This window comes from Staphylococcus sp. CWZ226, assembly GCF_018986355.1.
In the GTDB taxonomy this organism is placed as follows: domain Bacteria; phylum Bacillota; class Bacilli; order Staphylococcales; family Staphylococcaceae; genus Staphylococcus; species Staphylococcus simulans.
Window position 1 is genome coordinate 230,686 of sequence record NZ_JAHMSB010000002.1, and the last position, 57,671, is coordinate 288,356.

The 57,671-nt window shown below is 36.2% G+C and carries 70 protein-coding genes and 1 pseudogene (2 of these 71 only partly in view); 56 read left to right on the top strand and 15 right to left on the bottom strand.

Annotated features, from left to right (window positions below):
• Positions 1–1,040: the 5' portion of an MFS transporter gene (locus KRR19_RS02795; RefSeq protein ID WP_052032787.1), read on the bottom strand. 109 nt of this gene lie to the left of the window's left edge; the window shows 1,040 of its 1,149 coding nt (coding positions 1–1,040); it begins with the start codon at positions 1,038–1,040; the stop codon falls past the left edge of the window.
• A gap of 58 nt (positions 1,041–1,098) precedes the next feature.
• Positions 1,099–1,515, bottom strand: coding sequence for a MarR family winged helix-turn-helix transcriptional regulator (locus KRR19_RS02800; protein WP_057509885.1), 417 nt, complete (start codon positions 1,513–1,515; stop codon positions 1,099–1,101).
• A gap of 259 nt (positions 1,516–1,774) precedes the next feature.
• Here KRR19_RS02800 and KRR19_RS02805 point away from each other — a divergent pair, with 259 nt between their 5' ends.
• Positions 1,775–2,530, top strand: coding sequence for a VOC family protein (locus KRR19_RS02805; RefSeq protein ID WP_057509884.1), 756 nt, complete (start codon positions 1,775–1,777; stop codon positions 2,528–2,530).
• Between the two features lie 3 nt (positions 2,531–2,533).
• Here the strand turns inward: KRR19_RS02805 and KRR19_RS02810 are convergent, their stop codons facing one another.
• On the bottom strand, positions 2,534–2,761 hold the full coding sequence (locus KRR19_RS02810) for a hypothetical protein (RefSeq protein WP_081600389.1): 228 nt from the start codon (positions 2,759–2,761) through the stop codon (positions 2,534–2,536).
• A gap of 144 nt (positions 2,762–2,905) precedes the next feature.
• Between KRR19_RS02810 and KRR19_RS02815 the strand changes: the two genes are divergently transcribed.
• From KRR19_RS02815 to KRR19_RS02830, 4 genes are all read left to right on the top strand, one after another.
• Entirely contained in the window at positions 2,906–4,159 is a 1,254-nt protein-coding gene (locus KRR19_RS02815; RefSeq protein WP_156666533.1) for a lipid II:glycine glycyltransferase FemX, read from the top strand.
• A 165-nt stretch (positions 4,160–4,324) separates the two neighbouring features.
• On the top strand, positions 4,325–7,462 hold the full coding sequence (locus tag KRR19_RS02820) for an efflux RND transporter permease subunit (protein ID WP_156666534.1): 3,138 nt from the start codon (positions 4,325–4,327) through the stop codon (positions 7,460–7,462).
• 201 nt (positions 7,463–7,663) lie between these two features.
• Positions 7,664–8,845, top strand: a complete 1,182-nt coding sequence (locus KRR19_RS02825) for a hypothetical protein (RefSeq protein WP_061054624.1) — start codon at positions 7,664–7,666, stop codon at positions 8,843–8,845.
• Positions 8,846–8,862: 17 nt separating this feature from the next.
• Positions 8,863–10,032 (top strand): metal-dependent hydrolase family protein, encoded by a 1,170-nt coding sequence (locus KRR19_RS02830; RefSeq protein ID WP_002479582.1) that lies wholly within the window; start codon positions 8,863–8,865, stop codon positions 10,030–10,032.
• A gap of 52 nt (positions 10,033–10,084) precedes the next feature.
• Here KRR19_RS02830 and mspA read toward each other — a convergent pair whose 3' ends face one another.
• Positions 10,085–10,402 carry a membrane stabilizing protein MspA gene (mspA, locus tag KRR19_RS02835; RefSeq protein WP_002479581.1) on the bottom strand — a complete coding sequence of 106 codons (318 nt, stop codon included), beginning with the start codon at positions 10,400–10,402 and terminating at the stop codon, positions 10,085–10,087.
• A gap of 71 nt (positions 10,403–10,473) precedes the next feature.
• Complete coding sequence (locus tag KRR19_RS02840) at positions 10,474–10,641, bottom strand: SE1832 family protein (RefSeq protein WP_002479580.1); 168 nt, start codon at positions 10,639–10,641, stop codon at positions 10,474–10,476.
• A 135-nt stretch (positions 10,642–10,776) separates the two neighbouring features.
• Here KRR19_RS02840 and KRR19_RS02845 point away from each other — a divergent pair, with 135 nt between their 5' ends.
• A complete protein-coding gene (locus KRR19_RS02845) occupies positions 10,777–11,688 on the top strand; it encodes an AEC family transporter (RefSeq protein WP_002479579.1) in 912 nt (303 codons plus the stop codon).
• Positions 11,689–11,776: 88 nt separating this feature from the next.
• Here KRR19_RS02845 and KRR19_RS02850 read toward each other — a convergent pair whose 3' ends face one another.
• Together KRR19_RS02850 and KRR19_RS02855 are read right to left on the bottom strand one after the other, a co-directional pair.
• Complete coding sequence (locus KRR19_RS02850) at positions 11,777–12,631, bottom strand: GRP family sugar transporter (RefSeq protein ID WP_002479578.1); 855 nt, start codon at positions 12,629–12,631, stop codon at positions 11,777–11,779.
• Between the two features lie 121 nt (positions 12,632–12,752).
• A complete protein-coding gene (locus tag KRR19_RS02855) occupies positions 12,753–13,616 on the bottom strand; it encodes a GNAT family N-acetyltransferase (RefSeq protein ID WP_216733429.1) in 864 nt (287 codons plus the stop codon).
• 143 nt (positions 13,617–13,759) lie between these two features.
• Between KRR19_RS02855 and KRR19_RS02860 the strand changes: the two genes are divergently transcribed.
• Positions 13,760–15,892: a DNA topoisomerase III gene (locus KRR19_RS02860; protein ID WP_207021227.1), complete on the top strand. Its 2,133-nt coding sequence runs from the start codon at positions 13,760–13,762 to the stop codon at positions 15,890–15,892.
• 186 nt (positions 15,893–16,078) lie between these two features.
• A complete protein-coding gene (locus KRR19_RS02865) occupies positions 16,079–17,413 on the top strand; it encodes an NCS2 family permease (RefSeq protein WP_002479575.1) in 1,335 nt (444 codons plus the stop codon).
• Positions 17,414–17,514: 101 nt separating this feature from the next.
• Here KRR19_RS02865 and KRR19_RS02870 read toward each other — a convergent pair whose 3' ends face one another.
• Both KRR19_RS02870 and KRR19_RS02875 read right to left on the bottom strand, forming a co-directional pair.
• The gene (locus KRR19_RS02870; protein ID WP_216733430.1) at positions 17,515–18,306 is read right to left on the bottom strand and encodes a glucose 1-dehydrogenase; all 792 of its coding nucleotides are present in this window, start codon (positions 18,304–18,306) and stop codon (positions 17,515–17,517) included.
• Between the two features lie 242 nt (positions 18,307–18,548).
• A complete protein-coding gene (locus KRR19_RS02875) occupies positions 18,549–18,935 on the bottom strand; it encodes a hypothetical protein (protein ID WP_023014976.1) in 387 nt (128 codons plus the stop codon).
• Between the two features lie 337 nt (positions 18,936–19,272).
• Between KRR19_RS02875 and rpsJ the strand changes: the two genes are divergently transcribed.
• The 39 genes from rpsJ to KRR19_RS03070 all read left to right on the top strand — a co-directional run bounded on the left by rpsJ (position 19,273) and on the right by KRR19_RS03070 (position 41,105).
• Positions 19,273–19,581: a 30S ribosomal protein S10 gene (rpsJ, locus tag KRR19_RS02880; protein ID WP_002479572.1), complete on the top strand. Its 309-nt coding sequence runs from the start codon at positions 19,273–19,275 to the stop codon at positions 19,579–19,581.
• A gap of 27 nt (positions 19,582–19,608) precedes the next feature.
• Positions 19,609–20,271: a 50S ribosomal protein L3 gene (rplC, locus tag KRR19_RS02885; RefSeq protein ID WP_023014975.1), complete on the top strand. Its 663-nt coding sequence runs from the start codon at positions 19,609–19,611 to the stop codon at positions 20,269–20,271.
• 28 nt (positions 20,272–20,299) lie between these two features.
• Positions 20,300–20,923 carry a 50S ribosomal protein L4 gene (gene rplD, locus KRR19_RS02890; protein ID WP_002479570.1) on the top strand — a complete coding sequence of 208 codons (624 nt, stop codon included), beginning with the start codon at positions 20,300–20,302 and terminating at the stop codon, positions 20,921–20,923.
• Positions 20,923–21,198 carry a 50S ribosomal protein L23 gene (gene rplW / locus KRR19_RS02895; RefSeq protein WP_002479569.1) on the top strand — a complete coding sequence of 92 codons (276 nt, stop codon included), beginning with the start codon at positions 20,923–20,925 and terminating at the stop codon, positions 21,196–21,198. The genes rplD and rplW overlap by 1 nt, the downstream gene beginning before the upstream one ends.
• A gap of 33 nt (positions 21,199–21,231) precedes the next feature.
• Positions 21,232–22,065 carry a 50S ribosomal protein L2 gene (gene rplB / locus KRR19_RS02900; protein WP_002479568.1) on the top strand — a complete coding sequence of 278 codons (834 nt, stop codon included), beginning with the start codon at positions 21,232–21,234 and terminating at the stop codon, positions 22,063–22,065.
• Between the two features lie 64 nt (positions 22,066–22,129).
• Positions 22,130–22,408 carry a 30S ribosomal protein S19 gene (gene rpsS / locus KRR19_RS02905; protein WP_002479567.1) on the top strand — a complete coding sequence of 93 codons (279 nt, stop codon included), beginning with the start codon at positions 22,130–22,132 and terminating at the stop codon, positions 22,406–22,408.
• 32 nt (positions 22,409–22,440) lie between these two features.
• On the top strand, positions 22,441–22,794 hold the full coding sequence (gene rplV, locus KRR19_RS02910; protein ID WP_002479566.1) for a 50S ribosomal protein L22: 354 nt from the start codon (positions 22,441–22,443) through the stop codon (positions 22,792–22,794).
• 24 nt (positions 22,795–22,818) lie between these two features.
• Positions 22,819–23,472, top strand: coding sequence for a 30S ribosomal protein S3 (rpsC, locus tag KRR19_RS02915; protein ID WP_002479565.1), 654 nt, complete (start codon positions 22,819–22,821; stop codon positions 23,470–23,472).
• Positions 23,473–23,474: 2 nt separating this feature from the next.
• Positions 23,475–23,909 carry a 50S ribosomal protein L16 gene (rplP, locus tag KRR19_RS02920; protein WP_002479564.1) on the top strand — a complete coding sequence of 145 codons (435 nt, stop codon included), beginning with the start codon at positions 23,475–23,477 and terminating at the stop codon, positions 23,907–23,909.
• Complete coding sequence (gene rpmC, locus KRR19_RS02925; RefSeq protein ID WP_000644737.1) at positions 23,899–24,108, top strand: 50S ribosomal protein L29; 210 nt, start codon at positions 23,899–23,901, stop codon at positions 24,106–24,108. Before rplP ends, rpmC begins: the two co-directional genes overlap by 11 nt.
• Before the next feature lie 24 nt (positions 24,109–24,132).
• On the top strand, positions 24,133–24,396 hold the full coding sequence (rpsQ, locus tag KRR19_RS02930) for a 30S ribosomal protein S17 (RefSeq protein WP_001829723.1): 264 nt from the start codon (positions 24,133–24,135) through the stop codon (positions 24,394–24,396).
• 28 nt (positions 24,397–24,424) lie between these two features.
• A complete protein-coding gene (gene rplN, locus KRR19_RS02935) occupies positions 24,425–24,793 on the top strand; it encodes a 50S ribosomal protein L14 (protein WP_002479563.1) in 369 nt (122 codons plus the stop codon).
• A gap of 32 nt (positions 24,794–24,825) precedes the next feature.
• Positions 24,826–25,143: a 50S ribosomal protein L24 gene (gene rplX, locus KRR19_RS02940; RefSeq protein WP_156666538.1), complete on the top strand. Its 318-nt coding sequence runs from the start codon at positions 24,826–24,828 to the stop codon at positions 25,141–25,143.
• Positions 25,144–25,168: 25 nt separating this feature from the next.
• Positions 25,169–25,708, top strand: a complete 540-nt coding sequence (rplE, locus tag KRR19_RS02945; RefSeq protein WP_002479561.1) for a 50S ribosomal protein L5 — start codon at positions 25,169–25,171, stop codon at positions 25,706–25,708.
• Between the two features lie 26 nt (positions 25,709–25,734).
• Positions 25,735–25,920: a type Z 30S ribosomal protein S14 gene (locus KRR19_RS02950; RefSeq protein WP_002479560.1), complete on the top strand. Its 186-nt coding sequence runs from the start codon at positions 25,735–25,737 to the stop codon at positions 25,918–25,920.
• A 32-nt stretch (positions 25,921–25,952) separates the two neighbouring features.
• A complete protein-coding gene (rpsH, locus tag KRR19_RS02955; protein WP_002479559.1) occupies positions 25,953–26,351 on the top strand; it encodes a 30S ribosomal protein S8 in 399 nt (132 codons plus the stop codon).
• 25 nt (positions 26,352–26,376) lie between these two features.
• On the top strand, positions 26,377–26,913 hold the full coding sequence (rplF, locus tag KRR19_RS02960; protein ID WP_002479558.1) for a 50S ribosomal protein L6: 537 nt from the start codon (positions 26,377–26,379) through the stop codon (positions 26,911–26,913).
• A 32-nt stretch (positions 26,914–26,945) separates the two neighbouring features.
• Positions 26,946–27,308, top strand: a complete 363-nt coding sequence (gene rplR / locus KRR19_RS02965; protein ID WP_002479557.1) for a 50S ribosomal protein L18 — start codon at positions 26,946–26,948, stop codon at positions 27,306–27,308.
• A gap of 21 nt (positions 27,309–27,329) precedes the next feature.
• On the top strand, positions 27,330–27,830 hold the full coding sequence (gene rpsE, locus KRR19_RS02970; RefSeq protein ID WP_002479556.1) for a 30S ribosomal protein S5: 501 nt from the start codon (positions 27,330–27,332) through the stop codon (positions 27,828–27,830).
• Positions 27,831–27,846: 16 nt separating this feature from the next.
• Entirely contained in the window at positions 27,847–28,032 is a 186-nt protein-coding gene (gene rpmD, locus KRR19_RS02975; protein WP_002479555.1) for a 50S ribosomal protein L30, read from the top strand.
• 27 nt (positions 28,033–28,059) lie between these two features.
• Positions 28,060–28,500, top strand: coding sequence for a 50S ribosomal protein L15 (gene rplO / locus KRR19_RS02980; RefSeq protein ID WP_002479554.1), 441 nt, complete (start codon positions 28,060–28,062; stop codon positions 28,498–28,500).
• Complete coding sequence (gene secY, locus KRR19_RS02985; protein WP_002479553.1) at positions 28,500–29,792, top strand: preprotein translocase subunit SecY; 1,293 nt, start codon at positions 28,500–28,502, stop codon at positions 29,790–29,792. The genes rplO and secY overlap by 1 nt, the downstream gene beginning before the upstream one ends.
• A 16-nt stretch (positions 29,793–29,808) precedes the next feature.
• The gene (locus tag KRR19_RS02990) at positions 29,809–30,459 is read left to right on the top strand and encodes an adenylate kinase (protein ID WP_002479552.1); all 651 of its coding nucleotides are present in this window, start codon (positions 29,809–29,811) and stop codon (positions 30,457–30,459) included.
• Between the two features lie 188 nt (positions 30,460–30,647).
• Positions 30,648–30,866 (top strand): translation initiation factor IF-1, encoded by a 219-nt coding sequence (gene infA, locus KRR19_RS02995; protein WP_002479551.1) that lies wholly within the window; start codon positions 30,648–30,650, stop codon positions 30,864–30,866.
• Between the two features lie 33 nt (positions 30,867–30,899).
• Positions 30,900–31,013, top strand: coding sequence for a 50S ribosomal protein L36 (gene rpmJ / locus KRR19_RS03000; protein ID WP_002479550.1), 114 nt, complete (start codon positions 30,900–30,902; stop codon positions 31,011–31,013).
• A 22-nt stretch (positions 31,014–31,035) separates the two neighbouring features.
• Positions 31,036–31,401: a 30S ribosomal protein S13 gene (rpsM, locus tag KRR19_RS03005; RefSeq protein ID WP_002479549.1), complete on the top strand. Its 366-nt coding sequence runs from the start codon at positions 31,036–31,038 to the stop codon at positions 31,399–31,401.
• A gap of 22 nt (positions 31,402–31,423) precedes the next feature.
• Positions 31,424–31,813 (top strand): 30S ribosomal protein S11, encoded by a 390-nt coding sequence (gene rpsK, locus KRR19_RS03010; RefSeq protein WP_002479548.1) that lies wholly within the window; start codon positions 31,424–31,426, stop codon positions 31,811–31,813.
• Positions 31,814–31,902: 89 nt separating this feature from the next.
• Positions 31,903–32,847: a DNA-directed RNA polymerase subunit alpha gene (locus KRR19_RS03015; RefSeq protein WP_002479547.1), complete on the top strand. Its 945-nt coding sequence runs from the start codon at positions 31,903–31,905 to the stop codon at positions 32,845–32,847.
• A gap of 22 nt (positions 32,848–32,869) precedes the next feature.
• The gene (gene rplQ, locus KRR19_RS03020) at positions 32,870–33,238 is read left to right on the top strand and encodes a 50S ribosomal protein L17 (RefSeq protein WP_002479546.1); all 369 of its coding nucleotides are present in this window, start codon (positions 32,870–32,872) and stop codon (positions 33,236–33,238) included.
• Between the two features lie 357 nt (positions 33,239–33,595).
• Positions 33,596–34,405 (top strand): energy-coupling factor transporter ATPase, encoded by an 810-nt coding sequence (locus tag KRR19_RS03025; protein ID WP_216733438.1) that lies wholly within the window; start codon positions 33,596–33,598, stop codon positions 34,403–34,405.
• Positions 34,402–35,262, top strand: coding sequence for an energy-coupling factor transporter ATPase (locus KRR19_RS03030; RefSeq protein WP_057509877.1), 861 nt, complete (start codon positions 34,402–34,404; stop codon positions 35,260–35,262). The genes KRR19_RS03025 and KRR19_RS03030 overlap by 4 nt, the downstream gene beginning before the upstream one ends.
• Positions 35,252–36,058 (top strand): energy-coupling factor transporter transmembrane component T family protein, encoded by an 807-nt coding sequence (locus tag KRR19_RS03035; protein ID WP_216733431.1) that lies wholly within the window; start codon positions 35,252–35,254, stop codon positions 36,056–36,058. Before KRR19_RS03030 ends, KRR19_RS03035 begins: the two co-directional genes overlap by 11 nt.
• 4 nt (positions 36,059–36,062) lie before the next feature.
• Entirely contained in the window at positions 36,063–36,866 is an 804-nt protein-coding gene (gene truA / locus KRR19_RS03040; protein ID WP_216733432.1) for a tRNA pseudouridine(38-40) synthase TruA, read from the top strand.
• Positions 36,867–37,079: 213 nt separating this feature from the next.
• Positions 37,080–37,517 (top strand): 50S ribosomal protein L13, encoded by a 438-nt coding sequence (gene rplM, locus KRR19_RS03045; RefSeq protein WP_002479541.1) that lies wholly within the window; start codon positions 37,080–37,082, stop codon positions 37,515–37,517.
• A gap of 19 nt (positions 37,518–37,536) precedes the next feature.
• Positions 37,537–37,929: a 30S ribosomal protein S9 gene (rpsI, locus tag KRR19_RS03050; RefSeq protein ID WP_002479540.1), complete on the top strand. Its 393-nt coding sequence runs from the start codon at positions 37,537–37,539 to the stop codon at positions 37,927–37,929.
• Positions 37,930–38,134: 205 nt separating this feature from the next.
• Positions 38,135–38,977, top strand: coding sequence for a glycosyltransferase family 8 protein (locus KRR19_RS03055; RefSeq protein WP_216733433.1), 843 nt, complete (start codon positions 38,135–38,137; stop codon positions 38,975–38,977).
• A 32-nt stretch (positions 38,978–39,009) separates the two neighbouring features.
• Positions 39,010–39,252 carry a DUF7695 domain-containing protein gene (locus KRR19_RS03060; RefSeq protein ID WP_023014969.1) on the top strand — a complete coding sequence of 81 codons (243 nt, stop codon included), beginning with the start codon at positions 39,010–39,012 and terminating at the stop codon, positions 39,250–39,252.
• Entirely contained in the window at positions 39,249–39,788 is a 540-nt protein-coding gene (locus KRR19_RS03065; RefSeq protein ID WP_156666542.1) for a histidine phosphatase family protein, read from the top strand. Before KRR19_RS03060 ends, KRR19_RS03065 begins: the two co-directional genes overlap by 4 nt.
• A 96-nt stretch (positions 39,789–39,884) precedes the next feature.
• Entirely contained in the window at positions 39,885–41,105 is a 1,221-nt protein-coding gene (locus KRR19_RS03070) for a PAS domain-containing protein (RefSeq protein WP_216733434.1), read from the top strand.
• 75 nt (positions 41,106–41,180) lie between these two features.
• Here KRR19_RS03070 and KRR19_RS03075 read toward each other — a convergent pair whose 3' ends face one another.
• From KRR19_RS03075 to KRR19_RS03100, 6 genes are all read right to left on the bottom strand, one after another.
• On the bottom strand, positions 41,181–42,026 hold the full coding sequence (locus tag KRR19_RS03075; RefSeq protein WP_057509874.1) for a CPBP family intramembrane glutamic endopeptidase: 846 nt from the start codon (positions 42,024–42,026) through the stop codon (positions 41,181–41,183).
• A 145-nt stretch (positions 42,027–42,171) separates the two neighbouring features.
• Positions 42,172–42,651, bottom strand: a complete 480-nt coding sequence (locus tag KRR19_RS03080; RefSeq protein WP_107539726.1) for a PTS sugar transporter subunit IIA — start codon at positions 42,649–42,651, stop codon at positions 42,172–42,174.
• 177 nt (positions 42,652–42,828) lie between these two features.
• Positions 42,829–43,353, bottom strand: coding sequence for a YfiT family bacillithiol transferase (locus KRR19_RS03085; protein ID WP_105978601.1), 525 nt, complete (start codon positions 43,351–43,353; stop codon positions 42,829–42,831).
• Positions 43,354–43,455: 102 nt separating this feature from the next.
• Positions 43,456–43,671: a heavy-metal-associated domain-containing protein gene (locus KRR19_RS03090; protein ID WP_057509872.1), complete on the bottom strand. Its 216-nt coding sequence runs from the start codon at positions 43,669–43,671 to the stop codon at positions 43,456–43,458.
• Positions 43,610–45,544, bottom strand: coding sequence for a heavy metal translocating P-type ATPase (locus KRR19_RS03095; protein WP_216733435.1), 1,935 nt, complete (start codon positions 45,542–45,544; stop codon positions 43,610–43,612). The genes KRR19_RS03090 and KRR19_RS03095 overlap by 62 nt, the downstream gene beginning before the upstream one ends.
• 85 nt (positions 45,545–45,629) lie before the next feature.
• A complete protein-coding gene (locus KRR19_RS03100) occupies positions 45,630–46,271 on the bottom strand; it encodes a Crp/Fnr family transcriptional regulator (RefSeq protein WP_023014963.1) in 642 nt (213 codons plus the stop codon).
• Positions 46,272–46,487: 216 nt separating this feature from the next.
• Between KRR19_RS03100 and ppdK the strand changes: the two genes are divergently transcribed.
• The 9 genes and pseudogenes from ppdK to amaP all read left to right on the top strand — a co-directional run.
• Positions 46,488–49,130, top strand: coding sequence for a pyruvate, phosphate dikinase (ppdK, locus tag KRR19_RS03105; protein WP_023014962.1), 2,643 nt, complete (start codon positions 46,488–46,490; stop codon positions 49,128–49,130).
• Positions 49,117–49,932 (top strand): pyruvate, water dikinase regulatory protein, encoded by an 816-nt coding sequence (locus KRR19_RS03110; RefSeq protein ID WP_002479528.1) that lies wholly within the window; start codon positions 49,117–49,119, stop codon positions 49,930–49,932. The genes ppdK and KRR19_RS03110 overlap by 14 nt, the downstream gene beginning before the upstream one ends.
• A 173-nt stretch (positions 49,933–50,105) precedes the next feature.
• Positions 50,106–51,119 carry an NADP-dependent oxidoreductase gene (locus KRR19_RS03115; RefSeq protein ID WP_105978604.1) on the top strand — a complete coding sequence of 338 codons (1,014 nt, stop codon included), beginning with the start codon at positions 50,106–50,108 and terminating at the stop codon, positions 51,117–51,119.
• 125 nt (positions 51,120–51,244) lie between these two features.
• Entirely contained in the window at positions 51,245–52,132 is an 888-nt protein-coding gene (locus KRR19_RS03120) for an alpha/beta hydrolase (RefSeq protein WP_105988719.1), read from the top strand.
• A 58-nt stretch (positions 52,133–52,190) separates the two neighbouring features.
• Positions 52,191–53,210 carry an NADP-dependent oxidoreductase gene (locus KRR19_RS03125; RefSeq protein ID WP_105978606.1) on the top strand — a complete coding sequence of 340 codons (1,020 nt, stop codon included), beginning with the start codon at positions 52,191–52,193 and terminating at the stop codon, positions 53,208–53,210.
• Positions 53,211–53,222: 12 nt separating this feature from the next.
• Complete coding sequence (locus KRR19_RS03130; RefSeq protein WP_031262418.1) at positions 53,223–54,233, top strand: zinc-binding alcohol dehydrogenase family protein; 1,011 nt, start codon at positions 53,223–53,225, stop codon at positions 54,231–54,233.
• A gap of 137 nt (positions 54,234–54,370) precedes the next feature.
• Entirely contained in the window at positions 54,371–55,384 is a 1,014-nt protein-coding gene (locus KRR19_RS03135; protein WP_023014955.1) for a zinc-binding alcohol dehydrogenase family protein, read from the top strand.
• Between the two features lie 166 nt (positions 55,385–55,550).
• Positions 55,551–57,106 (top strand): annotated as a pseudogene (locus KRR19_RS03140) (BCCT family transporter).
• A gap of 151 nt (positions 57,107–57,257) precedes the next feature.
• Positions 57,258–57,671 carry the 5' portion of an alkaline shock response membrane anchor protein AmaP gene (amaP, locus tag KRR19_RS03145; RefSeq protein ID WP_002479521.1) on the top strand. Its footprint extends 135 nt past the window's final position, so the window shows 414 of its 549 coding nt (coding positions 1–414); its start codon is at positions 57,258–57,260; its stop codon lies off the right edge, out of view.

Here is a 57,671-nt window from a genome sequence, read left to right on the forward strand (position 1 = left end):
GATGAAGTGAAGACACCTAATACAGAAGGGCCGAAGCCGATACCGAAATCAATACCGATAAAGAAAGTAGAAGTGGCTAGGCCATATTTTTCTGGTGTCGTAACTTTGATCGCAATAGCTTGCATAAGTGATGATAAGTTACCGTAACCTACACCTAACGCTGCACCTGCAAGTAATAACATCCAGCCTGAATGTGCAAAGAATAAAAGCACAAAGCTGATAAGTAAGAAGAAATAAGATGGATAAACTACAACGTTTTCGTTTTTGTTATCCATTAAACGACCTGTAATTGGACGTGTGACTAATGATGTTAAGGCATAGAAAATAAAGAAGTAACTTGAAACTGCGACTAGATTGCGCTCTTCTGCGAAGAATTTTAAGAATGTCAGAATAGATGAGTAAGTCACACCAGTTACTAAAATTACAATCGCAATCGGTACTGCATCTTTAGCGATAAATTGACTTAAGCTGAAACCTTTTGATGGTTGAGTTTCAGAAACTTTAGTTGTTTCAAAATTGATATGAATGAAGAATGATAAAGCTAAACCAATGATGCCTAATACTAAACATAAAGCGAATAAGACATCAATGGAGTATTGATTTGATAATAATAAACCAAAGAAAGGTCCGACAGCTGTTCCGAGAACTAAACTGAGTGAGAACATGCTGATACCTTCACTTTTACGTTCAGGTGGTGTGATGTACGCAGCTATTGTTCCTGTCGCAGTAGTCGCAACTGCTGTCGCAACACCATTAATTAATCTGGTAAACATTAAGAAACCTAATGAACCTTCTATAAAGTAAAGGGCTTGCGTTACGATAAGAAAAATCAATCCTATAATTAATGTACGTTTAGGTCCCATCGCATTGACATATTTTCCTGTAATAAAACGGCCGATTAATGAGCCGACAATAAATAATCCGGTTACTAATCCGGATAAACTATCTGAAGCGCCAAATTCGTTTTTACTGTAGCCTGCAATGACAACGATTAACAGATACATACAAAGATAAACGAAGAAGTTGACGATAAAGTTCATATTGAAACTTTTAGTCCATATTGGTGCGTGTTGAGAATGATCCACGCGAAATCCCTCCTTAAAACTGATGTTTGATAGCTTTGAGCGTTCGAATGGTTTGCTCGATATCCTCTTGACTAAGACCTGCTTCTTCAACGATTTGTTGTTGAAGTGCTGTTACTTTTTCGATGACTTCGTGGTAAATCTGATTACCTTTGTCCGTCAGACTTAATAGTTTTTGTCTTTTATCTTCCCCTGGTGTAACAGTCAGCAAGTCGTGTTCATGTAACACTTTTAATAATTTACGTGTTGATGGTTTTTCAATACAACGACGTTTAGAAATTTCGACAAGTGTTGTCGGTTCATGTAAGTAAATATCCTTTAGAACTAAAAATTGAGCAGTATGTAGCTGATACTGATCAAGTAAAGGTTGAACGCTTTTTACATAAGGTCTATATAATTCAGTAAAGCTATTAAATAATTGATTGATTTCCATGTTGTAGCTCCTTAAATTAAGATAAAGGTTGAGACCTCAGTAAAACGTCACAACCTCATATATAAACGAAATCAGTTTGATTTTTTTGCAGGGTAATTGATTGATTTCGTTAAAAAGGTTAGCTAAGCTAACTAATTTACTTTACTATTGTAGAAAATTCTCAAATAAAAATCAAGAGATTTTTTGAAATTAGTCTTTCAAAAGGCAATTCGATTCATAATTTGATAAGATGAAGAAAAATGAAGAGAGGATGGTCTAAATGGTTCAGTTGAAATTTGATCATATCATCCATTATATCAAGCATATTGATGAGTTTGAGTATCCAGGAGAAGTAATGAAGTTATCACCAGGCGGCTTACACAATCGCTATGGTACATATAATAAATTGGTTTATACAGATTTGGCTTATATTGAAATTATCGGTGTAAACGATGAAGAAAAGTTGAAGAAGGTTATTAAATCGAATGAAGGACGTGTATCTTTCGTTGCGAAAATCGTACAAGATAATTTCGAACAAGGCTTTAAAGCAATCGCCTTACGCACAAATGATTTAGACAAACTTAAAGATGAGTTTGAAGCGAAAGGATTAGATGTCGTAGGACCAATTGAAATGGGCCGAGAAAATAAAAAAGGTGAACAAACGTCTTGGCGTTTATTATATTTGAATCAGCCGGATGCGAAATTGAAACCGCCGTTCTTTATAGAGTGGAATAAGTCAGAAGAAGAACGTGTTGAGGCGTTAGAAAATAGATTTCAACCGCAATTCAAAATAAAAGCCATTGAAATTCAAACCACACAACAAGCGTTAGTGGTCAATCAATGGCGGGATTGGTTTGGTATGGAAGTGGTATCTGAAGATGAAGAAATCACAACATTAAAATTGCCTGATGAAGCGATTGAATATCGTATTCAATCAGGACGCAAAGACAAGTATGCGATTGTGATTCAAGATACAACCGCCGAAACACCTTATCATATCGTGACACGCGGTGGAGCTTATCACTTCGAACCTTAAAATTTAGTACACATAATGATAAACTGCGTTCGCAATCATGATCGCATAAGTTAAAGCGATTAAGAATAAGATAATTGCTAGCCACATATCAACACGTGATTTACGTAATAAGACAAGATAAACAGCAGTTACTAAAGAAAATGCGGTAAAGAATACACGCAAGCTGAGATTGTCTATTTGAACATGGTTGACTAATGTTATACTAATCACAATGATATTTAAAATAATCATGATAATTAAAAAGATATTTCTCACACTTTTCACCTCTGAATCTTTATAGTTTATAGGGTTACGTGAGGATACGACATGAAAGTCACTTAGTTTCATTGTATAATAAGTAGATAGTGTAAGGAAAATAAAGGAGATTTTTATTTTATGGAAAAGATGAATATCACGAACCAAGAACATGATGCATTTGTTAAATCTCATCCCAATGGTGATTTGCTTCAACTCACACAATGGGCAGAAACGAAAAAGCTGACTGGTTGGTACTCTAGACGTGTCGCAGTAGGTGAAGATGGAAAAGTTAAAGGTGTCGGTCAATTATTATTCAAGAAAATACCGAAACTACCTTATACACTTTGTTATGTCTCTAGAGGGTTCGTCGCAGATTATGATGATAAAGCAGTCATCGAAGCCCTCCTTCAATACACAAAAGAAATTGCTGAAGATGAAAAAGCCTATGCGATTAAAATCGATCCAGATGTAGAAGTGGATAAAGCAGGGGATGCTTTAGGTAATTTAAGACAATTAGGATTCAAACATAAAGGATTCAAAGAAGGCTTATCAAAAGATTACATTCAACCACGTATGACAATGATTACACCGATTGATAAAACAGATGATGAATTGATTCAAAGCTTTGAACGTCGTAACCGTTCAAAAGTACGTTTATCATTAAAACGTGGAACGAAAGTAGAACGTGCAGGTCGCGATCAACTTAAAATCTTCGCAGACTTGATGCGTATTACTGGGGAACGTGATGGTTTCTTAACACGTGATATCAGCTACTTTGAAAATATTTACGATGCATTACATCCTGACGGCGACGCAGAGTTATTCTTGGTTAAATTAGAACCGAAACCTGTATTGACAGAGTTAAAAGGTGAAAATGCAGAAGTTGAACAAGATATTGAACGTCTGAAACAAAAGAAACAAGATAAAAAGACGTTGAATAAAATCAAAGATGCTGAAGCTAAAATTGCGCGTAACCAAAAATTAATCGATCAAATGGAAGAACTATACCAACGTGAGCCAGAAGGTGTTTATTTATCAGGCGCACTGCTTATGTTCTGTGGCCACAAATCATATTACTTATATGGTGCATCTTCTAATGATTATCGTGATTTCTTGCCGAACCATCATATGCAGTTTGAAATGATGCGTTATGCGCGTGAAAAAGGCGCTACAACATATGATTTCGGCGGTACAGATAACGACCCGGATAAAGACTCAGAACATTATGGTTTATGGGCATTTAAGAAAACATGGGGTACGTATTTAAGTGAAAAAATCGGTGAGTTTGATTATGTCTTAAATAAACCATTGTATTATATGATTGAAAAAGCAAAACCAGCATTAACAAAAGCTAAAATCAAAGTTTCTCGCAAAATAAAAGGCAGAAAATAATACAGTTAGACAACATATTTTCATAAGTATAGATAAAGGGGTTGAGACTAATATTGGTCTTAATCTTTTTTCTTGGAGAAACCTAAAATGTTGAGTGAAATCAACGACCTTTTAAGGCGGGGTGTGTTAAATTTAAAGTAACGAGAAATGAGGAGGAAAGAGCGCATGATTAATCGTTTGCTGAAGTTCTCTTTAGGCAATAAATTCGCTGTATTTTTAATGGTTGTATTAGTCATCTTGGGCGGTGTCTATTCCAGTGTAAAAATGCGTTTAGAATTATTGCCTGATGTAGAAGAACCGATGATATCTGTCAATACTGTCTTACCGGGTGCCACACCTCAGACAGTGCAAGAGGATATCAGTGATAAAATAGATAATCAGATCAGAGGCATGGCGCATGTCGAAAATGTCAAAAGCCAATCGTTAGAAAATGTTTCTATGGTCCAAGTTAGCTATGAAGATGGTACAGATATGGATAAGGCTGAAGAAGCATTAAAGAAAGAAATTGATAAACTTAAACTCACGGAGGATGCAAGGGAACCTGAATTAATGAGGAATAGTATGAATGCATTCCCTGTAGTTGTTTATTCATTTTCAGATAAAAATGGAAATTTAGAGAAAGCGACGAAAGCGATTGAGAAACAACTCATTCCGAAATTAGAAACTGTTGACGGTGTTCAAAATGTACAAATGAACGGTCAAACTGCACGTCAAGCAACGATTAAATTCAAACAAAGCGAATTACAAAAACGTGGTATGAGTGCTAAAGGTGTGGAGGACTATATTAAAAATGCTTCTGGCAAAACACCTTTAGGTTTATTCCAATTCGGTAAAAAAGAAAAATCCATTGTAGTGAATGGAGAATTCACTTCAGCAGATGCATTGAAAAACTTTGTAATTCCTGTCAGCGCAGCACAAGGAGAACAAGGCCAACCTGGGTCAGATGAAAGTTCAATGATGTCACAAGGTTCACAAGGACCACAAAGTAATGACATGGTGAGACTTTCAGATATCGCCGATGTTAAAATCGGACAAGAACGTGAGTCAATCTCCAGAACGAACGGTAAAGATGCGATTGATGTTCAAATCGTAAAAGCACAAGATGCCAATACTGTTCAAGTGAAAAAAGATACAGATGCGAAAATTAAAGCGTTTGTGAAAGATAATAAAGATTTAACACAAACTAAGATTATGGATACCGCAAAACCAATCCAAGATTCTATTTATACAATGCTTGAAAAAGCGATTCTTGGTACGATAGTTGCGATTATTGTCATCTTATTATTCTTACGTAATATCAGAACAACAGCAATTTCAGTCGTTTCAATTCCAATGTCGTTATTAATTGCGATGATTGCCTTGAAGTTATCAGATGTCTCATTGAACATCTTGACTTTAGGTGCATTAACCGTCGCAATCGGACGTGTAATTGATGACTCTATTGTTGTTATTGAGAATATATACAGACGGATGTCCGATCCGAAAGAGCGAGAGAGCGGCGACAACTTGGTTATCAGCGCGACAGCTGAAGTATTCAAACCGATTATGTCTTCTACGCTTGTAACGATTGTCGTCTTCTTACCATTAGTCTTTGTGGCTGGTTCAGTCGGTGAGATGTTCAGACCATTCGCACTCGCAATTACATTTAGTTTATTAGCATCATTACTAGTATCTATCACTATTGTGCCGGCATTAGCTTCAACGTTCTTTAAAAATGGTATCAAACAAAAACGTCAACGTTCGTTAGGTGCAGTAGGCAGAGGATACAAAAAAGTATTGAATTGGTCGTTAAACCATAAATGGATTGTCTTAATTATAACGACTGTTATTTTAATCGGCAGTATCGGATTAGGTGCTGCGAAAATAGGAACGAGCTTTATTTCCACAGGTGAAGATAAATTCATGGCGTTGACTTATACACCAAAACCTGGTGAAACAAAAGAACAAGTACTAAAAAATGCTGAACAAGTTCAAAAATATCTTAACAGTAAAGATAAAGTGAAGAAAGTTCAGTATTCACTAGGTGGCGCATCACCAATTGATCCGACAGGCAGTACAAACAATATGGCTGTGATGATTGAATATGCGAGTGATACGAAAAACTTTGATACAGAACCAGACAGAGTATTAAAACATATCGCAGGCTTTAAACAAGAAGGCGAATGGAAATACTTAGACATGGGTACTGGCGGCGGAAATAATGAAATTGAAGTTAAAGTATCTGGTCCATCAGGTCATGAAATCAAAGACACAGTGAAAGCAATCGAAGATAAAATGAAACAAACATCAGGTGTAGTGAACGTTAAATCTGATTTAACTGAAGTCTATGACCAATACACAATAGATGTTGATAAAAACAAAGCAACCGAAAAAGGCTTGTCAGCGGGTCAATTAGCGATGGGCTTAAATCAAAACATTCCAGAAACAACACTGACAACGATTAATGAAAAAGGTCATAAAGTCGATGTAAAAGTTGAAAAAGAAAAACAAACGAACTGGACCAAAGAGAAATTAAACAATCTTGAAATTCCGACACCGACAGGAGAAATGGTTCAGCTGAAAGATATCGCAACATTAAAATCAACACAAACACCAAGTAAGCTGATTAAAGAAGATGGCGACTATACTACAACTGTAACAGGTAAAATCAGCGGTAAAGATGTCGGCGGTATTTCAACGAAAGTAATGGATAAAGTAAATAAAGTCGATAAACCAGCGAATGTTAAAATCAATTCAGGCGGTGCGACAGATGATATTAATAGAGCGATGACGCAATTAAGTCTAGCAATGATTGCGGCAGTTGTAATTGTCTATCTTGTACTCGTATTAACATTCAAAGGCGGCTTAGCACCATTTACCATCCTATTCTCACTTCCATACATTGTGATTGGTGTGGTGTTAGCTTTAGTATTCACAGGAGAAACACTTTCTGTACCAAGTATGATCGGGGTCTTAATGTTAATAGGTATTGTCGTAACCAATGCGATTGTACTCATAGACCGAGTTATCAATAATGAGCATAAAGGTATGGAAATGAAAGAAGCGTTGTTAGAAGCGGGCGGAACGAGAATACGTCCAATCTTAATGACAGCACTTGCGACAATTGGCGCACTTGTACCGATGTTATTCGGACAAGACAGCTCTATCTTGATTTCCAAAGGTTTAGCCGCAACTGTAATAGGCGGACTGGTTTCTTCTACTATTCTTACACTGATAGTAGTACCAGTTATTTATGAAATTCTATTTACGCTGAAAGATAAAGTAACACATATGTTTAGCTCAAAACGTAAAAAAGAGAATTAAGTTTAAAATTTAAATAGCATCTGATTTCTACGCACTTTCTGCATATAAGCAGGGAGTGCGTTTTTTATTATGAGAGTAGTTGTACATTATAATAATGAATATACTCAAATAATTCAGAAAAATTTGAATGTTATCTTCACATATTCATTCAAAGGTTTTATAATTGGATAAATATAAGAGGAATGGAATTGGAGGTAACATATGGAGTTATTAATCGCATTTTTGGTGGTAATGGTTTTTATATTCATTGGGGAGTGGGGATCTAATTTTTCGAAAGCATACATACCTTCTGTATTTATTACAGCTGCGCTTTTCACGATTGGATTTTGGACATTCTTACCTAAAGATATTGTTAATCAAGCATCATTTGGTAAAGAATTTGTTGCTATAGCAGTACCGTTATTACTTGTTCATTTAGGTACAATGATGGATTTGAAACAACTTGCTGCACAATGGAGAGCAGTTGTAGTTGCTTTAGCAGGAGTAGTCGGTACTATGGTTTTAACGCTGACAATCGGAACATTGTTATTTGATTGGCATACAGTTGTTGCTGCTGTGCCACCATTAACAGGAGGTGTTATTTCTGTAGCACTGATGTCAGATGGGTTAAAAGCAGAGGGATTAACGACTTTAGTTGCAATTCCTGTCGCAATGTATATCACACATAGTATTATTGGTTATCCATTAACATCTGTTGTATTGAAAAGAGAAGGGAAACGATTATTAAAGCAATATGATAATCAAAAGCTTGATTTTAAGAAAACAGAGTTGAGTCAAGAAGCCGATGAAACATTAACAAAAAAGCCGACTTTTTTAAAAAGTGAGAAATTTCAAACACCTGCATTTTTACTTGCAAAAGTAGCATTGGTTGCGGTACTTGCAGTACTACTCGAAAAGGCAACAAACAAAGCAATTAATGGGAATGTTATTGCCTTAGTATTAGGGGTTATTTTCCATCAAATCGGCTTTTTAGAAAAGCAAATTTTAAATAAAGCCAAAGTGTTTAATTGGTTAATGTATGGTTTATTAGCATTTGTATTCTCGCAACTTAGTATGACAACACCGAAAGTATTAAGTGGAATCATGATATTAATTCTGGTTTTGATCGCATTAGGTATTTTAGGTATGTATCTAGCTTCATCTTTATTATCTAAACCATTAAAGATGAGCAAAGATATGGCATTTGCGACAGCGTTAACTGCATTGTTCGGCTTCCCAGCTGATTATATTTTAACGAATGAAGTCGTCAACAATTTAACGAAAGATGAGAAAGCACGCAATGTCTTAATCGATTATATGATGCCGAAAATGTTAGTGGGCGGATTTGCGACGGTATCTGTCGCTTCTATTATTATCGCTTCACTATTTCTTAAATTATTGTAAGGAAAGGGTAGAGTTGAATGGTAAAAGTATTATTTAAAAATGCACAACTTTTTAATGGAGAAACATTTGTAGATAATCAAAGTTTTGTAGTCGATTCTGAAACGGGAAAATTTGTTAGTTCAAGCGATAATGCTGATGAGACGGTTGATTTAAAAGGACAATTTGTAGTACCTGGTTTAATTAACACGCATACACATATCGTTGCTGATCCGTATGGTAAAGTAACGAAGCTAGGATCACCAGATAGTAATCCGGTTACCGCAACTTATATGGCGTTAAAGAATTTAAGTGATTTATTGAGCGATGGGGTAACATATATTAGAGATGTCGGTTCAATTTATGATGTAGATTTAGAACTAGCTAAATTAGAACAGCAAGGTGAATTGTTGGCACCAGGTATTGTTGCTTCAGGCAGCCCATTGACCATGACTGGCGGTCACTTCTGTGAAGGCAGCTACGAAGTTGATGGTGTTGATGAGGTGCGTAAATTTGCTAGAAAATTATTAAAAAAAGGCGCTGGAAATATTAAATTAATGGCAACAGGAGGTGTTTCATTTAGTGGTGAAACACCACATGATGTTCAATTGTCATTAGATGAATTAACAGCTGCAGTCGAAGAAGCCCATCATAAAGGCCGAACAGCCTGTGCACATGCACAAGGGACAGAAGGTATTAAAAATGCGATTTTAGCGGGTGTAGATTCGATTGAACATGCTGTATTCTTGGATGATGAAACAATTCAATTATGTTTAGATCACGAAACGTTTATCGTGCCAACACTGATTGCGCCATATGCGATTAATCAAAATCAAGAATTATTACCAGATTTTATGGTTCAAAAATCGTTAGATATTGAAAAAGCGCATTTTGAAAGTATCGGTAAAGCAGCTAAAGCAGGAATTAAATTAGCAATGGGTACAGATTCGGGTACAGCTATGAATAATTTTGATACACATTCTACTTTTGAAATGGAATTAATGACGCGTACAGGTGCGACTAATTTACAGACACTTCAAGCTGCAACAATTAATGCAGCAAAACTACTTAAAATTGATAACCAAGTAGGTTCAATTGAGGAAGGCAAACTTGCTGATTTTATTATTCTAGACCATAACCCATTAGAAGACATTAAAGCATTACAGGAACAAAAAATAGTTTACAAAAAAGGTATCAAAGTTACCAAATAAACCAAACAAGCCCCTCAGCTCGTATAATACGCGGCTGAGGGGCTTTTCTTTCTTAATATAATACAAATGTTAAAATAGTACTGATTACGAAAATTAAAAGGGTCATCACATTTAATAAGAAGACACCTTTTTGATCGCCTTTTGAATACTTGAAGGCTGTAATCTCCACATTACCTACAAGCATCACAATGACCGCAAACTCCCACCATGCTACTGGAGGAACTGTTAAGTTAATCATTGCGACAATAAGGATGAGTAATCCACCCATGACCATGCGTAAAACACTACTGTAGATTGTATTCATTTTATAAATACTGATATAACTTACAAATAAATACAAAACGGGTAGTAATAATAGATAGAGTTGCATCGCGTGTACTTCCTTTCTGATAATCGCAAAACACGTTGAATCATGGCGTGTTTCTATTCAAGATGTCGATTTTATTGCTGTTTTATTTGTGAACGGACGTGTGCGATTTCATGTTCGATTTGTTCAAGCTGTTTAATCAATGGATCGACTTCTTGACCTGTTGATTCACGCTTTTCCAAATCGTCTTGCAGACGTACGTAATCTTGTTTTAATTCTGCTAATTGACTTTCTAAATCCAAAAGATACACCACCTTATTGATTTTTATTATCAATAATAATAGTATATCATGGAAAGATTAGAGATGTAATTACCGAGAAATGACATTTCATGACGAATGAATGTCTCAATGATAATAGAGAAAGAAGGGTGACTTATGACAGGCAAATTCGCAGTCATTGTTATATTGATTGCGCTTGGGTATTTACTCAAACGTATCAATATTTTAAAAGAAGAAGATAACCAAGTACTGGCTAAATTAGTGCTGAATGTGACGTTACCTGCATTAGTCATCGTCAATTTAAACAAGGCTGAACTAGATATTTCACTATCTGTATTACCGGTTATGATGGTCATTTACGGTATTATTGCAAAAGTTATCGCTATCAGCTTTTTCTTAAAATATGACAATGAGATGCGAGGTACCATCGGCATGATGATGGCATCACTGAATATCGGCTTATTTGCTTATCCGCTAGTACAAGCGATTTGGCCGAAAGTCGGCATGATTTATTTCGGTATGGCAGATATCGGCGGTGCGATTGTCATGTTCGGTATCACTTATTTTATAGGCAATTATTTCAGCAGCAGCGGAAATAATACTTTTAATCTTAGATTCCTTATATTGAATTTATTACGTTCTATTCCATTGATGACTTATTTGATGATGTTTGGTTTAAATATGAGTAACCTGCATTTACCAGATCCTGTTATCAATTTCTTAGATGTATTGGCACAAGCGAATATGCCGTTATCTATGATTCTCTTAGGTTTAATGTTGAACTTTAGAGTAGAACGTCGTTATTTACCGATTGCCTTGAAATATTTGGCTATTCATTATGGCTTTGGACTCATAGCGGGCTTACTCGTTTATTTCTTTTTACCAGTCTCTGACCAAATGATAAAAACGACTTTAATGGTCATTTGGTTGTTGCCAATCGGCGTTGCGGTCATACCTTACTCCATTCAATTCCAGTACCGTACATTGCCTTTGATTGGCATGACCACCAACATGACGATTGTGATCAGTATCGTCATACTCTATTACTTCCAAATGTTTTTCGTATAATAAAAAAGGGATTGTCAACCATTACTTAAGGGGCTGACAATCCCTTTAATATTTCTATTATCTTCTTCGATATTTTATTAGAAAGTCATTATGCTTTTAATCCGCCAAGAATGAAAGCTGCGACGACAATTAATACAATCCCTGCAGTAATTCCAAGCATTTGACGTTTATCTTTACGTTCTTTCAGTATAAAGATACCGCCGAGTGTTGAAACGATTACTAGTAATTGTGAGAATGAGAAACTTGTTGCGACGCCGACTTTAGGTTGTGAGTAGAACAAGAATAAGTTACCAATGGCCCAAATCACACCTGGCAACAGGTTACGTAACGTATAGCGTGTAGACGTTTGGTGTTTCGCTGATAATAAGAAACCACCGATTGCCATACCAATTGATTGGAAGAATAAGGCATCTAAGCCATTAACGCTAAAGATTTGCGCCACAACCACATATACGACATAGCCGACTGTTGAAATTAATAAAATCACAATTGCTTTACCTAATTTAGATTGGCCTTCGCTCGATTCATTTTTACCTTTAAGTGAAGTCAATGCGATACCGCCCACTAATAAAATCATCGCTAATAGACCTAAAACGACTTGTGTTCCTGTACTCCATTCCCCTAAGAATATTGCGCTGAATAATGTAGTACCAACCAGCTGCATTCCTGTAGAAATCGGCATAGTTTTAGAAACACCGATTAAATCAACAGAGCGTAGTTGGTAACCTTGACCTAATGCCCAAAATGCACCAGAGATCAAACCGACAATAATGACTTTAGGTTCAAAACTAGAATGTCCTGTTAATAAGAGAACAATACCTACAATCAATGCGCCGAGTGTCGTGCCTCGGATTTGATTGTAAGGTCCGCCTCCAACAAGAACGTTAATTAAAACAACACTACCCCAAAAGAGGGCAGGCAGTAATGCGATAAGTAAATCCATCTTCTATCTTTTCCTTTCTATATTTAAACTTACCCCTTAATAAAATAAGAATAAAACAAAGACAAATAAATGGAAAATAAAACGTTTGCTATGAAGGTTAACCTCATAACAAACGCTTATATTATTTGATATATTTGAATTTTTTACGTTCTGAACGAATGTCGAAACCGAGTTCACTGAAGCGGTCTACTAATTGATCATTTTTACTACGTATTTTGAAATAGACTTTATTAATATCATCATATTTAAAAGCAAAGTTAATCGCATGACTTAATAAATTAAAAGCAATTCCTTCATAACGATAATCCGTATGAGATGAGAAATATTTAATTTCTGCTTTATTTTTATCAGGTTTGACTTGCAAATATAAGTAGCCTTTTAAAATACCTTCGCTGACAAAAAAGAATAAATGATTGTTCTCATCTAGTGTATTGACAATTTCAGAAGCAGACATTGCTTCACGACGGAAGTTTTTCTGATGTAAGCGATCGAAATGTGCGAAAAAAGCTTTGTGATATGGAATGATTTGACGTTCAGCCGCAGGACTTGTTTCAATTGTGTGATCAGTTGAAAGATAATAGTCAGTGAACGTATAGTGTGCATCAATGGATTTCATCAATGAACTTTTATAGTCGTCTGTAATATCAAATGAAAAATTGAAATGAGATTGATCAGGTTGATCTGCAATTAAAGTTTCAAAAAGGCTTTTAAAAGCTTGCGCATCTAATTGATCATTTGAATTGATGAACGGCCCAACCATTTTAAAATGGTTAGTATCATAGGAGAATCCACCCATCAGCATACGGACTTTGTCACTTTCGTCAATGAGCGCGTAGACGCCTGTGTCTTGTTTTAAAGCCTCAATACTTTGTGTCAATGAAACGTTTTTTTCGTGAAGCTTATAAATATCGGAACAATAGGATGTATCGGCTTGGTGAATAAAACTTTGGATGTCTTGAACAGCTTCAATTTTAACGGCTTTCATAAGAACCTCCTTGGTTGTTATATAAAGAACACCTTTTTATTTATTATACTTTGTTTTGTGTTGAGATAAAAGCAAAGGTACGAGAAACAAGCACAATAAATCATGTTACAATAGAAATACGATTTTGAGAAAGGAAAATGAAGATGAAATCATTAATTCTAGCAGAGAAACCTTCTGTGGCCCGTGATATTGCGAACGCATTGAATGTACATCAAAAGCGTAATGGCTATTTTGAAAACAATCAATATATTGTGACATGGGCTTTAGGTCATCTGGTAACGAATGCGACTCCAGAACAATATGATTCGAAGTTTAAAACATGGGATTTGCAAGAACTGCCAATTATCCCAAAATATATGAAAACAGTCGTTATTCCAAAAACAAAGAAACAATTCAATACAGTCAAATCATTGATGTTAAAAGATGTAGTTAAAGAAATTATCATTGCGACTGATGCTGGAAGAGAAGGGGAGCTCGTTGCACGTTTGATTTTAGATAAAGTGCATAATAAAAAACCGATTAAACGTTTATGGATCAGTTCGATTACAGCCAAAGCGATTCGTAACGGGTTCAAACATTTAAAAGATGGTAAAGCATACTTGCCATTATATCGTGCAGCATTAGCACGTAGTGAGGCAGACTGGATTGTTGGGATTAATGCGACGCGCGCATTAACAACGAAGTATGATGCACAGTTATCATTAGGTCGTGTTCAAACACCGACGATTCAACTTGTTCAAATGCGCCAAGATGAAATCAGACATTTTAGACCTTCTAAATATTATACGTTTGAAGCACAAGTGGATGGACAAAACTTTAAGTTGATTTCAAAACAACGTATCTATGACAAACAAGTATTCACAGATATGGTTCAACAATTAGAACAACAAACGGGCATTGTTGAATCAGTAACATCAAAACGAAAGAAACAATATCCTGCGAAGTTGTTCAGTTTAACTGATTTACAACAAGAAGCTTATCAACGTTATCGTATGGGTGCGAAAGAAACACTGAATACTCTTCAAAACTTATATGAACGTCATAAGTTGGTTACGTATCCAAGAACGGATTCGAACTATTTAACGGATGATATGGTAGAAACATTTAAAGAACGTTTACAAGCATTGCTTGCGACTGAGTATAAAGAAGCGGTGCGTCCATTAGTCAATAAACAGTTCAGTGCTAAAATGGGTATCGTAAATAATCAGAAGGTATCAGATCATCATGCGATTATTCCAACAGAAATTCGTCCTAACATGAATGATTTGAGCCAACGTGAACAAAAGGTCTATTTAATGATTGCAGAACGATTTATAGAGAACTTGTTGCCGCCGTATGAGTATGAAGCGGTCAAAGTTATCTTGAAGGTCGGTAAGCAGACCTTTGAATTGCAAGATAAAGTAACCTTACAACTTGGTTTCAAACAATTACGCAATGAATCAACCACACAATCAGAACCGATACAATTTAAACAAGGTGCAACTTATAAAGTCCAACGTTTCCATATTCAAGAACATGAAACAACACCGCCGCCATACTTTAACGAGGGAACATTGTTAAAAGCAATGGAAAGTCCTCAAAAGTTCTTTGAACTCAAAAATAAAAAACATTCACAAACTCTGAAACAAACAGGCGGTATTGGTACGGTAGCAACACGTGCAGATATAATCGAAAAGCTGTTTAATATGAATGCGATTGAAGCAAGAGATGGTCATATTAAAGTTACGTCTAAAGGACGCCAAATTTTAGAACTCGCACCACAATCACTTACTTCACCATTGCTTACAGCAGAATGGGAAGAAAAATTAACGCAAATTGAACAAGGTAAATATGATGCACGTCAGTTCATAAAAGAGATGAAACATTTTACTGAAACTATTGTGAATGAAATCAAAAACAGTGAACAGAAATATAAACATGATAACTTGACCACTACAGAATGTCCGACATGCGGTAAATTCATGATTAAAGTCAAAACAAAAAATGGTCAAATGCTTGTATGCCAAGACCCAGCATGTAAGACAAAGAAAAATGTACAACGTAAAACGAATGCACGTTGTCCAAACTGTCATAAGAAAATGACATTATTCGGTAAAGGTAAAAAAGCGACATATCGTTGTGTTTGCGGTCACTCTGAAACACAAGAACAAATGGATCAAAGACATAAGAATAAAGGTAAAGGCAAAGTATCTAAACGTGAGATGAAGAAATATATGGGTAAAGAAGAAATGAACAATAATCCATTCCAAGATGCTTTGAAGAATTTGAAACTTTAATTAGAAGACACACTCATTAACGAATTTTAACGAACAATATTTAAAAATATAGTGTTGAAATCGTTCGAAAATGAGTGTGTTTTTCAAATTTCTATTAAAATTGTTTGGTTTTTTCTTAAATCTTCATTGTATTTTCTTTGAATAGGGATTAGAATATTAAGGTATTTCATTTAAGGAGACTTTAAAGTGAAAAAATATTTCCAATTTGATAAGTATCAAACGAATTATCGTCGTGAGATTTTAGGCGGTTTAACAACTTTCTTATCTATGGCTTACATATTAGCTGTTAACCCGCAGATTTTAAGTTTAGCAGGTGTAAAAGGTATCCCAGATGATATGAAGATGGATCAGGGCGCAGTATTTGTTGCGACAGCCTTAGCTGCATTTGTGGGTTCATTATTTATGGGACTCATTGCTAGATATCCAATCGCATTAGCACCAGGTATGGGACTGAATGCATTCTTCGCATTTACTGTTGTGTTAACAATGGGGATTCCATGGCAAATCGGTTTAACAGGTGTGTTATGTTCAGGTATCTTCTTTGCGATATTAACCGTAACAGGACTCCGGGAGACCATTATTAACGCCATACCGTATGAGATGAAAATGGCTGTAACAGCGGGTATCGGTTTGTTTATTACCTTTGTTGGTTTACAAGGTGCAGGTATTATTGTGAATAATGATTCTACGCTTGTAACTTTAGGCCATATTACAGACGGTAAAGTATTATTAGCAGTATTTGGTATCATCGTAACGGTTGTACTTTATGCTAAAAAAGTACCGGGTGCTATCTTTATCGGTATGATTTTAACGTCAGCCGGCGGATTATTAACTGGTTTAATTCAAATGCCACATGCAGTAGTAGGAAAGATTCCAAGTATTGCGCCAACATTCGGTGCAGCATTTGAAGCATTTAAAGACCCAGGTCAATTATTTACAGTACAATTTTTAATTGTTATTTTAACGTTCTTGTTCATTGATTTCTTTGATACAGCAGGAACATTAGTGGCAGTGGCTTCACAAGCAGGTATGATGAAAGATAATAAATTACCTCGTGCAGGTCGTGCGTTATTCTCAGATTCTATCGCTACAATCGTAGGTTCTATTTTCGGTACAACAACAACGACTTCATACATTGAATCAACATCGGGTGTTGCTGTAGGTGCAAGAACTGGTTTTGCGAGTATTGTAACAGGTGTCTGTTTCTTATTAGCATTATTCTTCAGTCCATTAATGGCTGTTGTTACGAGTGCAGTCACAGCTCCAGCATTAATTGTAGTAGGGGTATTAATGGCAGGAAACTTATCACAAATTGATTGGAAGAAATTTGAATTGGCTGTTCCAGCGTTCATTACAATTATTATGATGCCACTATCTTATTCAATTGCGACAGGTATCGCATGTGGTTTCATCTTCTATCCAATTACAATGTTAGTGACGAAACGTCATAAAGAAGTACATCCAATTATGTATGTATTAATGGTGTTATTCATTTTATACTTCGTATTCGTACACGGTTAAAACAAACGATTAAGCAAGCTCATGAGATATGGGCTTGTTTTTTTATATATCAAAAAAAGACACTTGCACAATTCGCAAGTGTCTTACTGCAAGAGATAATATTAACCTTTACCACCCATGAACGCAGGGTAATTCGTCATACCGCCATCAACATAAATTGTTGTGCCGTGAATATAACTTGCTGCATCAGATGCTAAGAATAAAGCAACGTTAGCCACTTGCTCTGTTTCGCCAATTTCTCTTGCAGGAATCATTTTAAGGGTTTCTTCACGTGTTTCAGGATCAGAGAATTTTTCTTTCGTATGCTCTGTAACGACTGCACCTGGTGAAATGTTATTAATGCGGATACCGTATTGTGCATATTCCATAGACATTGTTTCCATCATATTTTTTAGGCCAGCTTTACTTGCTGAATAATTTACATAGTAAGGCCATGGAATGATGTCATGCACACTCGCTGTATTAATGATTACTCCTTTTTTATCTTCTTTAAGGAAGTATTTAACAGCTTCTCTTGAACCGATGAATGCACCTGTTAAGTTAACATCAAGTGCTTTTTGGAACTCTTCAACAGACATTTCATGTGAAGCAACAGGATTTTCAAATCCAGCGTTATTAATCATAATGTCTAAAGTGCCAAAATGTTTGATGGCTTGTTCTACAAGGCTGATGATATCTTCTTCGTTTGTAACATCACCTTGGACTGGTAAAGCTTGTCCACCGTGATCTTCGATTTCTTTTTTGAGTTTTTCTAACTCAGGTTCGTGTTTAGAAGAACGGTAATTTAAAACAACTTTCGCTTTTGCTTTACCAAACGCTTCAGCGTAAGCTTTACCAATTCCGCTGCCACTACCTGTGACAATAACTACTTTATTTTCTAAATCTTGATACATATCTCTATCTCCTTTTATCTATATCATGCTTTATTTCTATTCAATATAGTTAAAAAGCAATATGTTTCATCGTTATTATGAACTCTATCAATATACCCGCTTCTAAAAATTAATAATCCAAACACCTTTAACTTCTAAAATAAATATAAATAGAAGCGTTTACATTACAATAGGAAGAAACTCATAAAATTACTTGTAAATATAAAAAGATACCGACAGATCTGCCGGTATTTATCTATAACTTATTTAATTCGACGTCCATGCTCATCATAAACAGCTCTCGCATTTCGATTTGGCATATAAATAGGAGTGCTCATGACAATAAACAAGAAGAACAACATTAAGAAGAATAAAATCCAATGTACAATCATTCCGACAAAAGGAACAATTGCGATAAACGAACCAGCGATTCCTAATAAAGGAATAATGACCATAGGACGAATTGTACTTTGGCTGTCAGCTAATAATGCGATAACGATTAATAAATAGAAGAAAGCATTAATGATTAATGGCTGCCAACCAAATGAAACGATGATAGAACCTCCTAAGAAAGGAATACCATATAAAAGTTCAGAGAGCAGCAAGATAATGCTTATAATGATTAATGCGATTCTTGTACTATGTTTCACTTTTAATCACCACCATTCACTTACTATTATATAGGATGTGAGTCGATTGAAAAAATATGAAGACTTAGAGAAAAAAATCTTTATACGGGTTGAAGTGTGCAATCATTTGCAGTAAAATATACTGGTATGTGTTAGAGAAAAAGTCTAACATAAAAAAAGTTACATGAAATGGTTGCAACTAAGCGCTGATTCGTGTAACATATCTAATGTTGGACTTTGAATACGCGATGAAGCGAAAGGTTACTGACACACCCGGCCGCTTTGCCATGGCGTTGTGTGAGATAGTTTTCGTGGAGAAGTCTATCACTAAATGTAGACGATATAAGGAGGGAAAATTATGGCAAAACAAAAAATCAGAATCAGATTAAAAGCTTATGATCACAGAGTAATTGATCAATCAGCTGAGAAAATTGTTGAAACAGCAAAACGTTCTGGTGCAGAAGTTTCTGGACCAATTCCATTACCAACTGAAAAATCAATTTACACTATCATCCGTGCGGTGCATAAGTACAAAGATTCTCGTGAGCAATTCGAACAACGTACTCATAAACGTTTAATCGACATTGTTAACCCTACACCAAAAACTGTTGATGCTCTTATGGGCTTAAACTTACCATCAGGTGTAGACATCGAAATTAAATTATAATAGAAAATCATAGGAGGTGGACTTTCGATGACCAAAGGAATCTTAGGAAGAAAAATCGGGATGACACAAGTATTCGGTGAAAACGGAGACTTAATCCCAGTAACTGTAGTAGAAGCAGGACAAAACGTAGTATTACAAAAGAAAACTGAAGAGGTAGACGGTTACAACGCTATCCAAGTAGGTTTTGAAGACAAACAAGCATACAAAAAAGACAGCAAGTCAAATAAATATGCTAATAAACCAGCTGAAGGTCACGCTAAAAAAGCTGACACAGCTCCTAAGCGCTTCATTCGTGAATTCAGAAACATCAATGTTGATGAATACGAAGTAGGTCAAGAAGTCTCAGTTGATACATTTGAAGCTGGGGACATCATTGACGTAACTGGAGTATCTAAAGGTAAAGGTTTCCAAGGTAATATCAAACGTCATGGCCACGGTCGTGGACCAATGTCTCACGGTTCTCATTTCCACAGAGCGCCAGGTTCTGTAGGTATGGCATCTGACGCATCTAAAGTATTTAAAGGTCACAAAATGCCAGGTCGTATGGGTGGCAACACAGTGACAGTACAAAACTTAGAAGTTGTACAAATCGATACAGAAAACAACGTTATCTTAGTTAAAGGTAATGTGCCTGGTCCTAAAAAAGGATTAGTAGAAATCAAAACTTCAATTAAAAAAGGTAACAAATAATTAATTAACGAAAGGAGGAAAATGCATAATGGCAAATTATGATGTATTAAAAGTAGACGGATCAAAAGCAGGTTCAGTTGAATTAAGCGATGCTGTATTCGCAATTGAACCAAACAAAGATGTTCTTTTCGAAGCAATTAACTTACAACGTGCTTCATTACGCCAAGGTACGCATTCGGTTAAAAACCGTTCAGCAGTACGCGGCGGTGGACGTAAACCATGGAGACAAAAAGGTACAGGACGTGCGCGTCAAGGTACTATCCGTGCTCCACAATGGCGTGGTGGCGGTATCGTATTCGGACCGACTCCAAGAAGCTATGCATACAAAATGCCTAAGAAAATGCGTCGTTTAGCATTACGTTCTGCATTATCTTTCAAAGTACAAGAAAATGAATTCAAAATTATTGATGCTTTCGGTTTAGAAGCACCAAAAACTAAAGAATTCACTAAAGTATTATCAAACTTAGAATTACCTAAAAAAGTTTTAGTAGTTACTGAATCAGAAGATGTAAATGTTGAATTATCAGCACGTAACATTCCTGGTGTTCAAATCACTACTGTAACTGGTTTAAACGTATTAGACATCACTAGCGCTGACAGTGTATTAATTACAGAAGCAGCTGCTAAAAAAGTTGAGGAGGTGCTCGGATAATGGAAGCAAGAGACGTTCTTAAGCGCCCCGTAATCACAGAAAAATCTTCAGAAGCAATGGCTGAAGACAAATACACTTTTGATGTAGATACACGTGCGAATAAAACACAAGTTAAAATTGCAGTTGAAGAAATTTTCGATGTTAAAGTAGACAAAGTAAATATCGTCAACTACAAAGCTAAGAAAAAACGTATGGGCCGTTACCAAGGCTATACAAACAGAAGACGCAAAGCGATCGTTACACTTAAAGAAGGATCAATCGATCTATTCAACTAAAAAATAAAATTACCAATAAGGAGGTAAGCGACAATGGCTCTTAAACATTATAAGCCGATTACAAATGGTCGTCGTAATATGACTTCATTGGATTTCGCTGAAATCACAAAAACGACTCCAGAAAAGTCATTATTACAACCGCTACCGAAAAAAGCGGGACGCAACAACCAAGGTAAAATGACAGTACGCCATCATGGTGGCGGACACAAACGTCAATACCGTGTTATTGATTTCAAACGTAACAAAGATGGAATCCCAGCAAAAGTTGATTCTATCCAATACGATCCAAACCGTTCAGCTAACATTGCATTGTTAGTATATGCAGATGGTGAAAAACGTTACATCATCGCTCCAAAAGGTTTGGTTGTAGGACAAACAGTAGAAAATGGTGAAGAAGCTGACATTAAAGTAGGTAACGCTTTACCATTAGCTAACATTCCAGTAGGTACTGTAGTTCACAATATCGAATTAAAACCTGGCCGTGGCGGACAAATCGCTCGTTCAGCAGGTGCAAGTGCTCAAGTACTTGGTAAAGAAGGTAAATACGTATTAGTAAGACTTCGCTCAGGTGAGGTTCGTATGATTCTTTCAACTTGCCGTGCAACAGTAGGTCAAGTTGGTAACTTACAACATGAACTTGTTAACGTTGGTAAAGCCGGACGTTCTCGTTGGAAAGGTATCCGTCCAACAGTTCGTGGTTCTGTAATGAACCCTAACGATCACCCACACGGTGGTGGTGAAGGTCGTGCTCCAATCGGTATGCCATCACCAATGTCACCATGGGGTAAACCAACTCTTGGTAAGAAAACTCGTCGCGGTAAAAAATCATCAGATAAACTTATCGTACGTAGACGTAAAAGAAAATAATAACAACTTATTTGGGTGTGCGGCGTAATCGCTGCACGCACATAATAAGAAGGGAGGCGCCATAATGGCTCGTAGTATTAAAAAAGGACCTTTCGTCGATGACCACTTGATGAAAAAAGTGGAAGCGCAAGAAGGTAATCAGAAAAAAACTGTGATTAAAACTTGGTCACGTCGTTCAACTATTTTCCCTAACTTCATCGGTATTACTTTTGCAGTATACGATGGACGTAAACATGTACCTGTTTATGTAACTGAAGATATGGTTGGTCACAAATTAGGTGAATTTGCTCCAACTCGTACATTCAAAGGACATGCTGCAGACGACAAAAAAACAAGAAGATAAATACTTTCTATTAAGTAGAGGAGGAAGACCAAATGGAAGCAAAAGCGGTTGCTAGAACTATCAGAATCGCACCTCGTAAAGTCAGATTAGTTTTAGACTTAATCAGAGGCAAAAACGTTGGTGAAGCTGTTGCTATTTTAAAATTAACTAACAAAGCATCATCACCAGTTGTTGAAAAATTATTAATGTCCGCTTTAGCTAATGCAGAGCACAACTATGACATGAATACAGATGAATTAGTTGTTAAAGAAGCATATGCTAACGAAGGACCAACTTTAAAACGTTTCCGTCCACGTGCTCAAGGACGCGCAAGTGCAATTAACAAACGTACAAGCCACATTACAATTGTCGTAAGTGACGGCAAAGAAGAAGCTAAAGAAGCTTAATAAACTATCTAAGGAGGGAATACTGTGGGTCAAAAAATTAATCCAATCGGACTTCGTGTTGGTGTTATCCGTGATTGGGACGCTAAATGGTATGCTGAAAAAGATTTCGCTACTTTATTACATGAAGATTTAAAAATCCGTAAGTTCATCGATAACGAATTAAAAGAAGCATCAGTTTCTCACGTAGAAATCGAACGTGCTGCTAACCGTATCAATATTGCAATCCACACTGGTAAACCAGGTATGGTAATTGGTAAAGGCGGTTCAGAAATTGAAAAACTTCGTAACAAATTAAATAACTTAACTAACAAACGTGTACACATTAACGTGATCGAAATCAAAAAAGTTGATTTAGATGCTCGTTTAGTTGCTGAGAACATCGCTCGTCAATTAGAAAACCGTGCATCATTCCGTCGTGTACAAAAACAAGCTATTCAAAGAGCTATGAAACTAGGAGCTTTAGGTGTTAAAACTCAAGTTTCAGGTCGTTTAGGCGGAGCTGACATCGCTCGTGCTGAACAATATTCAGAAGGAACTGTTCCACTTCACACATTACGTGCTGACATTGACTACGCACATGCTGAAGCTGATACAACATACGGTAAACTTGGAGTTAAAGTATGGATCTATCGTGGAGAAGTTCTTCCTACTAAGAACAATAGTGAAGGAGGAAAATAATAATGTTGCTACCAAAACGCGTTAAATATCGTCGTCAACATCGTCCAAACACAAAAGGACGTTCTAAAGGCGGTAACTTTGTAACATTTGGTGAGTATGGATTACAAGCTACTACAACTTCTTGGATCACATCTCGTCAAATCGAATCTGCTCGTATTGCGATGACTCGTTATATGAAACGTGGCGGGAAAGTTTGGATTAAAATCTTCCCTCATACACCATATACTAAAAAACCTTTAGAAGTACGTATGGGTGCTGGTAAAGGTGCAGTAGAAGGCTGGATCGCAGTAGTTAAACCAGGTAGAATCTTATTTGAAGTTGCAGGCGTGTCAGAAGAAGTTGCACGCGAAGCATTACGTTTAGCAAGTCACAAACTTCCAGTTAAATCTAAGTTTGTAAAACGTGAAGAATTGGGTGGTGAATCAAATGAAAGCTAAGGAAATTAGAGACTTAACCACTTCAGAAATCGAAGAGCAAATCAAATCTTCAAAAGAAGAACTTTTTAACCTACGCTTTCAGTTAGCTACAGGACAATTAGAGGAAACTGCACGTATTCGTACAGTAAGAAAAACGATTGCACGTCTAAAAACTGTTGCTCGTGAAAGAGAAATTGAACAAAGTAAGGCTAATCAATAATAATTGAAAGAGGAGGTTACAAAAGTGAGCGAAAGAAATGATCGTAAAGTTTATGTAGGTAGAGTCGTATCAGACAAAATGGATAAAACTGTAACTGTACTTGTAGAGACTTACAAAACTCATAAATTATATGGTAAACGAGTAAAATATTCTAAAAAATATAAAACTCATGATGAAAACAATTCAGCTAAATTAGGAGACATCGTTAAGATTCAAGAAACTCGTCCTTTATCAGCAACAAAACGTTTTCGTTTAGTAGAAATTGTTGAAGAATCAGTTATTATTTAATCATTTAAAGATAAGGGAGGTTTAATTCATGATCCAACAAGAAACACGCTTGAAAGTAGCTGACAACTCAGGTGCTCGTGAAGTTCTAACAATCAAAGTATTAGGCGGATCTGGTCGTAAAACAGCGAACATCGGCGACGTAATTGTGTGTACTGTTAAAAATGCTACACCAGGAGGCGTTGTTAAAAAAGGTGAAGTTGTTAAAGCTGTTGTAGTACGTACTAAATCAGGAGTACGTCGTAAAGACGGTTCTTACATCAAATTTGATGAAAATGCATGTGTAGTTATTCGTGACGACAAGAGTCCACGCGGTACTCGTATCTTCGGACCAGTAGCTCGTGAATTACGTGACAGCAACTACATGAAAATTATTTCATTAGCACCAGAAGTACTATAATTTTAATAAATAAAATCTAAGGAGGTGCCCACATGCATATCAAAAAAGGTGACAACGTAATCGTTATCTCAGGTAAAGATAAAGGTAAAACAGGTGTTGTACAAGCAACAGAACCTAAAAAAGACCGTGTCGTTGTGGAAGGTGTGAACATCATTAAAAAGCACCAAAAACCGACTCAATTTAATCCAGAAGGTGGAATCTTAGAAACTGAAGCAGCTATTCATGTTTCTAACGTACAATTATTGGACCCAAAAACAAATGAACCAACTCGTGTAGGTTACAAATTTGTTGATGGTAAAAAAGTTCGTATCGCTAAAAAATCAGGCGAAGAAATCAAAACTAATAATTAATAACTAGTTGAAAGGAGGATCCACTTTGAGCCGTTTAAAAGAAAAATTCAATACAGAAGTTACTGAGAACTTAATGAAAGAATTCAACTATAGTTCAGTAATGGAAGTACCTAAAATCGATAAAATCGTTGTGAACATGGGTGTAGGTGACGCTGTTCAAAACTCTAAAGTATTAGACAATGCTGTTGAAGAGTTAACATTAATTACAGGTCAAAAACCATTAATCACAAAAGCTAAAAAATCAGTAGCAACATTCCGTTTACGTGAAGGTATGCCAATCGGAGCAAAAGTTACTCTTCGCGGAGAAAGAATGTATGAATTCCTTGATAAATTAATCTCAGTATCATTACCACGTGTACGTGACTTCCACGGTGTTTCTAAAAAAGCATTCGACGGTCGCGGTAACTACACATTAGGTATCAAAGAACAATTAATTTTCCCAGAAATCGATTATGATAAAGTAAGTAAAGTAAGAGGAATGGATATCGTTATTGTTACAACTGCTAACACTGACGAAGAAGCCCGTGCATTGTTAACTCAATTCGGTATGCCATTTCAAAAGTAAGCTCTAATATAAAGGAGGCTAATTAAGTGGCTAAAAAATCAATGGTTGTAAAACAAGCTAAAAAGCAAAAATTCCCAGTGCGCGAATACACTCGTTGTGAACGCTGTGGACGCCCACATTCTGTATACCGCAAATTTAAATTATGCCGTATCTGTTTCCGTGAATTAGCTTATAAAGGCCAAATCCCTGGCGTTCGTAAAGCTAGCTGGTAATTAAAGAGAGTCTTGAAAGGAGGCAACAATCTATGACAATGTCAGATCCAATCGCAGATATGCTAACTCGTGTAAGAAACGCAAACATGGTGCGTCATGAAAAAATCGAGTTGCCTGCGTCAAATATTAAAAAACAAATTGCTGAAATCCTTAAAAACGAAGGTTTCATTAAAAACGTTGAGTTCGTAGAAGATGATAAACAAGGTGTTTTACGTTTATTCCTTAAATATGGTCAAAACAACGAACGCGTTATCACAGGCTTAAAACGTATTTCTAAACCAGGTTTACGTGTCTATGCTAAAGCTGACGAAGTACCTAAAGTATTAAACGGTTTAGGTATCGCATTAGTTTCAACTTCTGAAGGTATCGTAACTGACAGAGAAGCAAGAAAACGTAACGTAGGCGGAGAAGTATTAGCATACGTTTGGTAATAAATAATTAAGGAGGTGCCCGTAAATGAGCCGTGTAGGTAAGAAAATTATTGAAATTCCTAGCGATGTTACAGTAGACATCAAAGGTAATACAGTTACAGTAAAAGGTCCTAAAGGTGAATTATCACGTACTATGGATCCTAGCATGACTTACAAATTAGAAGACAACACATTAGAAGTTGTACGTCCATCTGATTCTCAAAAAGACAGAACAGTTCATGGAACAACTCGTGCGTTAATTAACAATATGGTACAAGGTGTAGCTAAAGGTTTCGAAAAAACTTTAGAACTTATCGGTGTTGGTTACCGTGCACAATTGCAAGGTAGCAACTTAGTACTTAACGTTGGTTACTCTCACCCAGTTGAATTCAAACCAGAAGATGGTATCACATTCACAGTTGAGAAAAACACAACAGTTAAAGTTGAAGGTATTTCTAAAGAATTAGTTGGTGCTACAGCATCTAAAATCCGTGCCGTAAGACCACCAGAACCTTATAAAGGTAAAGGTATCCGTTACCAAGGCGAATATGTTCGTCGTAAAGAAGGTAAAACTGGTAAATAATAAATAACTCTCTAAAGAAAGGAGAATAAAGCATGATCAGCAAAATTGATAAAAATAAAGTACGCTTAAAAAGACATGCACGTGTACGTACTAACTTAACTGGTACTTCTGAAAAACCACGTTTAAACGTATATCGTTCTAACAAACACATCTATGCACAAATCATTGATGATACTAAAGGCGTAACTTTAGCTCAAGCATCAACTCAAGATAAAGATTTCGAAAATGAAACTGGTTCAAAAGTTGAATTATCAGCCAAAGTGGGCGAAGTAATCGCTAAGAAAGCAGTTGATAAAGGTATCACTGCAATCGTCTTCGACCGTGGAGGTTACTTATACCATGGACGTGTTAAAGCATTAGCAGATGCAGCACGTGAAAATGGCTTAGAATTTTAATCATAAAAGGAGGGACAAATAATGGCTCGCAGAGATGAAGAAAACAAAGAATTTGAAGAACGCGTTGTTACGATTAACCGTGTTGCGAAAGTTGTAAAAGGTGGACGTCGTTTCCGTTTCACTGCATTAGTAGTAGTTGGAGACAAAAATGGTCGTGTTGGATTCGGTACAGGTAAAGCACAAGAGGTACCAGAAGCGATCAAAAAAGCGGTAGAAGCTGCTAAAAAAGAATTAGTATCTGTAAACCGTGTTGAAGGTACAACACCACACACAATCACTGGCCGTTTCGGTTCAGGAAGTGTATTATTGAAACCAGCAGCACCTGGTACTGGGGTTATCGCCGGTGGACCAGTTCGTGCCGTATTAGAGTTAGCAGGTATCACTGATATCTTAAGTAAGTCATTAGGTTCTAACACACCAATTAACATGGTTCGTGCTACAATCAATGGTTTAGAAAATCTAAAAAGTGCTGAAGAAGTTGCGAAATTACGCGGCAAATCAGTAGAAGAATTATACAATTAAGGAGGGAAAATGAATAATGGCTAAATTACAAATTACCCTCACACGTAGTGTTATTGGTCGTCCAGAAACACAACGTAAAACTGTTGAAGCATTAGGTTTGAAAAAAACTAACTCTACAGTAGTTGTAGAAGACAACCCAGCTATCCGTGGACAAGTGAACAAAGTAAGTCACTTGCTAAAAGTTGAAGAATTAGACGCATAATTAGATAATATATAAGGAGGTGCCGTAATGAAATTACATGATTTACATCCAGCAGAAGGATCACGTAAAGAACGCAACCGCGTAGGTCGTGGTGCTGCTACAGGTAATGGTAAAACAAGTGGACGTGGTCAAAAAGGTCAAAAAGCACGTTCAGGTGGTAAAGTAAGACCAGGTTTCGAAGGTGGTCAATTACCATTATTCCGTCGTATCCCTAAACGCGGTTTCACAAACATCAACCGTAAAGAATACGCAGTTGTGAATTTAGACCAATTAAACCGTTTTGAAGAAGGTACAGAAGTTACTCCTGAACTTTTAATCGAAACAGGCGTAGTTAAAAACGCAAAAGCGGGTATCAAAGTATTAGGTAATGGTTCTCTAGAGAAAAAATTAACAGTAAAAGCACATAAATTCTCTGCATCTGCAGCTGAAGCAATTGATGCTAAAGGTGGAGCACACGAGGTGATCTAATGTTTGACACATTCGTAAACTTCTTTAAAACAAAAGAAGTGCGAAACAAGATCTTTTTTACGCTCGCAATGCTAGTTATTTTTAAAATAGGTACTTATATACCAGCGCCTGGAGTCAATCCAGCAGCGTTTGAAAGTCAACAAGGTTCTCAAGGTGTCACTGATCTATTGAATACATTCGGTGGGGGAGCCTTGAAGAACTTTTCCATTTTTGCAATGGGTATTATGCCCTACATCACTGCTTCAATCGTTATGCAGTTATTGCAAATGGATATAGTTCCTAAGTTTACAGAATGGGCCAAACAAGGTGACGTTGGTCGTAAGAAACTAAACAACGTTACGCGCTATTTTGCGATACTTTTGGCATTCATCCAATCAATAGGGATGGCATTCCAATTCAATAACTATCTTAAAGGTGCATTGATTGTTGATCCTTCACCTATGAGTTATTTGTTGATTGCAATTGTATTAACAGCAGGAACAGCTTTCTTATTATGGTTAGGTGAACAGATAACACAATATGGTGTAGGTAATGGTATTTCCATTATTATCTTCGCCGGTATCTTGTCTACTTTGCCATCATCACTGATTCAGTTCTATCAACAAGCCTTTGTAGGGCAAAGTGATACAACAATCGCATGGTTGCAAGTAGCAGGGCTAGTTATTGGTTTGATTTTACTAACAATGGGTGCTGTGTACGTATTACAAGCTGTTCGTAAGATACCTATTCAATATGCGAAAAAACAATCCGCTCAGCGTTTAGGACGAAATGCAACGTATTTGCCGTTGAAAGTTAACTCAGCAGGGGTTATCCCGGTTATCTTTGCTATGGCATTCTTCTTGTTACCGAGAACGTTAACAATGTTCTTCCCTAAAGCTGACTGGGCGCAGCAAATTGCCAATACAGCCAATCCATCAAGTAACATCGGAATGGTAATTTATATTATCTTGATCATTGCATTCACTTATTTCTATGCATTTGTTCAAGTTAATCCAGAAAAAATGGCTGACAACCTTAAGAAACAAGGCAGTTATGTACCGGGTATCAGACCTGGTGAAAAAACTAAAAAGTATATTACCAAAGTTTTATATCGTTTAACTTTTGTAGGTTCTATCTTCTTAGCAGTTATCGCTATTTTACCGATTCTTGCTACTAAATTTATGAACTTACCGCAATCGATTCAAGTCGGCGGTACAAGCTTATTGATCGTTATCGGTGTTGCAATCGAAACTATGAAGAGCTTGGAAGCACAAGTTAACCAAAAAGAATATAAAGGCTTTGGTGGTAGATAATTTGTAGGAGGGCAATATGAATATCATCTTAATGGGTTTACCTGGCGCAGGTAAAGGAACTCAAGCGAGTGAAATTGTTAAGAAATTCCCTATTCCGCATATATCTACAGGTGATATGTTTAGAAAAGCTATCAAAGATGAAACTGAATTAGGTAAAGAAGCTAAGTCTTATATGGACCGTGGCGAACTTGTACCTGATGAAGTAACTGTGGGTATCGTTAAAGAAAGACTTTCTGAAGACGATGCGAAAAAAGGATTTTTATTAGATGGTTTCCCACGTACACTTGAACAAGCAGAAGCATTAAGTAAAATCATGACAGAACTTGGCAGAAAGATTGATGCAGTTATTAATATTGAAGTTCCGGAAGAAGAACTCATGAATCGTTTGACTGGACGTCGCGTTTGTGAAGTTTGCGGAACAACTTATCATCTTGTGTTCAATCCTCCAAAAGTGGATGGTGTTTGTGATCTTGATGGCGGTAAATTATACCAACGTGAAGATGACAATCCAGAAACAGTTGCAAAACGTTTAGAAGTTAACGTAAAACAGTCTAAACCTATCTTAGAATACTATGATAAAGAAGGCGTTTTGAAAAACGTTGACGGTTCTAAAGATATCCAAGAAGTAACTGGCTCAGTTATCGATATCTTGGAAGATCTTAAGTAATTCAACATTGCTGCTTGTATGTTGAATGAAGGCAGTCTGATATTGTTTGTCTCTCAGCCTAACGAATTATGAGTGACAGCATAACGATAATGATTCCCGATTTTTGTTCAACGTAATGATACAAGGGCAGTATGTCTAACATTTTCCAATAGACATTAACTAATAATGCAAAAGGGGGAATTGTTCTAATGGCAAAACAAGATGTAATTGAATTAGAAGGTACAGTAACAGATACTTTACCAAATGCAATGTTTAAAGTAGAATTAGAAAATGGTCATGAAATTTTAGCACATGTGAGTGGTAAAATTAGAATGAATTATATTCGTATTCTACCTGGCGACAAAGTAACAGTAGAAATGTCTCCGTATGATTTAACTCGCGGAAGAATCACTTATCGTTATAAATAATTCGTCACTCCATTATTACAGGGAGGTATTAAAATGAAAGTAAGACCATCAGTAAAACCTATTTGCGAAAAATGTAAAGTCATTAAACGTAAAGGTAAAGTAATGATCATTTGTGAAAATCCGAAACACAAACAAAGACAAGGTTAATAAAAGAGAGGTGTAAAATAATATGGCACGTATTGCAGGAGTCGATATTCCACGCGAAAAACGCGTTGTAATTTCATTAACTTATATTTACGGTATTGGTAAATCAACTGCTGAAAAAATCGTAGCAGAAGCTGGAGTTTCTCCACAAACTCGTACTAACGAATTAACTGACGATGAATTAGGTCGTCTTCGTGAAGTTGTAGACAGCTACAAAGTAGAAGGTGACTTACGTCGTGAGCAAAACTTAAACATCAAACGCTTAATGGAAATCTCATCTTACCGTGGTATCCGTCACCGTCGTGGCTTACCAGTTCGCGGTCAAAAAACTAAAAACAATGCTCGTACACGTAAAGGCCCAGTTAAAACTGTAGCTAACAAGAAAAAATAATAGGTAAAGGAGGAAAATATTAATGGCACGTAAACAAGTATCTCGTAAACGCAGAGTGAAAAAGAATGTTGAAAACGGTGTGGCTCACATTCGTTCAACTTTCAACAATACAATCGTAACAATCACTGATGAATTTGGTAACGCATTATCATGGTCATCAGCAGGTGCGCTTGGTTTCAAAGGTTCTAAAAAATCTACACCATTCGCAGCACAAATGGCTTCAGAAACTGCTTCAAAAGCAGCTATGGAACATGGCTTAAAATCTGTAGAAGTAACAGTAAAAGGACCTGGTCCAGGCCGTGAATCAGCTATCCGTGCATTGCAATCAGCAGGTTTAGAAGTAACAGCTATTAGAGACGTTACTCCAGTACCTCATAACGGTTGCCGTCCGCCAAAACGTCGTCGCGTATAATATTATTGTCAAGAAATAGTTATTTTCCGCAGATCACTAAGATAAACTGTATCTTATAAGTCGACGTAACCAAGGAGGATATGTAAATAATGATAGAAATTGAAAAACCTAGAATTGAGACAATTGAAATTAGTGAAGATGCTAAATTCGGTAAGTTTGTTGTTGAACCACTAGAACGTGGCTATGGCACTACGCTAGGAAACTCCTTACGTCGTATCCTACTATCTTCATTACCAGGTGCAGCCGTTAAGTACATCGAAATTGAGGGAGTTCTACACGAATTCTCAGCAATTGAAAATGTGGTTGAAGACGTATCTACAATCATTATGAATATTAAGAAACTAGCTCTTAAAATTTATTCTGAAGAAGATAAAACATTAGAAATCGATGTTAAAGATGAAGGCGAAGTAACTGCAGCTGACATTACTCATGATAGTGATGTTGAAATTTTAAACCCAGAGCTTAAAATTGCTACAGTTGCTAAAGGTGGACATTTAAAAATCCGTCTTGTTGCGAATAAGGGTAGAGGTTACGCATTAGCTGAACAAAATAATACTAGTGATTTACCAATTGGTGTTATACCAGTAGACTCTTTATACTCACCAGTAGAAAGAGTTAACTATACAGTAGAAAATACTCGTGTAGGTCAAAGCAGTGACTTTGATAAATTAACATTAGATGTATGGACTGATGGATCAATCACTCCACAAGAATCAGTTTCATTAGCAGCAAAAATTATGACTGAACACTTGAACATCTTTGTTGGACTCACTGATGAAGCGAAAAACGCTGAAATCATGATTGAGAAAGAAGAAGATCAAAAAGAAAAAGTACTTGAAATGTCTATCGAAGAATTAGACTTATCAGTACGTTCTTATAACTGTCTAAAACGTGCAGGCATCAACAGCGTTCAAGAATTGGCTGACAAATCTGAAGCAGATATGATGAAAGTACGTAATTTAGGTCGTAAATCTTTAGAAGAAGTAAAATACAAACTTGAAGACTTAGGTTTAGGTCTAAGAAAAGAAGATTGATAAAGGTAAAGGAGGTTAACTCATGGGTTACAGAAAATTAGGTCGTACATCTGATCAACGTAAAGCAATGTTACGTGACTTAGCTACTTCATTAATCGTTAATGAGCGTATTGAAACAACTGAAGCTCGCGCTAAAGAATTACGCGGTGTGGTTGATAAATTAATCACTTTAGGTAAAAAAGGAGATTTAGCTTCACGTCGTCAAGCAGCTAGAATCGTTCGTGATGTTGAAATCTTAAACGAAGATGAAACTACACAAACAGCTTTACAAAAATTATTCGGTGAAATTGCTCCTCGTTACACAGAACGCCAAGGCGGATACACTCGTGTACTTAAAGTAGGTCCTCGTCGCGGAGACGGTGCTGAAGCAGCAATTATCGAATTCGTTTAATTCCAACTTTAACTTGTAACAAAGCAACGATGATAAGTAGAAGTACACGATGGTGATGACATTGTGCGCTTATCATTGTACAAGTAAACACACTGAACTTATGAATATATAAAGCAAATGAGTGCAACGATAATGTTTGCCACATACAAATATTGTCTAGCTCAGAGTACCCCATTCACAGAACTTAATATTTTTTAAAGCGTGAACTCAATTATTGAATGGGGTGCGCGCTTTTTTATTTCGAAGCCCCTTTACTCTCTTTAGGTACAGGGGCTTTTGATACATAGTCTTGGATATACACATATCGTATATTCATGTACAATAAGTAGAGTGAAAATAAACAGAAGGGACAGAGTCATATTGAACACAGAGAACATTATTGAATTTAATGACGTGTCATTTCAATACCAAGGCGACGAATGGTTCACATTAAAAAATCTATCATTTAATATCCCTAAAGGTAAATGGACCTCTATTGTCGGTCATAATGGTTCAGGTAAATCTACCATCGCAAAACTGATGATGGGTATGATGCCGTTTCAAAAAGGGGAAATTCTTGTAAACGGTCAACCAATGACAGCTGATAATTTAGCAGAGATTCGTCAACACCTAGGCATAGTCTTTCAAAATCCTGAGAACCAATTTGTGGGCTCTACAGTTCAATATGATGTCGCATTCGGTTTAGAAAATTTCGAAGTCCCTTATGAAGAAATGCATCAAGCTGTCCCGCAAGTATTAAAAGAAGTTGAAATGTATGCGCAACGCAATCATGAACCACAAGCCTTATCAGGCGGACAAAAACAACGTGTTGCGATTGCTGGTGTATTAGTTTTAAGTCCTGATGTGATTATTTTAGATGAAGCCACATCTATGTTAGATCCTGAAGGCAAACAATCGCTGATGCAGCTGGTCAGACATTTGAACACTGAAAAAAATGTAACGATTATTTCGATTACACATGATTTAACTGAAACATTAGATTCAGATTATATGATTGTGATGAATCGTGGAGAGGTGTATGAAAAAGGTACACCAGAAGCAATTTTTGAGAAAGGAGCATCATTAACAGAAATAGGTTTAGATTTACCATTTCCAATGCGCATTAATTCATTGCTTGGTAAGCCGTCTGAATTTCTGACATATGATGCACTGGTGGCACGTTTATGAGTATAAAATTTAACGACGTCACATATGTGTACCAAAAAGGCACACCTTTTGAATATGAAGCATTACATCAAATCAATACAGAGTTTGAACCAGGACATTATTACGCGATTATTGGTCAGACAGGTTCAGGCAAATCTACATTAATCCAACATTTTAATGGCTTGTTAAAGCCCTCTTACGGCACCGTAGCGCTTGATGATTTAGTTCTGAAGGCAAAGACTAAGGATAAAGCGATTCGGCCTATGAGACAGCGTGTAGGGCTTGTCTTTCAATTTCCAGAATCACAACTCTTTGAAGATAGTGTAGAGCGTGAGATTCTGTTTGGTCCTAAAAATTTCAATATGAACTTAGACAAGGTAAAGGACTATGCATATCGCTTACTGATGAAATTAGGTTTTGATCGCGATGTGATGAATAAGTCACCCTTTCAAATGTCTGGAGGACAAATGCGTAAAATTGCGATTGTTTCAATTCTTGCGATGGATCCAGACATCATTGTGTTAGATGAACCGACAGCAGGCTTAGATCCACATAGTCGAAAGCAAGTGATGGATTTATTAAAACAGTTGCAGCAGGAAGGAAAGACTATCGTATTGGTAACTCATGACATGAATGACGTTGCACAATATGCAGACCGTATTAAAGTCTTACAACAAGGAACGCTTGTATATGAGGGGACACCAAGAGCATTATTCAGTGATTCCGAGCGTATTAATGATTATTCATTGGATTTACCAGACATTGTGCAACTACAAAGAGACTTTGAACACAAACATCAGACTAAACTATCTGATACAGCATTAACTGACGAAGAGTTTATTGAACTCTATAGGGAGTGGCAGCGAAATGAAAAATAAATTTATCATTGGTCGCTATTTACCTCTGGATTCGATAGTACATCGTATGGATCCTAGAGCTAAATTAGCATTTGTCTTTTTCTATATTGTCTTAGTCTTTTTCTGTCATAGCTTCCCGATGTATGGGTGGATGTTGTTAGTGTTATTGATATTTATGTATTGTGGTAAAATCAAGCTGTTTTATTTATTAAAAGGCTTAACCCCAATACTGTTCTTTTTAATTTTTACGTTTTTAATGCATTTGTTTTTAACTAAAGGCGGAACGACGTTGTTCAGCTGGAAATTTATTTCGATTGATTCAGGTGGTATCAAAGAAGGGATCTTTATATCTATGCGGTTGATGTTCATTATGATGGCTTCAACGATTATGACTTTAACAACGAATCCGATCGCATTAACAGATGCCTTTGATAAAATTTTATCGCCGCTTAAGGTCGTAAAAGTTCCTGTACAACAATTAAGCATGATGATGTCCATTGCGCTACGTTTCACCCCTACGTTAATGGAAGAGTTAGATAAAATTATTTTAGCGCAAAAATCACGAGGATCTGAAATTAGTTCAGGTTCAATGGGAGAAAGAATCAAAGCATTTATTCCACTACTAATTCCACTATTTATTTCTGCCTTTCAACGTGCAGAAGATTTAGCAATTGCGATGGAAGTACGTGGATATGATGTAAAATCAAAACGTACAAGTTTCCGTAAATTAGAATGGCATTGGAAAGATACTTTGCTTATCGGTTCATTGATTCCAATTGCGGTTATATTATTTGTATTAAAATATTTAGGAGTGTAGACATGTGCGTATTTTAGTTAATATAGCGTATCAAGGAAGCAACTTCTTAGGCTTTCAGATTCAACAGCACGGTAGAACCGTGCAACAACAATTTGAGAAGATTTTAAAGCGTATGCATAAGCGTCATGTACGTATCCATCCTTCAAGCAGAACAGATAGAGGGGTGCATGCGATGGAACAATATTTCCATTTTGATACAGAACTAAATATCGCACCTAAGCAATGGCAATATGCGATGAATAGCGCACTGCCTGACGACATTTATGTCAAAGATGTATCAATCGTCGATGACGACTTTCATTGCCGCTATGACTGCGTAGGAAAGCGATATCGTTATATGGTGTATCAAGGTGCGCATCGTGATGTTTTTATGAGCGGTTTAAAAACTTATAATGATTATGACTTAGATTTAGATAAAATGAATCAAGCAGCACAACAATTTATCGGTACGCATGATTTTACAGGATTTTGTTCACAAAAGACCGAAGTAGAAAGTAAAGAGCGTACGCTTTATCAAAGTGAAATTATTAAAACAAAAAATGGCTTTGACTATGTTGTGACTGGCTCTGGTTTTCTATATAATATGGTACGTGTGTTAGTCGCGTTTTTAATCGAAGTCGGTAAAGGTAAGCGATCACCAGACGAAGTTCTAGGCTTATTAGAAGCGAAAGATCGTAATCAAGTACCGTTCACTGCACCCGCAGAAGGATTGTATTTAGAAAAGATATATTTATCACCAGAATCACTGATACAAGATTTTGGTTCAGATATAAAAATTCATCGTAAAAAATCATTGCAAAATGACTGATTCGTATTGACAAATACACTAATAAATTATACGATTATATGCGGTATTGTTTTATATCACCCCACGATAAGCCCCGGAAACTTATTGTGTTACTAGATATAGAAGCAAAGTCGAAACGAAATCAACAATCTGAAATTATCTGAGCTTTGAATCGTAACATTGATTTTTTAAAAAGCAACTCAACACGCAGTTATTATTAGGAGGACAATTATTATGCGTCAAACATTTATGGCTAATGAATCAAACATTGAGCGCAAATGGTATGTTATTGATGCGGCTGGCCAAACACTAGGTCGTTTATCATCAGAAGTAGCAACTATTTTACGCGGAAAACATAAAGTAACTTACACACCACACGTTGATAACGGTGACTATGTAATCATCATCAACGCTGGACAAATCGAAATGACTGGTAAAAAAGAATCTGACAAAGTTTACTACCGTCACTCAAACTACCCAGGTGGTATTAAATCAATCACAGCTGGTGAATTAAAAGAGAAAAACCCAGCACGTTTACTTGAAATTTCAATTAAAGGTATGTTACCAAGCAACCGTTTAGGTGAAAAACAAGGTAAAAAATTATTTGTATATGGTGGCGCTGAACATCCACACGCTGCACAACAACCAGAAAACTACGAGTTACGTGGTTAATTAGAAGGAGGAAATTACATTGGCACAAGTTGAATATAGAGGCACAGGCCGTCGTAAACACTCAGTAGCACGTGTACGTTTAGTACCAGGCGAAGGTAACATCACTGTAAACGGTGTTGACGTACGTGAATATTTACCATTCGAATCATTAATCTTAGACTTAAACCAACCATTCGAAGTTACAGAAACTCAAGGTAACTACGACGTTTTAGTTAACGTTAACGGTGGCGGTTTCACAGGTCAAGCACAAGCTATCCGTCACGGTATCGCTCGTGCATTATTAGAAGCAGATCCTGAATACAGAAGTTCTTTAAAACGCGCTGGATTACTTACTCGTGACCCACGTATGAAAGAACGTAAAAAACCAGGTCTTAAAAAAGCACGTCGTTCACCACAATTCTCAAAACGTTAATTGTTGGACAAACGATTACTATTATTCAAACACTTCCCAAGTTTGGGGAGTGTTTTTTTATGCCCGTAAAAGTTATTTACATATCGACCTTTTAGAAATTTTTTCATTTCTGGTATACTTTCATATCATTAATTCGCTGGTGCTTTCAATTCTAATTAATTAGTTGTGTGTGATATGATTATTTTAAAAGAAGGAGGCGGTAACATTGCATGAAAAAGTAGATATTTTAGTAACGCTAAATGAAAACTATTTGAAACCATTAAAGGTTATGTTGTTATCATTACATGATACGAATCCCCATTTATCATTTAAAGTTTGGTTGGTTCATGAGAAGATACCACAAAGTAAACTAATGCAGTTAGAAGAATTATTGTCATCATTTAATATGGAATTAGAAGAAGTTAAAGTACCGCCTAATTATTTTGGCAATGCGAAAACAGTTGAACGTTATCCTCAAGAAATGTACTTTAGATTAGCGTGTGGTGAATTACTGCCTGAATCAGTGACAAAAGTACTTTATTTAGATCCAGATATTTTAGTGATTAATACAATAGACGATTTATGGAATCTGAATTTAGAAAGGAATATATTTGCGGCAGCAACACATGAAGGATTCACAAAATTTTCACAAGGCATGAATAATCTACGTTTAGGTATGAAACAAGGTCAAGTATATTTCAATTCAGGAGTTATGTTGATTGATGTAGAAAACGCAAGACAAGAAATAAGCATGGATGATATTTTTAATTTTATAGAGAAAAATAATCAATACTTATTATTGCCTGATCAAGACGTTATGAATAGTTTGTATGGTGATAAGATTAAAGAAATACCGGAAGAAATTTGGAATTATGACACAAGACAAGCAAATATGTATTATACAAAAAGTGTAGGTGAGTACGATACACATTGGGTTGCCTATCATACTGTGTTCTTACATTTTTGTGGTCGTCCAAAACCTTGGGATAACAAAAGCAACAGTAGATTTACCATGTTATATCTTCAGTATCAAAAAAGATTAGAACAACTTGAAAACTTAAATGATTAAATAAAACTCAATACTTGAAAGAAGGGGACATCATGAAAAAAATCATCAGAAGTATTGCGAAATGTAAAATGTGCGGAGATATTATTGAATCTACACATAGACATGAAATGGTCAATTGTAAATGTGGTTGTATCTTTTTGGATGGAGGAACAGATTACCAAAGAGTACTGTGGAATCCTCAAGAAGGTAAAGGTAGTAAAATGGAAGATTATATTGATTTGAGTTTAACAATTTATGAAGAAGAGGATGAGGAGGACGAGAATAAAAAAGAATGAAAATATACTTTGTCAGACATTCATTAAGAGATAATAGTGTGAAAGAAGATGTCATTGCACCTTTAACTAAAGAAGGGCTGAATAAAGCAGAAGCATTGGCATCTTTTTTTGACGATAAAAACATTGAACAGATATACGCCAGTCCTTATCGTCGTGTCATAGAAACTGTATTACCCACAGCAAAAAGATTGAAGCTGCTGATTAATAAAGACGAAGGTTTGCGTGAAAGAAAAATAGGACGCTGGGTAGAAGACTTTTATGAATTTGCGGAAAAGCAGTGGCGAGATTTTGACTATAAGTTGGAAAATGGTGAGTCTTTAAATGAAGTACAAAATCGTATCGTTCAAACCTATAATCAAATTATAAAGAATAGTAATGTATCTACATTATTAATATGTGGACATGGCACCGCAATGTCACTGTTATTTAATCATTTAACTAAAGGCAAGTTTCAATATGAAGATTTCCTACAAATGAAAATGCCTTCTATCTATTTGTATGAGACGAACACACAAGCGTTAACGCACATTCAGTGATTTAAAACATTAAATTCAGTGAATATGCTAATATCGTCACTGATATTAAACAGTTATACTAGAAGAGATGAAATATAAGAATTGCAGGTGTTTGTGATGTTTAATATTAGTTCAGTTTCAAATGAGGTTAAAGAAGAAGTTAAAGGACTCATTGATCAACATATACATCAAGAAGATATTACTGACATGTTAATAGAACTCTCTCAAAACGAATCAAGCAGTAAAATAACAGAAGCACTTAGACAGCTTTACTTTATTGAAAAATTTACGTCTATGTATGAAATAGAACGTTTTGTCTCAACATATGAAAAGGTGACAAAACAATCACTGACAGAAATCACACTTTCAAATGATAAAACGCATCCACTGAATATCTTCCAACAAGAAATTAATATATTTAAGTCATTGCTTCAAGAAACGAGCGCTTTGTTAAATCAAGTAAAGGTGAATGAAACAGAAGCGGTTGAATTATTTAAAGGGAAAGTTCAAACACTTTCAGGTTTAATTCCACATTTTAATCGTAAAGAAAAGATTATCTTTCCTGTCATAGAACGAAGAGGAGAGTATATCTTACCGAGAAAAATGTGGGCAGATGATGATGTGATTCGTTTTGCGTTGAATAAACTACAAAAACGTGTAGCTAAACTTGAAGAAGTAGATTGGCGACATATTCAAAATGCTTATACTGAATTAGAAAGCAGTTTAACGGACATGTTACGCCAAGAAGAGATACTATTCATCCCACTAATGCAGGAAGACATCAGTGCAGTTGAGTGGCAACAAATTGCGCAAGAAAGCAGTGCTTTTGGCTATGCGATAGAAGTTCCTGAGATATGGCACGATTCTGAAATAGAATTAACTTCTATTGACGCAAAATATGATGCAAAACAAGGGCAACAGAATTTGTGCTTTGGTGGAGGTTTCTTAACGACAAAAGAAGCGGACCTTATTTTAAATAACTTGCCAGTAGAAATTACGTTTGTAGATAAAAATGGCACTTTTAAGTATTTCAATGATTTAGTTGAAGCGTCTGACATGATGTTTATCCGTACATCTATCTCTATTGGGAGAAATGTGGCTAATTGTCATCCACCAAAAAGTTTAAGCAAAGTGATGCAGATTATTCGTGATTTGAAAACAAAACAAAAAAAGTCTGAATCCATGTGGTTTAAAAAAGGTAACCAATTCATTCACGTCACATACAAAGCTTTATTTGATGAAAAAGATGAATATATTGGTATTTTAGAATATGTACAAGATATTCAACCATTCTTTGAGTTACCACAAAAGTTCAAACGAGATGCGACTAAACAATAAACGTTAATTAATAATAAAATGAACAACCCACGAGTCCAATATTGATTCGTGGGTTGTTCATTTATCACAGTCGTTTTAAAGAAACGGTAAGAATTTTGACCAATAAGTAATCAAGTATAGCGGGAAATTCATACAGATATGAATTAATATCAGTAAGTAGATATTTCGATATTTGGCCCAGAAAAAGCCAAGGAATATCCCCGCAAGCGCATGTGTGACCAATGCTTGTGCTGACAAATCCAAAAGATTTCCTTGTCCTTGGATGCCCGCATGCCATAAAGACCAAAGTACTGTGCTGATACATACAGAAGACACTATACCCAAATGTTCTAAACGTGTTTGTAGCCACACACGGTAAAACACTTCTTCTAACACAGCATTCATTAATATTGAAATGATCGCAAATATCAGTACGAAAAGATAAGGTTCATCATAAGAGATATTAGATAAGTTGTTCAAAGGACTAAAATAGAGCACTAACCAAATCACATAGACAATAGGCGCAAGAGACCAATCAATGACTGGATTAGCTTTAGAGAGTATGGACAGTTTTTCTCGCTTAATAATCCATAAAGGAAACAACAACAATAATACAAATTTATAAATATAAAAAAGCTCAAAGTAGGGTTTAGGTGTAAGAAACACAAGTACGATATATAAAACACCTAATATAAGTAAAATACGTTCTGACTTCAAAGGTTTCTGAATAAGGGGTTGAAACTTAAAGTGTAAAGGTAAAACAAATAGCACAACAAGTGGAATTAAATAGATCAACCAAATATTCATAAAATGAGTTTTGTCCTTGGTATCTGCGCTCGTTTGAATCAAACCACTTTGTGTAGTTTGTACATATAAAGCTGAAACCATAATTAATAATAAAGTGACAATAGGAATCAATAAACGTAATTTATTTCTCTGCATGGCGTTCTCCTTAATATTAAATTGTAAAAGCATTTAAATAATAATACCCAATTTTATTTAATTTTGGTCCTTTAAACGTAAAAAATCCTCAAACCAATTTGATTTGAGGATTAAAGCAATATACGAATGTCGTTAGTAGAAAAAATTATTTTTTAAAGTTTGCTTGAAGATACTCATAAATCGCATCTGTATCAGTCAATTTAAAGAATTTTTCTAATTCAGCTTTATCTTGTTTTTCAAAGAACACGATAAGGTCTGATAATAAATGTACTTGAGTAGCTTTTGTACCGTTTAAAATCACAAATAAGAATTCTACTGGTAAATCTTTATGAGGTGAACTCATATTTTGGAATACGATAGGGTTAGTTAATTTAACAGGTACAATTTTAGTTGTGTTTACAAATTCAGGTTCAGTATGAGGTACTGCCACATTAGGATATGCTTCACTGATATTTGATAAGCTTAGGGCTGTTGGGTAATTTTTTTCACGATCTAAAACATGTTCTAAGAAATTGTCTTTTACATAACCTGCTTTTACTAATGCTTCTGATACTTCTGTTAGTACCGCTTCTTTACTATCCGCATTTGAGACAAAAACGCTATCTTTTGAAAATAATTGAGTCATAAGTTGCTCCTTCTTCGTTAGTAAGTATTTTAATATTTATCTGGTCAATTAAAGTATAGGTAAATGAATAGATAGATGTCAATGTATTATGTGTTTTATACCACAATACATCTCACAATTTTAAAATATTTGTCATAAATAAACGTCGATGTAAGACACCGACGTTTATAAAATATATTAACTTTCCTCAATTTCCTTTAGTGCCAATTTAATATGTTCTAGATGATGGTTACCATGCCAAGCCATTTTAGCTACAAGATCTGCAAGTCTACCTTCACCTTCTTCAGGATGGTAGAACGTACGGTCAAATGCTTCGATAGGCAGGTCACGTAATAAGATGGCCCAACGTTTATGCATGCCGTCAATCAGTTCTAGTGAGTATTCTAAGGGTGCTTGATTGTCTGGAGCTTCAGCCCAAGCATCTTGTAGGAATGATGTGACAAATGGATGGTCTTCAGTCAATGTTTGTTTCGTACGAATAAAACCGTGCATGTGGCTATCAGCAATATGGTGAATTAAAGTTTGAACATCGAAACTGCCTTCACGATAGATCGCATGACGTTCTTCTGCAGATGCGTTCGTTGTGAGTGTTGTGAGTATATCTGGTAATTCTTCAATCGCATCAATCCACGTGTTTAAATCTTCTACACTATAACGATCTGGTTTTTGGAACTTACCGATTGGAAATTGATTTTTCAGCATGGTTAATCACCTTTCATCAAATATTGAATGAAGTGCTAGTATATCACACGTGAATTTAAATAGATAATTGACTTATGTTACTTTAATATTCTGTATGAAGGACTAAGCTACTTGTAAGACACTATACCCTAATTGTTCTATTGTTTCGCTGATTTGTTCAGAAGAGATGATTGTGTCCTCATATTTAACTTTGACTTTACTGCTGTTGAATAAGACTTTTGCTGATTCAACACCTTCTGTTTTATTTAAAGCACCTTCAATTTTCTTGATACAAGTAGGGCATGTCAGGGTTTCTAATTGTAGTTTGAGTTGTTTCATTTAAATCTTCTCCTTTAATTTTAAATTTGATTAAACGCATAGCGTTGAATATTACAACTAAGACACTTGCTTCATGGATAAACATTCCAATCGCTAGGTTCACACCGCCGAGGAGTACACCGATGAGCAGTGCGAATACCGTCAGCATCGCAATCCAGATATTTTGTTTAATATTAAGGTGTGTGGCTTTAGCTAATAAGAATGCATGAGCATATTGTTTTAAACGATCCGCTATTAATACGATATCTGCGGTTTCCATTGAAATATCTGTACCGCCATCTCCCATAGCTAAGCCGATATCTGCAGTCGCAATCGCAGGGGCATCGTTAATACCATCACCTGCCATCGCAACATGATAACCTTGATTTTGTAGTTGTTTAACGTAAGCTGTTTTATCTTCCGGTAATAAGCCTGCTTCAACCTCATCTATATCTAACTGTTCTGCTATCACACGTGCAGTATGTGCATTATCACCTGTTAACATAATGGTACGTTCCACACCATGTTGTTTCATTAGGTCAATGGCTTGTTTCGCATCTTCACGTACTTCATCTTTAATCGATAAAACAGCTGCTAGTTTTCCGTTAATTGCCGCAAAGACTAAAGTATGACCGGTTTGTTCTTCGTATAAAGCATCTTGTTCAGCTTGTGAAATATCAATATGGTGATCCTGCATCAAAGCACGGTTACCGACAACTAATTGTTGATGATCAACTTGACCTGCAATGCCTTTTCCTTTAATCGGCGTCGTTGATTCTACAACATAATCCGTCAGCACATGATGTTGTTCAGCGTAACTTGTTATCGCATGGGCTAAGTGGTGTTCAGAGGTTTGTTCTAAAGTACCGATTAAACCTAATAAATCATGAGGTGGATTATTATAAGTTTGTACACGTAAGAGTTCTGGTTGTCCTTTAGTCAATGTACCTGTTTTATCAAAGACCATCACATCAATATGTGCTAAGGTTTCCATAATGTCACTGCCTTTAATCAAAACACCATGTTTTGCGCCATTACCTATACCCGCAACACTTGAAACAGGGGCACCGATAATTAATGCACCTGGGCATGCGATAACGAGGAAAGTAATTGCGAGATGCAAGTTCCAAGTGATGAGCCCAACAATAGTGGCTAAAACAATGACAGCGGGTGTATACCATTTAGCGAAGCGGTCTAAGAAACGTTCGGTGTTAGATTTAGTTTCTTGAGCTTCTTCAATCAAATCAATAATCTTCGCAAACGCAGTATCTTCTCCGACTTTATCCGCAATCATTTCAACATAGCCAGATTCTAATATCGTACTGCTGTATAACGTATCTTGTTGACGCTTTGTCAGTGGAACCGATTCACCTGTAATAGAAGCTTCATTAAATGTACCTTCACCTTCAATGATGTGACCATCAACAGGTACACGGCTGCCCGCTGTTAATATAATGCGATCACCTTTTGAGAGTTCTTCGATTGATACTAAAGTACGTGATCCATCTGCTTGTTTAATTAAGGCTTCTTCAGGTGATAATTCCGTTAATGATTGAATGGAGCGACGTGTCCGTTCTAATGTCTTTTTCTCTAAATAACTTCCAAATAAGAATAGAAACGTCACAACGGCTGCCTCGATAAATTCACCAATAAAGAGTGCACCGATGACTGCGATACTAATCAGCAGTTCAATGCTGAACATTTTAAATCGTAGTGCCTGTATCGCACGTAATCCGATAGGCAACATCGCAATAGCAGTCGCAAAGATAAGCAAGGCATCTCCCATTACAGCAATATCTTTTAGAAAAATACGTATCAAGATGCCAGCTACAATGGCAATGAATGCGACTAATGTCAATGTTTGTTCATAACGATAAATCCATTTTGTAAACATCAAAAAACTCCTCCTCTCATATGAAGTGATGTCTTCTTTCACTTTTAATGATACGAGAGAAGGAGAGAAATAAAATTGACCTAGATCAATTTTTCAGTACTTTATAGGTATTGTGATTGATTTTGTCTAAAATACCTTCTTGTTCCAGTTGTTTGAAGGTACGATTTAGTGTTTCTGGCTGCATGCTTAAATAAGTCGCTAAATTCTTTTTAGTCATTGAAAGCTTTAATAAACCGTCTGTTGTCTCTAGTTGGATGTATTCCAGTAAACGCTCTTTACTGCTCATCAATGCGATTTGTGTCGTCATCGTTTCAGATTGATTCAATCGTTCTGCCAAACCTTCAATCATTTTAATTCCGATTTCAGGATAATCTGTCATTAATTGATGAATAGAGGATTGGTTAATCGTACATACATCACTGTCCTCTAACGCTTCTGCATACGTATTAGCACTATCTGATGCATTAAATAAAGTCAACTCACCTGTAAAATCACTATGTTCTAAAATACGGATTAATTGTTCATCTCCTTCATCCGTCAGTCTATAGATGCGTACTTTGCCGGAATGAATCACAAATAAAGTATGCACATCATCTCCAGCCATAAAGAGGTAATCACCTTTACGCACTTTTGTCGCATGAACTTTTGAAAAGACATGTTCTAATGCTTCTGTATCTAAATTTTGGAATAAGGGTACCTTACTGACACATAATTCATAACCTTTCATTATGGATGCTCCTTTAATCTTCTTATCTTTAGCTTAATTCATTTAATTAAAAGGGTAAATAACATTGCTTTTAACTAAAATGTAACGAATTAGTGAAATATTTAACAAATTAATTGAAACAATTGTATGTTTTTAATTGTCAAAGCGTTTTCAGTATGACATACTATAAACTAATTAGTATGACACATTGATAAAAATAGATGAGGTGATCTACAAATGACAAAATATATTTATGCATTTGAAGAAGGTAGTCAATCCATGAAGGATTTGCTTGGTGGTAAAGGTGCAAACTTAGCTGAAATGATGCGCTTAGGTTTACCAGTACCAGATGGCTTTACGATAACTACAGAAGCATGTATTGAATATTTGAAACAAGGCGCAACATTATCTGACGAGTTAAAAGAGGAATTACATACACAACTCAAAGCTTTCTCAGAACGTACTGGGAAATCTTTTTCATCTGACGACAACTTGTTATTAGTTTCTGTCCGTAGTGGTGCGAAAATTTCAATGCCGGGTATGATGGACACGATTTTAAACTTAGGTTTAAATGATGAAAATGTTGAGAAGTTAGCTGAAAAAACAAATGATGCACGCTTTGCGTATGATTGTTATCGTCGCTTGCTTCAAATGTTTGGACAAGTTGTATATGGTATCAACATGACAGCATTTGATCGCTTCTTCGACAAATATAAAGAAGATAATGGTTATGAAACAGATGCTGAAATTCCAGCAGAAGGTTTAAAAGTCATCAGTGCACGTTTCAAAGAAATTTATGAAGAAGAAGTTTATAAACCATTCCCGCAAGATCCATTTACACAATTGACTGAAGCAGTTGAAGCGGTATTTAAATCTTGGGATAACGACCGTGCGCGTGTATACCGTGATTTAAATGATATCCCGCACGATATCGGTACAGGTGTCAACATCCAAGAAATGGTCTTCGGTAATAGTGGAGACCGCAGTGGTACAGGTGTTGCATTTACAAGAAACCCTGTGACAGGTGATAACCATGTCTTTGGTGAGTACTTATTAAATGCACAAGGTGAAGACGTTGTGGCAGGTATTCGTACACCAAAGGAAATTGAAACACTGGCACAACAAATGCCTGAGGTTTATCAAGAGTTCGTAGATGTGACTGAGAAATTAGAAGCACATTATAAAGATATGCAAGATATCGAATTCACAATTGAAAACGGTAAACTTTATATTTTACAAACAAGAAATGGGAAACGTACAGCCAAAGCAGCAATGAAAATTGCGGTTGATTTAGTAGATGAAGGGGTTATCACTAAAGAAGAGGCGCTAACAAAGGTAGATGTAAAATCAATTGATACATTATTGCATCCGACGTTCAAACCAGAAGCGATTGAAGCGGCAGAAGCAATTTCTGATGCAGGTCTTCCTGCAAGTCCAGGTGCATCAACAGGTAAAGTAGTCTTCTCAGCAGAAGATGCGAAAGTACAAGCGGATCAAGGTGAAAAAGTAATTTTAATGCGACCTGAAACATCACCTGAAGATATTGAAGGTATGGTCGCAAGTGAAGCGATTGTGACAACGCATGGCGGTATGACATCTCATGCGGCAGTTGTTGCTCGCGGTATGGGTAAATGTTGTGTAACGGGTTGTTCAAACTTAAATATCGATACTGAAAATAAAGTTGTAACATATCATGGCCAAACGTTAAATGAAGGTGACATCATTTCAGTTGATGGTTCAACAGGTAACATTTATTTAGGCGATATTGAAAAAACAGATGCTGACCACAGTGAAGACTTTGATCGCTTCATGCAATGGACACAAGAAACTGCACGTTTAAATGTACGCATGAACGCTGAAACGCCTCAAGACATCGCATCAGGTTACCAATTTGATGCAGCAGGTATCGGCTTAGTCAGAACTGAACATATGTTCTTTGGTGCAGAACGTTTAGTTCAAATGCGTCGTTTCATCTTAGCTTCTTCACAAGAGGAACGAATCGAAGCATTAAATGAAATCCGTAAATATCAAATTGAAGATTTCGAACAGATTTTCAGATTATCTAATGGCCGTCCGACAATTGTACGTTTATTGGATCCGCCATTACATGAATTCTTACCGAAAACAAATGATGAAATTCAATTAGTTTCACAACAATTAAATGTTGATAAAGACGTGTTGCGTAAACGTATTGTTGACTTGCATGAAACTAACCCAATGCTTGGTCACCGTGGTTGCCGTTTAGCAGTAACTTATCCAGAACTTGCTGAAATGCAGACTGAAGCGATTATCGGCAGTGTGTTAAAATTAAAAAATGAGGGTATCGAAAGTCAACCTGAAATTATGATACCGCTTGTATCTACAGTAGAAGAATTCAAAACATTAAAAGACACAATCCAAGCGACAGCTGAAAGCATGTTAGCAAAAGACAATACGTCGATCGATTACTTAATCGGAACAATGATTGAAACACCAAGAGCTTGCTTGATTGCAGGGCAACTTGCGAAAGAATCAGAGTTCTTCAGTTTCGGTACGAATGACTTAACACAATTAACATTTGGATTCTCTCGTGATGATGCAGGCAAATTTATCAGTGAATATATCAACAGAGGCTTACTTGAAGTCGACCCATTCCAAACATTGGATGTTGACGGTGTAGGTCAGTTGATTAAAACAGCAGTAGAGCAAGCTAAAGCTGCAAATCCAAACATCAAAATCGGGGTTTGTGGTGAACTCGGCGGTGATCCGAAATCAATTCATTACTTCAATAACTTAGCGATTGATTATGTCTCATGCTCACCATTCAGAGTTCCTGGCGCAATGTTGGCTGCTGCTCAAAGCCAAGCAGAAAGTGAGAGAGCAATCGGTGCAAAACAATAACGAACATTTAGCATTATATATAGTGTCAGATTCTATCGGAGAAACTGCGCAGCGTATGATTCATGCGACATTAACGCAGTTTCCTGATATAGAAGATGACGTAGAAATTAAGAAATTCCCCTTCATTAAAAATGAAGAAGAATTTCTAACGATTTTAAAATTAGCAAAGCAGCGTGATGCGATTGTCATCACAACGCTCGTGAATCCAAAATTTAATCAAATCGGTCAAGCTTATGCTGAAGAGCAAGGTATCCTTTATGTAGATTATATGACAGATTTGCTTAATTTAATTGAAAACAAAACACATAAAAAAGCCTTACGTGAAAGCGGTGCCTTACGCAAAATGGATCAGCACTATTTTGAACGTATTGAGGCAATGGAATTCTCAGTCAAATATGATGACGGCAAAGTTTTTACCGGTATTGAAGAAGCAGATGCGGTGATTCTAGGTGTGTCCCGAACATCTAAAACACCTCTTAGTATGTATCTTGCGAACAAAGGTTATAAAATCGCCAATATTCCATTAGTACCTGAAGCACCGATTCCTGAAGAAGTCTTCAACAAGAAAATGTTAGTATTCGGCTTAACCGCAAGTCCCGATTATATTATGAATATCCGTACAGAACGCATCCGTGTACTGGGTATGAAAGGTTCAGCCAACTACAACAGTTTACATCGCATTAAAAAAGAATTAAGTTATGCGGAAGAAGTCTTTGATAAATTTAATGCCATTGTCATTAACACGGAATATAAATCTATCGAAGAATCTGCATTTTACATTGAAAAATACCTGAACAAATAACAACCATTCTATTCATCCATTAAACATAATAGAAAATTCCTTAATAACTTCTCACAAATATAAACGAAGCCGTAACTGACTCCATTCAGTTACGGCTTTTTAAGTTGCTTATATTGAATTCTATGCATTTCACATTTAATTTAGAAGTATAAGTAAAAAAAGGAGCGGTTAAAATGGAAAATGAACAAATTGTCTTCGCACAATTTCCAGACGGATTACCAGATGAACAAACGTTTCGTTATGAACCAGCTGAAATCATAGAACCAAAACAAGGTGAAGTGTTATTAGAAACGGCGTACCTATCAATTGATCCTTATTTTCGTAATGGCATGATTAAAGGGGCTTCTTATGTGACAGCCTTCAAAATTGATCAACCAATATGGGGGAGAGGGCTCGCAAAAGTAATTCAATCAAAAGACAATACAGTCAAAGAAGGAGACATTGTCAGAGGTCTGTTTGAATGGAAACGTTATAATACAATGTCGGCAGAAGATATAGAAGTGCTAAATGTGGATGACGATATACCAGTACATTGGTATTTAGGTGCTTTAGGTGCAACGGGTCAAACGGCTTATCATGGTTTGTTAGAAATTGGTCAACCAAAAGCTGGTGAAACGGTTGTTGTTTCAGCAGCGTCAGGTGCTGTCGGTTCAGTCGTCGGCCAAATTGCGAAAATCAAAGGTTGCTATGTAGTAGGTATTGCCGGAGGTAAAGCTAAAACACAATACCTCATAGATGAACTTGGATTTGATGACGCAGTCGACTACAAAAAAGAGAATTATGCTGAAGCATTAGCTAAAGCAGTACCAAATGGTGTCGATGTATACTATGAAAATGTCGGCGGTACAGTTGCGAATGAAGTATTTAAGCATTTAAATTCTTTTGCGCGAATACCTGTGTGTGGTTCAATCTCTAACTATAATGATAAAGAAATATCATATGAACCCGCTGTTCAACCAATATTGATTAAAAATCAAGCATTGATGCAAGGCTTTTTAGCTTCTCAATTTAAAGATGATTTTGAACATGCTGAAAAAGACTTAGCACAATGGATCAAAGATGGAAAAATCAAAACAAAAACGTCATTAGTAAAAGGCTTCGGCAACATCCCAAGTGCATTCAGAGCACTCTTTACAGGTAAAGAAATTGGTAAACAAATCGTTCAAGTTTCTTCCGTATTAGATTAATCATTTAGGCATTCTAAAGGTGACACACCACTTTTATAATGCCTATTTTTCATTGCAGTCCTTTAAAGAAACCTCTATACTTAAGTGAAAATATACAATCAGCAAGAAAGAACGAGGGGATAGAGATGGAGAAACAAAATCAACCTGATGCGAAAACGATTAGAATTATCGCCATAATTGCGATTGTTTTAGGCGTACTAGGTATTGTTAAGTATATATGGGCTGAATATCACCCCACAAATCCGTTAGATAAAGAAACAAAAATCAATACACCTACAATTTTTATGCATGGTTATGGCGGCAGTGTGAATTCATTACGCTTCTTTGAAACACAGGCACAAAAAGAAGGCTATACGAAAAAGCCGGTCGTCGCGACAGTAGGGGCAAATGGCCATGTCACTTTAAAAGGTAAATTTGATACGAAAGATAAACACCCGATTGTTTTAGTTAATTTGAAGGATAACGAAAATGGTGACATGAAACTGAATGCATTTTGGATTAAAAATGTACTTGAAGCATTACAACAAGATTATCAATTTAAACAATTCAACATTGTGACACATTCTATGAGTAATATGTCGTTTGCGAAGTACATGTTAGACAATAGTAATAATCCAGACTTGCCGACTTTACATAAACAAGTCAATATCGCAGGTATCTTTAATGGCATCATCGGTATGGGAGATGAACCAGGAAAAGTAACATTAGATAAAAATGGCAAACCTGATCAAATGACAGATGATTATGTAGAAATATTGAAGTTGAAAAAAGATCCTGCCTATAAAAATGTAGATATCTTAAATATTTATGGAGATATCCAAGATGGTACACACAGTGATGGTCGTGTGACAAATGCTTCTTCTAAATCTTTAAAATATATTATGAAAGATCATGCGAAAAGTTATCGTGAACTTTTGATAGAAGGTAAACAAGGTCAACATAGTCAACTTCATGAGAGTGATAAAGTTGCGGAAAATATCTTTAAGTTCTTATGGGGTAGTAAGCAAGGTTAGAAAAATCATAATTCGGCAATACTAATAATATAATGACTCATAGATTGGAGCGGATGAAATGACACAAAATGAACAAATTGTGTTAGCACAATATCCAGAAGGATTGCCTAAAGCAGAGGACTTTCGCTTTGAAATAATTGATATTGCTTCACCTGAAGAAGGAGAAGTCACAATTGAAACAGCTTATATTTCAGCTGATCCTTATATGCGTAATCGTATGAAACCGAATACGAATTCTTATATCGGCGGTTTTGAATTAGACCAGCCAATTGTAGGTTTAGCAGTAGGACAAGTAACAGAATCCAATCATTCTGACTTTAAAAAAGGTGACACAGTGTCTGGTATGTTGCCATGGCAAAAATACAGTACAGTGAAAGCTGATGATTTAATGCATTTGCCAGATTTAGATGTACCACCTTATTTATTCTTAGGTGTTTTAGGCATGACTGGTCAAACAGCTTATCACGGCTTGTTAGATATCGGTCAACCAAAAGCTGGTGACACAGTCGTGGTTTCAGCGGCTTCTGGCGCAGTCGGTGCAGTGGTTGGCCAAATCGCAAAAATCAAAGGTGCCCGTGTTGTCGGTATTGCAGGCGGAGATCAGAAAACAAGCTATCTTATTGATGAACTAGGCTTTGATGAAGCGGTGGATTATAAGAAAGAAGATTATGCAGAAGCCTTAGCTCAAGCAGTATCGGACGGCGTAGATGTCTACTTTGAAAACGTTGGCGGAACTGTCGCAAATGAAGTATTTAAACACTTAAATACATTCGCACGTATACCGGTATGCGGTTCTATTTCTAAATATAATGATAAAGAAGTTTCTTACGAACCCGCAGTGCAACCGATGTTAATTAAACATCAAGCATTGATGCAAGGTTTCTTAGTGCATCAATTCAAAGATGACTTTGCGCGTGCAGGTCAAGAATTAGCACAATGGGTTAAAGAAGGTAAGATTAAAACGAAAACATCTGTAGCAGAAGGTTTTGACCAAGTCCCTAAAGCCTTCAATAATCTTTTCACAGGTGAGAATTTTGGTAAACAAGTGATAAAAATTTCTAATGTATTAGATAAATGAGGTGTATAGATGATGAAAGCAATTGGAGCAGATCGTGCCTTTCAATTATCAGAGGGCAATTTATTTTATGAATTTGATAAAGAAAAACCAACGCCAAAAGATAAAGAATTATTAATTAAAGTTAAAGCAATCAGCGCAAACCCGATTGACACTAAACAACGTCAAAGACCTATTGAACAACCGCCTAGAATTTTAGGATATGATGCAGTAGGTGTTGTTGAAGCAACAGGAGATAATTGTGAACTTTACCAAGTTGGCGATGAAGTCTTTTATTCTGGTTCATTGAAATTTGATGGTTCTAATGCCGAATATCAAACGATGGATGAACGTTATGTGGCGACCAAACCTAGCAATGTATCTTATACAGAAGCGGCAAGTCTTCCATTAACTTCTATTACGGCGTATGAAGTTCTTTTCGATATTTTCAATATCTCTACGAACCCTGATAATAATAAAGGGAAAACCTTATTAATTATAAATGGTGCAGGCGGTGTCGGCAGTATTGCGACACAAATCGCTAAAGCATACGGACTTAAAGTCGTTACGACAGCAGGCAGAGAAGAAACTAAAGCCTGGTCAGAAAAAATGGGTGCAGATTTAGTGATCAATTATAAAGAAGATATGAAAGCACAACTTGAATCTAACAATGTTAAAGACATTGACTTTATTTTCTGCACTTTCGATACAGATTTATATTATGAAACAATGATTGATCTTGTAAAAGCACGCGGTACACTTGCGACGATTGTCGCATTCAATGAAAAACAAGATTTGAACTTGTTGAAAGGTAAAAGTTTAACATTTGGACATGAAAATATGTTTGCACGTTCATTGAATAATATAGATGTGATTCAATATCACCGTTATTTAACAGACGTTTCTAAAAAAGTAGAAGCGGGTGTTTATCAACCGACAGTGACGAAAGTCTTCGATGAATTAACGCCAGAAACGCTATTTGAAGCGCATCAATTACTAGAAGACCATGTGATGAAAGGTAAAATTGTGTTTGATATGGAATCATAATTAAAATATAAATGACACTAGAAGAATGCTGACAAAGCGAAATTCTAGTGTCATTTTTTATAAGACGGAAAAATTGCTTATTCATATCGGTCATTCTATGATAAGGGCACAAACATATAAAGAAAGGAACGATATAAATGAAAGCAATCGGTGCAGATCGAGGATTTGAATTATCTGAAGGTAATTTATTCTATGAATTTGATAAAACGAAGCCTGAACCAAAAGGCAATGAATTATTAGTAAAAGTCAAAGCCATCAGTGTTAATCCTGTAGATACTAAAATTCGCCAAGCGCCTGTTGAAAAAGCACCACGTATTTTAGGGTTTGATGCGGCAGGTGTGGTAGAAGCAACAGGACCAGATTGTGAATTATTTAAAGTCGGCGATGAAGTTTACTATTCAGGTGCGAGCTTTTATGATGGCTCAAATGAAGAGTACCAAGTGATGGATGAACGTTATGTAGGTGAAAAACCAAGTAACTTAACATTTACAGAAGCAGCTAGCTTACCGTTAACAGCACTAACAGCGTATGAAGTGTTATTCGATACGTTCAACATTTCATCTAATCCTGAAAATAATAAAGGCAAATCATTATTCATTATTAACGGTGCTGGCGGTGTCGGCAGTATCGCAACACAAATTGCGAAAGCTTATGGACTAGAAGTAGTGACAACTGCTGGACGTGAAGAAACAAAAGCTTGGTCAGAAAAAATGGGTGCTGACTTAGTAATTAATCATAAAGAAGATATCAAAGCACAATTAGATGAACATCAAGTTGCGCCATTTGATTATGTTTTCTGTACGTATGACACGGATGGCTATTATGAATTAATGATTGATTTAGTTAAAGCACGTGGTCATATTGTCACAATTGTGGCCTTTGATGAAAAACAAGATTTAAACTTATTGAAAGGTAAGAGCGTGACATTCACACATGATTATATGTTTGGTCGTGCGGACTATGGTTTAAATGTGATTACGTTCCATCGTCATTTGACAGATTTGACTAAGAAGGTAGAAGCGGGTACGTATCAACATACGAAAACGAAGGAAATACAAGGGCTAACTACAGAAACACTATATGAAGCGCATCAACTATTAGAAAATCAATCCATGATTGGTAAGTTAGTGATTAATATGGAAAACGAATAATTATTTTTGAAGCACCGGGAATCATTTTCTCAGTGCTTCTATTTTTAGTGCATAATAAATTTGATAAGTTTTTTTATGAGAAGAAAAATAATTGTATAAATGAGATTGAAAAGCGTCATAGCGGGTAATTACATGTTATCAACAAATTTAGAAAGGGATTATTGGTATGAAAGAGAAAAAGATTACCAAAGTGTTTTGGTTTGCGCTCGCCATTTGTACATTATTTGTAATCTATGGTGCGATTTTCCCAAAACAACTTGAAGCAGGGACACAACAAATTACAACTTTCATTGCTAAATACTTTACATGGTATTATCTGATTTTATTATTAGTGATATTGATTGTATGTATTTACTTACTCTTCTCACGTTATTCAAATATCACTTTGGGAGAAGAAGGAGAAGATCCAGAGTTTTCACTGCAATCATGGTTTGCGATGTTATTTAGTGCAGGTATGGGTATCGGTTTAGTTTTCTGGACAACAGCTGAACCTATCAGTCATGCATTTACTCAAACGCCGATACATAAAGCTGGAACTCAAGCAGCCATTGATGACGCGATGCAGTTTGCGTTCTTCCACTGGGGCGTTCATGCTTGGGCCGTATACGGTATTGTTGCGTTAGTATTCGCTTATTTCAGTTTCCATCGTGGTTATGCAGGTTTAGTGAGTGCAACGTTGGTACCGTTATTAGGTAAAAACGTATGAATGGACCGCTAGGCGGTACCATTGATGTATTAGCAATTATTGCGACAGTAACAGGTGTTGCGGCAACACTTGGGTTTGGTGCGTTGCAAATTAACGAAGGATTAAACTATTTATTCAAAGTACCATCTAACTTCGGCATGCAAGTTATTATCGTGATTATTGCGACGTTCTTATTTACATGGAGTGCATGGTCAGGTATCGATAAAGGGATTAAAACTTTAAGTAATATTAATATGATTTTAGCGTTTATCGTTTTAATTGTATTATTCGCAGTCGGACCGACACTCTTTACTTTAAATAACTTTACAAACTCATTAGGTAATTATATTTACAATTTCTTTGGGATGAGTTTACGTATTCCGCAAAACGGCGGAGAAAAATTCCAATGGATGCAGAACTGGACGGTCTTCTATTGGGCATGGTGGATTTCGTGGGCACCATTCGTAGGAATCTTTATTGCGCGTGTGTCACGCGGTCGTACTATTAAAGAGTTTATTTTAGGTGTTTTATTTGTACCAGCCTTAGTTTGTTTCTTCTTCTTTGCAGTCTTCGGATCAGCTGCAATCTATTTACAGAAAAACGGTATTGCGGATATTGCGAAAGAAGCAACAGAAACAGCTACCTTCGCAACTTTACAACACTATCCGCTCGGCTTTTTATTAAGTTTGGTTTCGCTAGTAGTTATCATGATTTTCTTCGTCACTTCAGCAGACTCAGCAACTTATGTGCTTGGTATGTTAAGTGCAAAAGGAAGTATCCACCCAGCTTCAGCAATTAAAGTATCTTGGGGTGTGATTTTAGCACTATTTGCGTTGATTATGATTTATACAGGCGGAACACAAGCGATTCAAAACTTATTAATTATCGCAGCACTGCCATTCTCAATCGTTATTATTTTAATGATGTGGTCGTTGTTTAGAGCATTAGGTGAAGAAAAGCCACGGTACCAACAACCCAGATATAAACATTCGGAAGTTTTATCGCATAAAAGTAACAGGGAAGAAATAGAAGAATAGTTAAAAAAATGAAGGCATAAGTTGCTTTATCATAAGATAAACAAACTTATGCTTTTATTTTTTACAATAAAATTTATTGTGTTTTTTTATAAATGAGTCGGGGTATAAAAAAAGTAACGTCACAAACATTGATATGAGGAGGTGCAGCACCGTGAGAAGATTGAAGAATTTCATCTTAGGATTAATCATTGTGGTGGTTGTCGGAATGTTAGTGTTTATGCTCGCTAAAGTACCGCAGATTCCACAAGTTGAAACTTACCAACAACAATTACTGACATTTGCATGGTTCTTACCAGTACTCTTTACGTTGGCTGGACTGTTAATTGTGTTAGGTATTATTTTGGTGTTCAGCTTATTTGCGCCGACACATCGCAAGCCGGGTCTTTATAAATTTTATAAAGATGGTCATATATATATTTCAAGAAAATCAATCGAGAAAGTCGTGTATGACACAATGGCTAATTACGAGCAGTTGATGCAACCGAATGTTGTTACGAAGTGCTACAGTAAAAAGAAAAAGTCGTACATAGATGTAAAAGCGGACTTCTTTTTACCAGATGATACT

Bases quoted from the DNA above. Each gene is read 5' to 3' on its own strand.
- KRR19_RS02800 (WP_057509885.1), bottom strand. From the start codon at position 1,515: ATGGAAATCAATCAATTATTTAATAGCTTTACTGAATTATATAGACCT.
- KRR19_RS02805 (WP_057509884.1), top strand. From the start codon at position 1,775: ATGGTTCAGTTGAAATTTGATCATATCATCCATTATATCAAGCATATT.
- KRR19_RS02810 (WP_081600389.1), bottom strand. From the start codon at position 2,761: ATGATTATTTTAAATATCATTGTGATTAGTATAACATTAGTCAACCAT.
- KRR19_RS02815 (WP_156666533.1), top strand. From the start codon at position 2,906: ATGGAAAAGATGAATATCACGAACCAAGAACATGATGCATTTGTTAAA.
- KRR19_RS02820 (WP_156666534.1), top strand. From the start codon at position 4,325: ATGATTAATCGTTTGCTGAAGTTCTCTTTAGGCAATAAATTCGCTGTA.
- KRR19_RS02825 (WP_061054624.1), top strand. From the start codon at position 7,664: ATGGAGTTATTAATCGCATTTTTGGTGGTAATGGTTTTTATATTCATT.
- KRR19_RS02830 (WP_002479582.1), top strand. From the start codon at position 8,863: ATGGTAAAAGTATTATTTAAAAATGCACAACTTTTTAATGGAGAAACA.
- mspA (WP_002479581.1), bottom strand. From the start codon at position 10,402: ATGCAACTCTATCTATTATTACTACCCGTTTTGTATTTATTTGTAAGT.
- KRR19_RS02845 (WP_002479579.1), top strand. From the start codon at position 10,777: ATGACAGGCAAATTCGCAGTCATTGTTATATTGATTGCGCTTGGGTAT.
- KRR19_RS02850 (WP_002479578.1), bottom strand. From the start codon at position 12,631: ATGGATTTACTTATCGCATTACTGCCTGCCCTCTTTTGGGGTAGTGTT.
- KRR19_RS02855 (WP_216733429.1), bottom strand. From the start codon at position 13,616: ATGAAAGCCGTTAAAATTGAAGCTGTTCAAGACATCCAAAGTTTTATT.
- KRR19_RS02860 (WP_207021227.1), top strand. From the start codon at position 13,760: ATGAAATCATTAATTCTAGCAGAGAAACCTTCTGTGGCCCGTGATATT.
- KRR19_RS02870 (WP_216733430.1), bottom strand. From the start codon at position 18,306: ATGTATCAAGATTTAGAAAATAAAGTAGTTATTGTCACAGGTAGTGGC.
- rpsJ (WP_002479572.1), top strand. From the start codon at position 19,273: ATGGCAAAACAAAAAATCAGAATCAGATTAAAAGCTTATGATCACAGA.
- rplC (WP_023014975.1), top strand. From the start codon at position 19,609: ATGACCAAAGGAATCTTAGGAAGAAAAATCGGGATGACACAAGTATTC.
- rplD (WP_002479570.1), top strand. From the start codon at position 20,300: ATGGCAAATTATGATGTATTAAAAGTAGACGGATCAAAAGCAGGTTCA.
- rplW (WP_002479569.1), top strand. From the start codon at position 20,923: ATGGAAGCAAGAGACGTTCTTAAGCGCCCCGTAATCACAGAAAAATCT.
- rplB (WP_002479568.1), top strand. From the start codon at position 21,232: ATGGCTCTTAAACATTATAAGCCGATTACAAATGGTCGTCGTAATATG.
- rpsS (WP_002479567.1), top strand. From the start codon at position 22,130: ATGGCTCGTAGTATTAAAAAAGGACCTTTCGTCGATGACCACTTGATG.
- rplV (WP_002479566.1), top strand. From the start codon at position 22,441: ATGGAAGCAAAAGCGGTTGCTAGAACTATCAGAATCGCACCTCGTAAA.
- rplP (WP_002479564.1), top strand. From the start codon at position 23,475: ATGTTGCTACCAAAACGCGTTAAATATCGTCGTCAACATCGTCCAAAC.
- rpmC (WP_000644737.1), top strand. From the start codon at position 23,899: ATGAAAGCTAAGGAAATTAGAGACTTAACCACTTCAGAAATCGAAGAG.
- rplN (WP_002479563.1), top strand. From the start codon at position 24,425: ATGATCCAACAAGAAACACGCTTGAAAGTAGCTGACAACTCAGGTGCT.
- rplX (WP_156666538.1), top strand. From the start codon at position 24,826: ATGCATATCAAAAAAGGTGACAACGTAATCGTTATCTCAGGTAAAGAT.
- rpsH (WP_002479559.1), top strand. From the start codon at position 25,953: ATGACAATGTCAGATCCAATCGCAGATATGCTAACTCGTGTAAGAAAC.
- rplF (WP_002479558.1), top strand. From the start codon at position 26,377: ATGAGCCGTGTAGGTAAGAAAATTATTGAAATTCCTAGCGATGTTACA.
- rplR (WP_002479557.1), top strand. From the start codon at position 26,946: ATGATCAGCAAAATTGATAAAAATAAAGTACGCTTAAAAAGACATGCA.
- rpsE (WP_002479556.1), top strand. From the start codon at position 27,330: ATGGCTCGCAGAGATGAAGAAAACAAAGAATTTGAAGAACGCGTTGTT.
- rpmD (WP_002479555.1), top strand. From the start codon at position 27,847: ATGGCTAAATTACAAATTACCCTCACACGTAGTGTTATTGGTCGTCCA.
- rplO (WP_002479554.1), top strand. From the start codon at position 28,060: ATGAAATTACATGATTTACATCCAGCAGAAGGATCACGTAAAGAACGC.
- secY (WP_002479553.1), top strand. From the start codon at position 28,500: ATGTTTGACACATTCGTAAACTTCTTTAAAACAAAAGAAGTGCGAAAC.
- KRR19_RS02990 (WP_002479552.1), top strand. From the start codon at position 29,809: ATGAATATCATCTTAATGGGTTTACCTGGCGCAGGTAAAGGAACTCAA.
- infA (WP_002479551.1), top strand. From the start codon at position 30,648: ATGGCAAAACAAGATGTAATTGAATTAGAAGGTACAGTAACAGATACT.
- rpmJ (WP_002479550.1), top strand. From the start codon at position 30,900: ATGAAAGTAAGACCATCAGTAAAACCTATTTGCGAAAAATGTAAAGTC.
- rpsM (WP_002479549.1), top strand. From the start codon at position 31,036: ATGGCACGTATTGCAGGAGTCGATATTCCACGCGAAAAACGCGTTGTA.
- rpsK (WP_002479548.1), top strand. From the start codon at position 31,424: ATGGCACGTAAACAAGTATCTCGTAAACGCAGAGTGAAAAAGAATGTT.
- KRR19_RS03015 (WP_002479547.1), top strand. From the start codon at position 31,903: ATGATAGAAATTGAAAAACCTAGAATTGAGACAATTGAAATTAGTGAA.
- rplQ (WP_002479546.1), top strand. From the start codon at position 32,870: ATGGGTTACAGAAAATTAGGTCGTACATCTGATCAACGTAAAGCAATG.
- KRR19_RS03030 (WP_057509877.1), top strand. From the start codon at position 34,402: ATGAGTATAAAATTTAACGACGTCACATATGTGTACCAAAAAGGCACA.
- KRR19_RS03035 (WP_216733431.1), top strand. From the start codon at position 35,252: ATGAAAAATAAATTTATCATTGGTCGCTATTTACCTCTGGATTCGATA.
- rplM (WP_002479541.1), top strand. From the start codon at position 37,080: ATGCGTCAAACATTTATGGCTAATGAATCAAACATTGAGCGCAAATGG.
- KRR19_RS03060 (WP_023014969.1), top strand. From the start codon at position 39,010: ATGAAAAAAATCATCAGAAGTATTGCGAAATGTAAAATGTGCGGAGAT.
- KRR19_RS03065 (WP_156666542.1), top strand. From the start codon at position 39,249: ATGAAAATATACTTTGTCAGACATTCATTAAGAGATAATAGTGTGAAA.
- KRR19_RS03070 (WP_216733434.1), top strand. From the start codon at position 39,885: ATGTTTAATATTAGTTCAGTTTCAAATGAGGTTAAAGAAGAAGTTAAA.
- KRR19_RS03075 (WP_057509874.1), bottom strand. From the start codon at position 42,026: ATGCAGAGAAATAAATTACGTTTATTGATTCCTATTGTCACTTTATTA.
- KRR19_RS03080 (WP_107539726.1), bottom strand. From the start codon at position 42,651: ATGACTCAATTATTTTCAAAAGATAGCGTTTTTGTCTCAAATGCGGAT.
- KRR19_RS03085 (WP_105978601.1), bottom strand. From the start codon at position 43,353: ATGCTGAAAAATCAATTTCCAATCGGTAAGTTCCAAAAACCAGATCGT.
- KRR19_RS03090 (WP_057509872.1), bottom strand. From the start codon at position 43,671: ATGAAACAACTCAAACTACAATTAGAAACCCTGACATGCCCTACTTGT.
- KRR19_RS03095 (WP_216733435.1), bottom strand. From the start codon at position 45,544: ATGTTTACAAAATGGATTTATCGTTATGAACAAACATTGACATTAGTC.
- KRR19_RS03100 (WP_023014963.1), bottom strand. From the start codon at position 46,271: ATGAAAGGTTATGAATTATGTGTCAGTAAGGTACCCTTATTCCAAAAT.
- ppdK (WP_023014962.1), top strand. From the start codon at position 46,488: ATGACAAAATATATTTATGCATTTGAAGAAGGTAGTCAATCCATGAAG.
- KRR19_RS03115 (WP_105978604.1), top strand. From the start codon at position 50,106: ATGGAAAATGAACAAATTGTCTTCGCACAATTTCCAGACGGATTACCA.
- KRR19_RS03120 (WP_105988719.1), top strand. From the start codon at position 51,245: ATGGAGAAACAAAATCAACCTGATGCGAAAACGATTAGAATTATCGCC.
- KRR19_RS03125 (WP_105978606.1), top strand. From the start codon at position 52,191: ATGACACAAAATGAACAAATTGTGTTAGCACAATATCCAGAAGGATTG.
- KRR19_RS03130 (WP_031262418.1), top strand. From the start codon at position 53,223: ATGAAAGCAATTGGAGCAGATCGTGCCTTTCAATTATCAGAGGGCAAT.
- KRR19_RS03135 (WP_023014955.1), top strand. From the start codon at position 54,371: ATGAAAGCAATCGGTGCAGATCGAGGATTTGAATTATCTGAAGGTAAT.